The organism is Desulfobacterales bacterium, from assembly GCA_034003325.1.
Lineage (GTDB): Bacteria > Desulfobacterota > Desulfobacteria > Desulfobacterales > JAFDDL01 > JAVEYW01.
The window spans coordinates 1-57,671 of sequence record JAVEYW010000006.1 but is presented as its reverse complement, the minus strand read 5'-3'; the positions used below and the strand labels follow the sequence as shown (position 1 = coordinate 57,671).

Sequence of the window (57,671 nt, the reverse complement as noted above, 5' to 3'; positions counted from 1 at the left end):
CTTGACAGCCCAAAAAATCAATTTAAATTTTTGCCAAAAGAAATAAACCGCCTAATCTGGCAAAGCCGGAAGCTGGGCGGCTGGGATGCTGGGATGCTTGGCAGCTAACAACCTTCTCCAATGATACACGCTTTTTCGTGCATGTTTATGATAAAGGGCCTAATTCAAAAGGAGGAACTTATGGATATCAAGAAACTGGCTCCCTGGAATTGGTTCAAACAAGAAGAAGATGCCGGAAAAAAAATGCAAGTACAGCATACCGGACCTCAGGGGCAACACCATCCTTTGTATCATCAGATTCATCAGGAATTTGACCGGTTATTTGACAATATGGTCAGAGGGTTCTGGATGCCTCAAACGAGCCTTTTGGAATCGGATTTCTCACAATTGGGCCACGGCATTCTCAAACCCACTTTAGACATCGGGTCCACGGAAAAGGAGTACGCCGTCACCGTTGAAGTCCCCGGTGTGGACGAAAAGGATATCAAGCTCGAACTTTCCGATAACACACTGACCATTCGAGGAGAAAAGAAGCGAGAGCAAGAGGAAAAGGAAAAAGATTATTACCGCCTTGAACGCTCTTACGGGTCTTTCCAACGAATTCTTTCGTTGCCGGATGACGCAGATCAGGACAACATACAGGCGGGGTTTAAAAAAGGCGTTCTGACCATTACGATACCGCGCAAAGCGTTGCCCAAACCGGATGTGAAGCGGATTGAGGTTAAAAAAGCGACCTAACAAAACCATCTTGATGCAGCGGTGAACCGCCGGCTGCACGCGAATAACCTGAATGAAATGGGAGGGTCACTCTATTGACTGTATGGTTTCGCGTAAGCGACGCATATTAGAAGTTCTTTTCAATCGCATGACTACCTCATAAGCCAGCGGCCGCCATGATGTCCGGGACGGTTTCCTCCTTGCCGATGGCCATGATATGCACCCCGTCGCACAGGTTTTCTTCCTTGATTCGTTTGATCATTCGGCCGGCGATCTCTATTCCCCGGGTCAGGGCTTTTCCTTTGGGGGCTGCGGTCATCTCATCGATCAGGGCCTGGGGAACACTGACGCCCGCGATGTTTTTATTCATAAAACGGGCCATGGGCGCGGAGGTCAATAAAATAATCCCAGCCAGGATTTTCACGTCAAACTGGCGGGCATAGGTCATGAAGGTTTTAAAGTGTTCCAGGTCGTAGACGGCCTGAGTTTGAATGAACTCGGCGCCGGCATCGATTTTTTTCTCGAATTTGATAAGCTGGGGCTCCAGGGGGTCTGCTTCCGGTGTTACGATCGCGCCGGCGCAAAAGGACACCTCGCCGTCCAGATCGTTGCCGCCAAGATCTCTCCCCTTCTCCAGGGTTCGAATCGCTTCCAGCAACTGGCTTGAATCGAGATCAAAGACGCTTTTGGCCTCTTTGTGATCGCCCAGAATAATGGAATCCCCCGTGAGGCACAGCACGTTTTGGACCCCCCGCGTGTGCGCAAAGAGCAAATCCGCTTGCAGGGCCAGCCGGTTTCGGTCCCGGCAGGTCATCTGCAAAATGACCTCTCCGCCCATTTCTTTTGCCAGAATCGCGCCGCCCAGGGACGGATACCGCATGACCGAACTTTGATGATCGGTCACGTTCATGGCATCCACCTTGTCTTTCAGCAACTCGATATGATGCTTGAATTTTTCAAGATTCGTCCCCTTGGGAGGCGCGACCTCGCTGGTCACCACGAATTTTCCCGAACTCAGTGCCGTTTTAAATGATGACACCATGAGACTTGATCCTTTCGTTAAAAGTCACGGGGGAGAGCAGCCAAATGAAAAACCGCGCTGCTATCCTGCCGGCAGTTTCAACTTTCCGGGTTTGGGCTCGCCCTGATGGTTTCTGGGCGGCTGATACTTTTTCATGGCATCGAGCCGGCCAAGTTCCTTTAAGCGGTTGTATATCAAAGTCCACGCGCAGTCCTTGTTGACATCGATCTCGCACATGCCGTGATTGGTGCCGCCGCAGGGGCCGTTGACCAAGCCCTTGTGGCAATTGGTGACCGGGCAAATGCCGCCGGTTTCGCCGATGACGCAGGTACCGCATTGTGTGCAGATTTCATCGTACAGCCCGACGCCGGTCTCCTTGCCGATAAAGAGCGTATCCAGGGCCGGCACCACGAACACCTTCAACTGCCTGGCAATGGTCTGCACCCCAAAGGCGCAGGTCATCACCAGCAGCACGTCCGCCTGATCAATCCGGGCGCCGAATTCGGATAGAACCTCCCGGGTCAGGTTATCACAGGCCACGGGCACCACCGTGAGTCCGGTGACGAGTTTTCCCTTTCCGGAAAGTTTTGCTTTCATGGCGGCGACTTCAGGCTCCCCACCGGTGCGGGTAAGCGTCACACAGGTGCCGCAGCCGATGATAAACACTCTGCCGAGTCCGGTTAAAAGCCGGTCAATTTCTTCTTCCGATTTGGGTTGGGTGATGGATCTGATCATTCGTTTACGATCTCCTTTTCCAGATCACACCGCAGACAACGCCTAGCCTCCCGGTGCGCCTGGTCCTGAGTAAATCCTTTTTCAACCTCTCGAAAATCCGCGACTCTTTCCGCGACCGCTTCATGATCGGCCAAAATCCGGGGTTGATCCTCCGTGAGGGGCTGCTCCAGGGCCAGTCTGGCGCTCGAAGCCCTGGCGGTTTTCTCATCCGAAATTTCAACCCGGCCCTTATCACCGAGCAGATATTTGTCAATGGCAATGGCCGCTCTTCTGCCGGAAGCGATGGCCTGTATGACCGTGCTGGGACCGATGATAAAATCCCCGCCTGAAAAAATCCCGGGAATATTGGTGGCCAACCGGTTGGCGTCTACTTCGAGACCGCCCCACAGGGACCGCTCTATCAGATGGTCCCTGGAGAGAAAAGAGACATCCGGCGCCTGACCGATGGCGATGATCACGGTGTCGGCATCCACCGCCTGTACCGTGTCCTCATCAATACTGAGGCGCGCCTGGCCGTTTTTATCCCAGATGGTGCAACTTCGCGCAAACGCCATGCCGGTGACCCGGCCCGCTTTTGAAAGAATTTCCTTGGGCGCCCACAGGGGATGAATGACCACGCCTTCCTCGACAGCCTCCTTGATATCCTGCTCCCAGGCCGGCATTTCCTGAAGGGTTCTGCGGTAGTAAATCATGACCCCGTCCGCACCCATTCGCAACGCGGTTCTGGCGGCATCAAAAGCCACATTCCCGCCGCCGATCACAATGACCTTTCCGCGCAACCGAATGCCTTTGCCGGTTCGCGCATCCGTCAAAAACTGCAAGCCGTTATACACCCCGTCAAGCTTCTCTTCTTCCCCTGGAATTCTTAAGCGCAAACTGGACTGGGCACCGGCGGCGATAAACACTGCGCTGAAGCCCTCGGCCATCAGATCGTTGACGGTATGCCGGGCATCGATGGGCGTGTCGTAGTGAATGGTGACCCCGCAGCTTTGAATATAGCGCACCTCTTCTTCGATCACCCGTCGCGGCAGACGGAACTCCGGCACCGCAATGCCGAGCATGCCGCCGGCCACGGGCTGGGATTCAAACACCTCTACCCGGTATCCCCGCTTTGCCAGAAAATACCCGCAGGTTAATCCGGCAGGACCCGCCCCCACCACCGCCACCTTGCCGGGTTGCGTGACGGCAAACGGCGTTGCCGCCGTGCCGATGTGCTGAAAATACCAATCTGCGGCATAGCGTTTCAACAGCCGAACGGCCACCGGCGCATCCAGCTCGCCCCGGCGGCATTTGACCTCGCAAGGATGAATACAGATTCGGCCGCACACGGCCGGAAAGGGGTTTCGCTCTCGAATGATCTCCACGGCCGCTTCATAATTTCCTTCGGCAACGGCTGCCACATAATTGGGAACATCAATGCCGGCGGGGCAGGCATGCTGACAGGCCGAAATCACCATGGCATCACAGGCGGCGCCTGCGCAGCGATGTTCCCGAATATGATCCTCATATTCCTTCGTGAAGTATTTAAGGGTGGACAATGCAGGCTTGGGGCAAGTCTGGCCCAGGCCGCACAGGGAGGATTCCATGATGGTTTCACCCAGGGCCTTGATCGTCTCCAAATCCTCGAGTTTGCCCTCTCCGCGGGTAATCCGGGTTAAAATCTCCAGCAACTGGGTCGTTCCGATACGGCACGGCGTGCATTTACCGCAGGATTCGGACTGAGTGAAGTTGAGAAAGAACCGGGCGATCTCCACCATGCAATTATTCTCGTCCATAACCACCATGCCGCCCGAACCCATGATGGCGCCGATGCGCTGAAGGGTATCGTAATCGATGGGCAGGTTGATGAACTGGGCCGGCACACAGCCGCCTGAAGGGCCGCCCATCTGCACCGCCTTAAATTGTCTGCCCTTGGGAATGCCGCCGCCGATATCGTAGACAACCTCCTTGATGGTGACCCCGATGGGAACCTCGACAAGTCCCGTGTTGTTGACCTTGCCGGTCAGGGAGAAGATCTTGGTGCCCTTGCTGTTTTCGGTACCCAGTTCGGCATACCATGCGGCCCCATGGTTGACGATGAGCGGAATATTGGCCCAGGTCTCCACGTTATTGATATTGGTGGGGTTGCCGTCCAACCCCGCCTGCGCGGGGAAAGGGGGCCTGGCCCGGGGCATGCCACGTTTTCCCTCCACGGAGGCCATGAGTGCGGTTTCCTCGCCGCAGACAAAAGCGCCGGATCCCTTGTTGATCGTCATCTCAAAGTGAAAATCCGTGCCCAGAATACTTTTTCCAAGCATGCCGAGCGATGTCATCTGATCAATGGCCAACTGCAGGTGTTCAACGGCCAGGGGATATTCCTCGCGCACATAGATCACCCCGTATTCGGCACCAATCGCATAGGCGCCGATGAGCATGCCTTCCAGCACGGCGTGCGGATCTCCTTCCAAAACCGCACGATCCATAAACGCGCCGGGATCCCCCTCATCCGCGTTACAGACAATGTATTTGGGCCGGCCGGCCGCCTGACGGGTAAACTTCCATTTCAGACCCGTGGAAAACCCGGCGCCGCCCCTGCCCCTGAGTTTGGCGGCCGTGACCTCCTCGATCACCTCATCGGGCGTCATGCGGGTCAGCGCCTTGCTTAAACCCCGGTATCCGCCCGCCGCGATATAATCCTCGATGCGCGTGGGATCGATGCGGCCGCAATTGGCCAGCACCCGGCGAACCTGTTTTCCGAAAAAGGGAATATCCTTTTCATACCGGATCGGCTTTTTGGTTTCCGGATCCATGTAAAGCAGCCGTGACACCGGATCACCGGAAAGAAGGGTTTGCGTCACAATATCAGGGACATCCTCGGGGGTTACCTGGTTATAAAAAATATTTTCCGGCTCGATGGCCATGACCGGGCCCTTTTCGCAAAAGCCGCGACACCCGGTTTTCTTCACCTCAATCGTATCGGCCAGCCCCCGGTCCGAGAGCTCTCGATGCAGCGCATCCATGATTTTCAAGGATCCGCCCGCCCGGCACCCGGTCGTGCAGCAGACCTTGACCGCGGGCTTGGCGTCATCACGGGCACGCAAAATATCTTGCCGAAATGCTTCCAGATGCGAAGGGGTTTCAAGATGTTTTAGGGTCGCCATATACTTGCATCCTCATCCGGCATCGCCGGAAGTCTTCAGTCGACAGTCACCAGTCGACAAATATAAAGGGAAATCCGTCATTGCGTGTCTTCTTCGTGGTCGGGTTTTCCGTATTCGCCCAGCGTGGAGCTGACCTTGGCAGGAGAAACCTTGCCGAAATAATTCTTGTTCACCATCATCGTCGGCGCCAGCGCGCAGGCGCCGAGACAAGCCGCGGTTTCCAGGGTAAACCGGTAATCCGGCGTGGTCTCGCCCTCTCCGACATTCAGCTCCCTTTTCATGAGCCGTAAAAGGCTTTCGCTGCCCTTGACATGGCAGGCCGTTCCCCGGCAGACCTTGATCACGTATTTGCCCTTGGGTTCCAATGAAAACCCGGCGTAAAAATTGATCACTCCCTGAACCTGCGCGGGAAAGAGATTCATCGCCTCGGCAATGGGGTCGATGGTATCGGGCGGAATATAGCCGAAATGCGCCTGAATCTCCTGCAGCAGGGGAATCAGCCCCCATTTTTGGTCTTTAAACTTTTCAATCGTTGCTGCCAGCTTATCCCAATCAATCGGCGGAGGAGTCATTTCATTTCCCTCGATGCTTTTCCCGCTTCGCGGGCATGTTCTTTTCAATCGACCTTTTCCAGCCTGACCGGGCAGGTTTTCCACCCGGCGGGACGAGCCCCTGAAAGCGCGTCCAACCCGATCAGGGCCAGAGCGGAATTATTCTCCACACCCGTCGGCACAAACACCTGCCCCGGCGACAAGTCGCCGTTCACCCGGACATCGCGCGTCAATTCCCCGCAGTGGGAGACAATGCGCACTCGCCCTGCGTCGCTTACATTCAGCGCTTCAGCGTCCTGCGGCGATATCTCCGCGCGCGCTTGAACATCGACCGCCCGAATGCGCGGAGAAAGGCCGGTTCTCGTGCCGCTGCCCAGATGATACCGCTGTGAGCCGATAATCGCCGTCACCGGGAAGTCTTCGGCAACGGGCGCCTCTTCAGTGGACACCACCGCCGAAAAGGATATCGGATGCGCCCCGTTTGGTTGCTCCGCCCCGATCCAGCCCTGTGCCCGACCATCCAGTTGGGCATACATGGGCACCAGCCGCCGAATTTCTTCGTCTATTTTATCCACACTGCCATAAGGCGCCGCGTTCCCCATTTTCCCGCCCAGTGAATCGAGAATCCACCAGTCCGCCCGGGCAAGGCCCGGCGGCGAGACCACCGGCGAGAACGACTGAATGCGGCCTTCCAGATTCGTGAAAGCGCCGCCCTTTTCGCTGAATGCGGCACCGGAAAGCACGACATCGGCGATCGCCGTGGTCTCGTTCTGCACGATGTCCTGAACCACCAGAAATTCCAGTTTTTGAAGCGCTTTTTTCACGCGATCGGACTCGGGCAGGGATCGAACCGGGTTTTCCCCCATGATATAAAGCGCCTTCAAAAACCCTTTTTCCGCCGCCTCAATCATTCGCACCATATCCAGGCCCGGATCCGGCGACAAGGTGGTTTTCCATGCCTTTTCCCAGGATTTGCGAACCGCTTCATGAGTGAGCGACCGGCGACCGGGCAGCAGATTCGGCACCGCCCCCATATCCATGGCACCCATCGCATTGTTTTCCCTTATAAGGACGTAAAACCCCGCGGGACGCACACCGAACCCGCCGGACAAAAGACTTAAGTTGATCAGGGCTCCCAGCGAATGAGCGCCGTATTGCTGCTGCAAAATCCCATGCCCCACCACCACCGATATCTTCTTGCCGTGCAGAAGATCCGCTGCGCGCTCAATTCGGCTTTTTTCTAGCCCGGTCATTCGGCAGACCCGGTCCCTGTTCAGGGAGGAAAGCCCATAGCGATACAGACCGAAGCCTTCCGTATGCTTATCAATAAACGCAGCGTCATACCCGTTTCGCTCCAGCAGGCAAGCCGCCAGCCCGTTCAGCAGTTCCAGATCCGACCGCGGGTTGATCCGCAGCCATGCGGTGGCCCATTTAACCAACTCCGTTCGCCTGGGGTCCACCACGATCAGAGGGACCCCTCTTTGCGCCGCCCGCTTCAGGTAATAGCTGACCACGGGCACCGAGTGGTTGGGATCCGCGCCGATCACCAGGATGCTCTCGGCGCTGTCAAGCCATGACAGCGGGTTGCGCCGCCATCTGCCGCCGGTCTTTTCATCCAAATGCATCACCAGGCGTTGGCCGGAAACGAACCCGCCGTTATCGATGTGGTTCGTTTGGACGGTAACGCGAGCAAGCTTTTGAAACAGGTAATTTTCCTCAAGGGTGCATTTGGATGAACCCAGAAATCCGATGCTCTGCGGACCGCTTTGCGCAATAATCCGCCTGAAGCGATCCGACACCCGGCAGAGTGCCGCCTCCCAGGATGCCGGCGCGAGGTCGGATTCTCCGGTGTCCGGATGAGGGGTTCGAATCAAAGGCCCGTGAAGCCGTTTCGGGGTATTCAGAAAATCATGGGCAAAGTGGCCGCGAACACAGAGCGTGGCACCATTGACCGAATCGGGCCCGCCTGCGGGATTGACTTCAGTGATTTTTTCATAGGCTGCGCCCATCGCAAGCCGGCATCCCACCCCGCAAAAGCCGCAAACGGAATCGGATTCAACGACCGGCGTGCCCACATAGGCGCCGCCTTTGAGTGCCAAGGCGCCCGTGGGACAGATTGAAACGCAGGTGCCGCAAAACGTGCATTCCGAAGCGCCCAGATCCGCTTCATGGACGGTTGCCGGCCTGGAGCGAAACCCACGATGATTATAGTCGATCGCTCCCACCGCCACCAGTTCATGGTCCGCCCGAATGCATTTTCCGCAGAGAATGCACTTGCTCAAATCCCGGGTTATAAAAGGGTTTGCCTGCTCCAGCGGCCTTGCGTTGGCCATGGGATAAAGATGCGTCTCTCCCACGCCGTATTGGGCCGCGACCTGACGCAGCCCGCAGCGGTTTCCCTTGCTGCACACGATGCAGGATTCCGGGTGCTCGGCGATCATGAGGCGAATAATGTTCCGCCGGTGATTCACGACTCTGGGCGAGTGGGTCTGCACCGCCAGGTGCGGGGCCACCGGCGTGACGCAGGCCGCCATCAGGCGACCCGTTTTTTCATCTTCCACCAGACAAAGCCGGCACGCGCCGAAGGGTTTTAAATCCGGGTGATGGCATAATCTCGGAATCCGAATGCCGAGCTGGTCGGCGGCTTCGAGAATACTGGTGCCGGCCCGGCAACTGACGGTTTTCCCGTCAATGGAAATGACCATGTTTTCCACAAAAAGCACTCCTTTTGCGAAGTTGATAGTGGTCTAGGAACGAATCGGCGCTTCGCCCGCTTTTTTCGAAAGCATCCCGCTTAGAGGCTATTTCAGCCGGGCGGCATCCAGATAGAGCCGAAGTTTGTCTTCTCCGCCGATGGTAATGATATGAACCCCCTGGCAAAGATGTTTCAACCCGTTGACGGTATCAGAAAAAATTTCAATGCTCGCCTTCTGTCGGTCCGGCTCCCGGGTCATCTTTTGTATCATCCACTCCGGCACCATACCGGACTTCAGATGCCGGTTAAGAAACCGGGCCATGCCGGCCGTTCGCAAGATCATGACTTCCGCGATGACGGGAACCCCGAACGTATCGATTCGTTTTAGAAATTTGGCAAACTGATCCAGGTCGAACACCGGCGTAGTCAAAAAATACCCCGCGCCGACTTTGGTCATCTCTTCCATTTCCCTTAATTCCAGATCCGGCACCTGTTTGCCCCAGCAGGACTCCACACCGGAACCGATCAGAAAATCGGGTGCCGAGGGCAATGCTTCCCCGTCAACGGTATGGCCTTGCCGGATATGCGCCAATACGGATTGCAGTTTTCCCGCATCCACATGAAAAAACATCATTTCCTGCAAACTATCACCCGTAATGCGATAATCTTCGGTAAATACCAGAAGGTTTTCGATGCCGCTCTGGTGCGCGTCGATCAAATCCTTTTGCAGTTGAAGGCGATTTTTATCCCGGGTCGTGGTTTGATAGATCGGCTCGATCTGGCTTTGCTGAAGAAGCTGACAGGTCTTAATGGTGTCGCCGACCACGCCCTCCAACTCCACCTTGGTCAGCGATACGCCGTCCACACGACCGCGAATCGGGGCAAGGCTGCGCACCAGATCTTCCGGCGTGTCATCGATCGGGGTCTGGATTTCCGATGTGACGACAAACTGCTTTTTTTCAATCGCTTCCTTGAGCTTCATGGGGCCTCCTCTTAACGTTGAGAACCGGCGACCAGAGCCAATGAGCATTCAAGCAGATTGATTTCAGCGCAACTGGAGCTGTCGGGCGACTTCTTCTTTCAGTTGAGGCAGCGGGAAAGGCTTGGAGAAACAGGCGTCTGCGCCATACTCCGTCATCTTTTTAAATTTTTCTTCGTCCAGATAAGCGGACAACACGATGATCTTCATGTGTCGGGTATCCGGGTGGTCCTTGATCCTTTTGCAGACCTCATAGCCCTTGATATCCGGCATCATGATATCGAGAATCATCAGATGCGGCGCAAAATGGTTCACCTGAAGCCCGGCTTCAAATCCATCTGAGGCTGAGATCACCTCATAGTCGAATTCATCTTCTTCCAGGGCCTGCACAATGGTTTCCACGATAATCGGGTCATCATCCACCACCAGGATTCTGATTCTCTCATCGGCCACACCGGTTTCGGGAATCGGTATGCCCTGCTTTCTCATAAACGCTTCAAGATCGCTGCGGTTGATGCGGCGATGGCCGCCGACGGTTTTATAGGCTTTGATGTGTCCGGCTTCGATCCAGTTAATGATGGTTTTGCTGGACACGCTACAGTACTGACTGGCTTTGAATACGGTGAGGATATCTTCCATGGGAGCGGGCTCCTTTGCTCTATATTTTGAAATATAGTTATTTCATCTATTACAGTTAAAAACCGCCATGTCAACACAAATTCGCAATAATAGTTAAATTAACTATTATAACAGTTAGTTAAAATTTATTTATTACATATATAGTCATTGATAAACATATTTTTTTTATAGTTATTTCAGCTTTTATAGCTTGATACCGGCGGGAACATTCCGCATCTTCCCGCGTTGACAGCCGCGTCCGCAGCCGGACCGGCGAAAAGCGGAAGCATGATGAATCAATCGTCGTGGCAAGGCAGGGTGATTATAAACGTGGTGCCGGCGCCGGGCTTGCTCTCCACCCGAATATCACCGCCGTGGTCCTTGATAAACCCGTAACAGACGGACAAGCCGAGGCCAACGCCTTTGACGCTGTCCTTGGTGGTAAAAAAACTGTCAAATATTTTTCCCAAATGCGCTTTCTGAATGCCGATCCCGTTATCGGACACATCGACACGAACCCGACCGGCGTCGCTGCCGGTACGCACGCGCAGCTCCCCTCCCTCCGGCATGGCGTCCATTGCATTTTTGATCAGGTTGATAAATACTTGGCGCAATTGATTTCTGGAAGCGAAAATATTCGGCAGATCCTCTGAAAGGGCCGCGGAAATTCGTATGTTGTTTTCAAGCAATTGTTTTCCATGCAGCGACAGGATTTCATCCAACAGCATGTTGATATTCACGACCGCCTTTTCTTCCTGGTCCGGCTTGGAAAAGGAGAGCATTTTTTTGAGCAGGTCACTTAAGCGCATGGTTTCCGAAAGAGCCATTTCCAAAATTTTGCGACGCCTGTTTTCCGGTGGAATCTCTGTTTTCATCAGTTCCAGCGTGTTCATGATTCCGTAAAGCGGGTTGTTGAGTTCATGGGCGATCTGAGAGGTCAGTCTTCCCATGGCGGCCAGTTTTTCAGCCTGCAGCAACTGCGCCTGGGTTCGCTGCAACGCCCTCTCCATTTCGAGCCGCTCTTCGAGATCCACAAAGGAGCCGACGGAGGCGACCTCCTTTCCGCCGGCATCATATAAAATCGCCGCGGACAGGTTACCTTCCACCCCGGTGCCGTCCTTTTTTAAAAATATCATGGGATAGGCGCGCAGCTTGCCCACGCCCCCATAGTCCGGGCCACGCATCATCTTCATGACCTTAAAGGCCATGTCGTCCGGATAAATATCTTGAATATTGATTTTCCCGATAACTTCTTCTGCCCGATACCCCAGTGTTTCTTCCGCGGCAGGATTCCAGATCATGATGCTGCCCTTCATGTCGGCCGCAATGATGGGGTTGGGGGAACTTTTTATAATTTTATTTATGAAATCATAGGCTTCTTTTAACTCTTTCTCCATCAGCTTTCGCTGGGTAATATCCACATTCAGCCCTTCATAACCAATGATGATTCCCTTTTGGTCGTATCGCGCATGGCCTGTCAGCAGGACAGACACCGTGCCGCCGTCTTTTTTCCTGAATTCAACCTCCTGGCTCACCACCCGGCCGTCACGCGCGATCGCCTCCTGGAATCGTTTCCGATCCTCCGGCCGCACGTAAAGATCCCGTGCGATATCCAGCGTCAAAAACTCCGCCTCACTGCTGTATCCCAGCATATCCAGAAGCGCTTTGTTGACTTTGATGAACCTGCCGTCCTTGCTGCTGATAAAAACGCCGCATTCAACCAACTCAAAAAGCCTTTTAAAGTCTTCTTCCGAGGCCCTGAGTTTTTCTTCCATCAATTTTCTCTGGGACTGGTCAACGATGATCCCTTCATAGCCTACGATCTCGCCCTGTGAATTTAATCGGACATGACTGGTAAGAAGAACGGTTAACGGGCGTTTATCCTTGCGCTTGAACTCGGCTTCATAATCGATCACCCGGCCGTCGCGTTCGACCATTTCCTGGAATTTCACCCGATCCGCCGGCCGCAGATATAAATCCGTTGCAATATCGATTTTCGAAAATTCTTCCTTGCTTTCATACCCCAGCATTTCGATCAAGGCCCGATTTGCATTCAAGACCTTGCCCTCCTTGTTGCTGATATACACGCCGCATCCCACATTCTCGAAAAGGTATTCGTAATCCTTTTCAGATGCCCGCAACCGCGCCTGGCTTTGCTTTCTCAGCGTGATATCCCGACAAATACTCAGCATGGAGACGCTGCCGCCATCCGGGCTTTTGAGGGGCACATCAATGATGTCGTAATACTTATTGGTCGCCGGAAACCGCACTTCCCGCCGCTGCGTTTTGCCGTCAAAAACCTCCTGGGCCAAACACCACGGGCACTTCTCCCTCAGTCGGTGAATGACTTCGAAACAATTTTTCCCGACACCGTTCCCCAACTCTCTGATCATGGCCGAATTCATGTATTCCAGCTTAAATTCCCGGCCGACGACGTAAATGCCGTCTTCGATCGCTTCAAGAATGGCGGATGCAATTTGAATTTTTTTATCCATGGCGGTTATCCTTATCAAACATGATCATTGCGCGGCTGCAAGCCGGCCAGCCCGGCCATCGTTGCCAATATATATTAATCAGACGTTACGTGCTATAGACGAATAGACAAAAGCATGCGGACAAGGCTGTTGGTCCGCCGGTTGAGGAGAAACGTGTGGCCCCCTGGAAAAACATAGAAAGTGCCGGTGGTTGAACGGTTTTTCTTGCACAAGGAATAGCAAATATAATATTTTGCCGAATAAATTGAATCACTAATAACACGTATGGTGGCCTTTCGCTCGCCACCAAATAGAGGCAATTCGATGCGAACATACGGACGGCCTTCAAAAAAATAGCAGGGCGTGGTGAACATGGATAAAAAAAAGCTCAGCGAACGAGACATCTGCACAAAGTTCATCACACCAGCCATCGAACAGGCAGGTTGGCAGCAACTAAAAACCAAAATGGCCAAGGGCTGGATTGCCGAGCTGGAAAAGACGCAGGCCATTGAGAGGACCTCCTTGCCGGATATCGCGGAGGTGGCCTGATGCCCACCTGCTGGATGATCGCCGGTCCCAACGGTGCGGGGAAAACCACCTTTGCGCTGGATTATCTCCCCGAGGTGACGGGCTGCTCGAACTTTATTAACGCGGATCTGATCGCGGCCGGTTTATCCCCGCTGGCGCCGAACCGGGAACTCGTTGCGGCAAGCCGACTTTTTCTACAAGAAATAGAGGCACGTATTGGCCGAGGAGAGGATTTCGCTTTTGAAACCACACTTTCGGGACGGGGTCACTTAAAACTGATCAACCGCTTGAGAAAGGACGGCTGGCAGGTGGAGTTGATATACCTTGCGCTCCCCAATGTCGAAACGTCCAAATTCAGGGTGGCCGAGCGCGTTTCACACGGCGGCCACAGCATTCCGGAGCGGGACATTGTACGGCGGTTTCCGCGCAGTCTTATCAACCTGTTCACCTTATTCAGCTCTGCGGTGAATCGTTGCGTATGCTTGATGAATGACACCAAAGACCCTGTTTTGACTTTCGAGCAACAGGGAAAAAACCGTGATATTCATCAAGAGGCTTATTTTAAACTGTTATCTAAGGAGGCCGGATTATGACGACCACTTATAAAAAGACACCCTCGGAACATAGCATTAAGATATTGAAATCTCTTAAAAGAACGGTTGAAAAAACTCTGGAGAAAAAACGCAGACTCGGCCACTATTTCGTGATCTGGGACGGCAAAAAACCGGTGATGCAGGGTGATGATGCCCCTACCCCCAAGGACTGAACATGCACATTGAACAGCCGAAGATAAGCGACTTTCGAAATCAAAAGGATGTTGAAGTTCGTTTCACACAGGCAGTGCCTGCATCGCTCGTTGACAAGGTATATTAATTGAATACAGCATGCTATAAACGGATCAACAGAAAAACGAGAACGAGGCTGTTCATCCGCCGGTTAAGGAAAACCATTTGATTCCATGGGAAAAGCTCGACGAAGCGCAAGTCCCTGAATATGAGGGAAAAGTCACGCTACTGAAGCGAGGTGCGGAATTTTCGCTTCGGACTGCGGGAACCGAGCTGATGAACAGCCGCCGCCACGGCTCCGAAGATGCCTTGGCTGAGATCACTTGCCGCCGTTTGAAACGAAAACCCGGCGCGCGGATTCTCATCGGCGGCCTCGGAATGGGCTACACGCTTGCGACGGCACTTAAACACTCGGCGCCGGATGCGCGCATCACCGTATCGGAGCTGATTCCGGCAGTCGTCAAATGGAACCGGGAATACCTGGGGCACCTTGCCGGCATGCCGCTGAATGATTCACGGGTATCCCTTCGAGAAGAAGATGTGTCGGAAACCATCGGGAAACAAGAATCCGCCTGGGATGCCATTCTTCTTGACGTGGACAACGGCCCCGGCGGGCTTACCCGCAAAGCCAATGACCGCCTCTACGGAAGATCCGGCCTAAAAAAGGCCTTTTCCGCGCTCGCGCCCGAAGGGATTCTGGCTGTCTGGTCTTGCGGGGTAGACGAGCCCTTTGGCCACCGCCTGAAACAGTGCGGCTTTGGAATGGAAACCCTAACCGTGAGCGCCAGAAAGCCGGGAAAAGGCGGCAAGCACATTCTCTGGATCGCCCGAAAACCGGGCGGCACCACAGGAAACAGCTCATCGAAAAAATAAGGAAATTTCCAAATGACCAACGGAACCCAAAGAGCCGATATTCTATCCGGCCAAAAAGTTTCCATTGTTTTGAAGCAGGACCAGAGAAGCGGAAAACTGACCGAAGGCATCGTGCGGGATATTCTGACAAAATCCCCCACGCATCCTCACGGAATAAAGGTCCGTCTGGAAAACGGCCTGGTTGGAAGGGTTAAAGCCATTCAAGACTGACCCTCCGAATTCGAGGTCGGTATTGCACCCGACAGCCTATTCCTTGACTGGTTAACCTAACCCGGCAAGGCCGGGAGCTGGGATGCTGGGATGCTGGAATGCTGGGATGCATAAAAGCCATCTTTCACCTTCGGCGAATATACACGCTAAAGCGTGCATGTTTCTGATAAAGGGCCTTACGTTTTATCGAAGCAGATGAAGGGGATTTCTCGATGAATGACAACTCGCGCCTGGTCTATTCCACCCAAACCGGCAGGATATGCCCGACATGCGGACTACCGGCCGCCGCATGCAGCTGCAAGAAAAGAAAAAAACAAAACCAGCCGGCACCGTACCCCGTCCAGAGTAAACACGACGGAATCGTTCGCATTCAAAAAGAGGTGAAAGGCCGCGGCGGCAAATGCGTCAGCGTCATTTATGGATTGGAGATGGATGACACCCGGCTTAAGCAGATAGCCAAACAGTTGAAATCTATTTGCGGGACCGGTGGCGCCGTCAAAGACGGCACCATTATCATTCAGGGAGATCATCGCCAAAAATTGCAGGCCGAGCTTCAACAGCAAGGGATAGTAGCCAAGTTGGCCGGAGGATGACAACGCGATCACACAAAAAAAACCGGGCACAATCAATGGCCCGGTTTTTCTGATTCTATTGGCTTTAATACCGGTTATTCCGCCATAACGAACCGGCCGTCCTTTACCTGCACGATCACCATGGAATCCACGTCCAGGCCGTTGTGATCCTCGGGTGTCAGATTATAAACGCCGGAAACCCCCACATAGCCCTTTGTCTGTTCGATGGCCGTGCGCAGGGCATCGGCTTGCGTGCCCGCTTTTTTCATGGCATCGGCCACGATCATGATGGCGTCCCACGCATACCCGGAATGCGTGTTGATGGGAAATTGCTTGTCAAAGCCGTATTGATCCTTGTAGAGCCGAATAAACTCCTTGATGACCGGTTTCTGGGGATCTGAATCCGGCAGGGCGTCGCCCACCATCAGTTTGGTGGCCGGCATGCGATCGCCTTCAGCAGCCTTTCCGGCCAGTTCGATATACTTGGGGTCCGGCAGCCCATGGCATTGAAACAGCGGCAAGTCGATGCCCAATTGGGCTTTATTCTTGGAAACAATGGCGCCGGCAGGTCCAATGGTCCAGACAATCAGGGCCTGGGGCTTGGCATTTTTGACGTTGGTCAACTGGGCCGTCATGTCGGTATCCCTGGGGCCAAAGGATTCTTTGGCCACGATCTCAAGACCGAATTCGGAAGCCATGCTGTTCAGCCACCTTTCCCCGTCCTTGCCGAAACTATCGGATGCGGTAAGCAGGGCTATTTTGGTAAGCCCTTTGTCTTTTAAGTACATATAGAGACGTTTGACCGCTACCGAAGAGCGTTGGGGCGACTTGAACACCCACTCAAACGGTCCCAGTTTGGGGCCGCCCATGATGACCGGATCCCCGCCGACGGTCATGAAGGCGGGCAGCTTTCCCTCGTGAATGATCTTCTTGACCGCCATTCCGGTATCGGTACGGGTGGGACCGATGATGGCGACCACCTTGTCCTTGTAAATGAATTTTTTTGCAATGTTGGCCGCCTTGGCCGGGTCTCCCTCGGTGTCGCCAATGATCAACTCAAGCTTTTGGCCGTTGACACCCCCTTCGTGGTTGATTTTGTCCACAACCATCTCGGCCACCAGCTTGGTCGGCGTGCCGATAAACGCGGCCGGACCGGACAGGTCAAAAAAAGCGCCTAGTTTAATGGTCTCCCCGGCGGTTGCGATTCCCGCGAACATCCCCATTGCCAGTGCGGCGACCACAGCCGCCAATCGATGTGCTGGTCTCATCATTTTTCCCCTCCTTTTGAAATTTTTCGACGATGATGTTAAAATTTCTGTGATAGCAACGGCCTTAAACGATTTCATCCGTAATTCGGGTATCAAACACCCGCTGACTCTTGCGTTCGGAACGCGGCAGATGGCCGTAATCCACCAATTCGACATCCACGGACACCAGCATCTGCCTTTTGACTTGATAGGTTATTTCATGTATCAGCTCGTGCGAGCGCTGCCGGTCCACGCCCTCGCCGCGCTCAATGAACACCTTCATGGTATCGCGGCCCGAGCTTTCGTCCCGGGTCAGATGAATCTGGTATTCCGAGCCCAGTCCGGGAATGGCGGACAGAATGGTGTCGATCGTGGAGGGGTAGATATTGACCCCCCGGAATTTGATGGTATCGTCACTGCGCCCCTTGATTCGGGAATGGCGCGGCATGATCGACCCGCAAGTGCAGCGCCCGGGGATAATGCGGGTGATGTCCCGGGTACGGTAACGAATCAGCGGAGCCGCCTCCTTGGCCAGAGTGGTGACCACCATTTCCCCCCACTCGCCGGGAGGAAGCGGTTGCAAGGTCTCCGGGTCAACGATTTCCAGAATATAATAATCCCCCCAATAGTGAATGCAGTCGTGATTCGGGCACTCGATGCCGGTGCCGGGGCCGTACAATTCGGTAAGACCCGTAATGTCGAACAATTCGGCGCCGCCGAAGAGCTCGGAGATCTTCCGGCGCATGGACCGGGAGGTGCGTTCGGACCCGTAGATGATCTTTCGAATGTGAATCTTGTCGGCAATCGCCCGGCGGTGAATCTCTTCAGCCATAAGGAGCGCCATCGAAGCGGTGCTGCAAAACACGGTGGAACGAAGATCCTGCATAAACTGAAGGTGCATATCAATATTGCCCGGTCCCACCGGAACCGCCATGGCGCCGATTTTTTCGCATCCCAGTTGAAATCCCATCCCGGCTGTCCAGATGCCGTAGCCCACGGCGATCTGAACCCGATCCAGAGGCGTCACACCGGCCATGGCATAACAGCGGGCGAAAAAATGAACCCAGTCATCAATGTCCTTCTGCGTGTACCCCAATATTTTGCGTTTGCCCGTGGTGCCGGAGCTGGCATGAACCCGGACGATCTGTTCAAAGGGAACCGAGCGAAGCGGAAAAGGATAAAATTCCCGCAGGTTATCGGTGGTGGTAAAGGGCAGCCGGGTCAAATCCGCGAGACTGCAAACGGCATCCGGCGTTATACCGGCCTGCTCCAGGCGCTGACGGTAAAAGGAAGAGCCTTCAAAGGCGTGCCGAACGGTCCATTGCAGCCCCTTCAACTGATGAGCGGCCAAGGCCTCTTCATCCTGAAAATCGGGCATTAAGCTGAGCTGATTCATGAGAGGTTTCTCCAAACGAATATTGGTCAGACCGGCCGCACCCAGCCGGCTGGCTTCGGGTTTCTCATCACTGGCAGCGCCCAGAAAGGCGATGCGCAATTTTGAATCGTTGAGCAGATCGCTGCTGCGCCCCTGCTCGACAATCCGTCCACCGGCCATCAAAAACGCCTTGTCCGAGGCGGACAGCGCGCGGGCGGCGTTTTGTTCCACCAGCAGGATGGTCACCCCGGATCGGGCCAGTGAATGGATAATGGCAAAAATTTCATCCGTGATCAGGGGCGCCAGCCCCAGGCTCGGTTCATCGAGCAGCAGCAATCTGGGGTGCGCCATCAGGGCGCGTCCCATGGCCAGCATCTGCTGCTCTCCGCCGGAAAGCGTTCCCGCCGCCTGAGTCTGCCGTTCCCTCAGGCGCTCAAACCGGCCGTACACCGCTTGCATTCGGGTGAAGACTTCCTTGCGGCCGATCTTCAGCGCTACGGCCCCCAATTCAAGGTTCTCCCGAACCGTCAGATGGGGAAATACTTCCCGGCCCTCTGGCGTCAACGCCAACCCCTTTCGCACCATTCGCGCAGGGGATGCGCCCGTGACCGCAACGCCGTCCAGCAACACCTCGCCGGCCGACGGCGTGAGCAGTCCCATGAGGCACTTTAAAAGGGTCGTTTTCCCGGCGCCGTTGGCACCCACCAAGGCCACGGTTTCCCCTTCGTTTACAGACAGATTGATGCCGAAAAGGGCCTGGGCTGCCCCGTAATGGGCCGTTAACCCGTTGATGACCAGCAAGGGAGAACTCATTGAGCTTGCTTTCTCATCAGGCAACCGCCTCCATGCGCCCCAGGTAGGCTTCCAATACCAGGGGATTACTTCGCACCTGCGCCGGGGTTCCCCGGGCGATGCAGCGTCCGCTGTCCAGAACCACCACCTTGTCGGCTACCTCCATTACCAGTTCCATGTCGTGTTCCACCAGCAGCATGGTATGGCCGGCCGCTCTCTGTTGCCGAATGTGGCGCGCGATCTGAGCCGTTTCCTCCGTGTTCAGCCCGGCCACGGGTTCATCCAGAAGAACTATCCTGGGATCACCCGCAAAGGCCCGGGCCAACTCAACCCGTTTTTTTTCGCCGTAGGATAGGGCTGCTGCCGGCCAGTCGGCTTTTGTCCCCAACCCGAAGGTGTCCAGCACTTCAAATGCAGCCAGCCGCAAGGATCGCTCCTGGTGGCGCAATGAAGGCAACCGCAGCATGGATCGAATAAATGACTTTTCCGCCGCCACGGTCAACCCGGTCAGCACATTGTCCAGCACGGACAAGCGTGAAAACAGTTTCAGGTTCTGAAAGGTGCGCGCGACTCCGAAGGCTGCGATTTGGTGCGCCGGCAATTTTTCAATGGAATGATGCTCCAACAAAATGGTGCCCGTCTGACAGTTATCCACCCCGCTGATACAGTTGATCAGGGTCGATTTACCGGCGCCGTTGGGACCGATCAGGGCCGTGACGCGTCCGGGTTCCACTCGAAAGCTCACATCCTGCAAGGCGGGCAGCCCACCGAACCATCTTGTGACGTTTTTGAGGTCAAGCATCTTATTTTATCCCCGGTTTTCTCCCCAGCGCCAGGCGCGTGCGCACCGCATCGGTAATGCCGGTAACCAGCCCCTGAGGGAGAAACATCAGGATCAGTACCACAATCAGGCCATGAAGAATATCCTTATAAGCGTCCAACGCTTCGATCCATTCGGGCAGCAAGGTGATCAAGGCCGTGCCGAACAAAGATCCCCAAATGGACCCCATGCCGCCCACAATCACCATGATCACAAACTCCAGCGACACAAAAATACTAAAGGACTCGGGGCTGACAAAGGCGTAGCAATGGGCAAAAAGACTTCCGGCCAGGGACGCAAAAACAGCCGACAGAATAAAGACTTTGACTTTGGCCCGTTTGGTATCCACACCCAGGGCGGAAGCGGCGGTCTCATCTTCAGCCAGGGCGGCAAGTCCCCTTCCCGCGCCGCTGCGTACGAGGTTAAGGCTCAGCAACAGGCAACCCATCGCAAAGGTCCACAACAAATAATGAAGGCGAATTTCACTGTCAAATACCAGTGGTCCCATGGACAGGTGGGGAATTTCCGCCAGTCCGCCGGGGCCGCCGGTAACCGCATCCCATTGGACCAGCAGCAGGTAAACCACGATATTAAACCCAAGCGTGGCCATGGCCAGGTAGTGCCCGCTGAGTTTCAGCGCCGGCAAGCCGACGGCCAGCGCAATGAAGGCCACCGCTATTGCCACCAGAACCATCACCGGCCAGGCCGGCCACCCTAACGAGATCGTGCCCAGCGCCGACCCGTAGGCGCCGAGCGCAAAAAAGCCGGCATGCCCGAGACTGATCTGGCCGGCATACCCGATAAATAAGTTTAATCCCAGAACAACGAGCAGATGAATGGCAATCAGGTTGGAAAGTCCCAGGTTGTAAGGATTGGACTCATATAAAGGCCATACCACGAGCGCCAGGGATAACGCCAGCACCCACAGGCCCGTTCGGTGAAGATATATAAAATAGACCAGTTTGTCTTTTGACGTCATCATAGGGTATAAACCCCTTAATCAGAAACATGCACGCTTTTAAGTGTATATGCGCTGAAGGCAAAAGATGGCTTTCATGCATCCCAGCCTCCCGGCATCCCAGCATCCGGCTTTGCCGGATTAGAAGGTACTTCGCACTTTAATTGCCCAATAATCCTTTGGGTCGAATAAAAAGAACCAGCAACAGAATCACAAAGGCAACCACATCCTTGTAGGCGCTGCTCCAATAGCCGGCGGAAAGGGATTCTATCAATCCCAGCCCCAGGCCGCCCAGCACGGCGCCGGGAAAAGACCCGAAACCGCCTAAGATGGCGGCGGCAAACCCTTTAAGCCCCAGCAACACCCCCACATCGTAACTCAAGGTCGTAATGGGCGTAACCAACACGCCCGCAAGCCCACCCAGGCCGCCGGCCAGCGCAAAACTGGCTGCCTTGACCCGGCCCACGGGAATTCCCACGACGCAGGCCGCTATCTGGTTGGATGCAACAGCACGCATGGCCAGTCCCAGCCGGGTGCCGCGGAAAAAAAATACCAGAAGTCCGATGGCCAGCGCCGTGGCCGCCAATATCACCACCGCCTGCGGCAGGATGGCTGCGCCCAGGAATCGCAACGGGATATCTTCAAACAACGGGGGAATCGCCATGCGGTTTTTGCCCCAAATCAGCTTCATCACGCCGCGGCATATAATGGAAAGACCGATGGTGAGAAAAATCAATACCAGATGATTTTGTGAGCGCGAAGGGCGAATACCGATGCGTTCCACCCCAATTCCCACCACCGCAACAGCGGCTACGGCGGCCGGCAAGGCAATCAGCAGAGGCAAGCCGCTCCAGAAAAGTCCGGTGAAGAGAAACATTCCCCCCAGAGAGACAAAGTCCACCTGAATGAAATTGACGATGCCGATGGTATTGTGCACCACGCAAAACCCCAGGGCAATCAAGGCATAGATGGCGCCACTGGTGACCCCTCCAAATAGAAACTGCAGCAAATCCTGCAAATCGGCCCCGCTCCTTTTCTTGCAAATTGTCTCTGATATACCACGGACGAATCAGACTATGCCAGGAGCGCTCAGAGGTCAAGTACCGAAGCGCCCCATGGGGTACACCGGCCATGATCATGGTTTCGGCCGCGATAATCACTTGAACCCAAGAGAACAATCATGGTAACCATTCACGAAGGTTGGCTGAACCGGATAAAATCTGACATTGGCAGCGGAAAAAGAGAATGAAGCATTCTGCGAAAAAAGAACTTTTGATGGGCAACGAAGCCATCGCGCTGGGCCTGGTTGAAAACGGGTGCGCCATGGCAACTTCCTATCCCGGCACGCCGGCCTCGGAGATCCTCTCTTCCGTGGTCGGGTATCAACGCCGGCATAAGATAGGCATGCATACCCAGTGGGCCATCAATGAAAAAGTGGCTTTCGAGATCGCCTACGCCGGTAGCATGACCGGACTGCGAACTGCCGTAAGCATGAAACAGGTGGGCCTCAATGTGGCCGCAGATTCATTAATGAGTGCCGCCTACTTGGGCACGGTCGGCGGTTTCGTGGTGATCAGCGCCGATGACCCCGGCCCGCACTCCTCTCAGACCGAACAGGATAGCCGCATGATGGCCATGATGGCCAAAATACCCGTGCTGGACCCCGGTTCTCCGGCCGAGGCCAAAGAGATGGTTTCCTTGGCCTATGCCCTTTCGGAAGCGTTTCGAACCCCGGTCATGCTGCGGCCCACCACCCGGGTTTGCCATTCACGCCAGGATGTGCTGACGGGGAAACTGCTCGTTTCGAATGCGCTGAATAGAAAAGCCGCTTTTAAAAAAGATTCGACCCGTTGGGCGGCAACGCCTAAATTTCGTTATCAGCTTCACCTGGAACTGGAGGAGAAACTATCGCAGATTGCGGCCCATAAAGAGACAGAACCCATTTTTCACAATCCCGGCACCCATTCAAAACAGGCCGTGGTATCCTCCGGAGTGGCTTCCGCCTACACCATCGACATTCTCAAACGCCTGAACCTGTGGGAATCCGTTGCCTTTTTCCAGGTACGCCAACCCTTTCCGCTGCACACCCGGTTTATGAAATCTCTGTTATCTACCTATGATCGGATACTGGTCATCGAAGAAACCACCGGCGTTATTGAAATGCAGTTGGCGGATCGCAACCGTATTCAGGGGAAGCTAAACGGCGCCGTGACCCGCGTGGGGGAGCTGCTTCCGGAAATCATCGAAAAACAGGTAGCAAAATTTGCCGGTGTCACTGCTATAAGCCCCACGCTGACACCGGCACCCGGACGGCCCCCAACCCTGTGCGCGGGATGTCCCCATAGGGCCAGTTTCTTTGCCATTAAAAAGGCCGCGCCCCGGGGCATATACACCAGCGACATCGGTTGCTATACGTTGGGGCTCAATCTTAAGGCGGTGGACACGGTCCTGTGCATGGGAGCCGCCATCAGCCAGGCGGCCGGTTTTTATCATGCCTATCAAAACCAGGAGAAGCGGCCCGATATCATCGCCACCATCGGTGACTCCACCTTTTTTCATGCCGGGGTACCGGCTCTTATCGACGCAGTTAACCAGAACGTCCGTTTTGTGCTGGTCATTCTGGATAACCGCACCACCGCCATGACCGGCAGCCAACCCACACCGGCCACCGGAAAAAGCGCCACCGGGGAAAATCTGGTGCCGGTGGACATGGAAACGCTGGTCAAAGGCTGCGGCATTCGGTCCTGTGAAGTGGGCGAACCCTATGACACCAAAGCGTTTGTCAAATTGCTCAAAAAAGCGGTGGACTTCAGCCGAAAACAGGGGCCGGCCGTTGTGATCGCAAGGCATCCCTGTATTCTCGATGCGGCGCGCACCGGGCACTCCGTTGAGCGGATTGCCGTTGAAATCACCGATGATTGCGACGGCTGCGGGTTTTGCCGTCAGCATTTTGAGTGTCCGGCCCTCATTCATAACGCGCACACCGGCCGGACCTTCATCGATCCGCTGGTGTGTAACGAATGCGGCGTATGCCTGAATGTCTGCCCCAAGGGGGCTATTCAAAAGAAGAAAACGGAACAGGGGTAACCATCACTACCGATGAAAGATAGGGTACCGTATCAGATTGTTATCAGCGGCGTGGGGGGGCAGGGAGTGCTTTTCATTACCCAATTGATGGCCGAAGCGGCTATCCGCAAAGGGTTTCCGGTATTTACCGCTGAAACCCACGGAATGGCCCAACGGGGAGGAACAGTAATCTCGCACCTTAAGGTGGGGCCATTCGCCAGCCCCCTTATCCGGCCCGGAGAAGCGGATGGCCTTATCGCCCTTAAAGCGGAGAGCCTTGATCAGCACAGCGGCTATCTTAAGCCCGGCGCATGGGCTGCGGTCAACAGCAGCGCTTCAACAAAGAAGACTTCCGGTCTATGCGCCCATCATCTGAATGCGGATTTACTGGCTCAAAATATAGACAATCCCCGGGCCATCAATCTGATCATGCTCGGGTTTACCTTATCTCTTTTCTTGAAAGCCGATTTTAACACTGCACCGCTTTATTGCACGATGGACGATATTACCCATGTGCTGACTGACCGTCTCAAAGGCAAGGACATGCTGTTACAAGCTTCTATTGACGCGCTGAAAGCCGGTGCTTCAGCGCACTAATGCCCCCATTCTCTTTTTCTAAGTCCGTTCACGGAAAGCCACCGTGTTTGGAGGATACGATAATGACCAAAGCCACTTACTGGGCAGATGAGTATGTCATCAAACAAAAAACAGGGCCGGCCGCCATCGCCCTGATAAAACCGGGTCAACGGGTCTTTATCGGCTCCACCTGCGGCGAGCCGCAATATCTGGTCAAGTGCCTGGCCGAAAAAGCAAATCATTTCACAGACCTTGAAATTGTCCGGATGATGAGCCAGGAGAGCACCTCGTTGTCCATGATCGCTCATGCCAGCGGAGACCAGGCGTTGAATATTCGCTGCCTATACCTGGGGTCTGCGGCACCGCAATCCTTTGCCGCCAACCGGCGGTTTTTTACCCCCATTAACCTCAGCGCGGTGCCGCGCTTGTTTAAAAGCCGCCGAATGCCCATTCACGTGGCATTGATACAAGTCAGCCCGCCCGACGATTTCGGCTGGATGAGCCTGGGAATATCCGTGGATATCACGCTGGCGGCAGCCCAATCCGCGGACATTGTCATCGCACAGGTCAACTCACTCATGCCACGGATTATTGGTCGAAGCTTTATTCATGTAAACGATGTCAACAGCATTGTGGAATATGACGAACCGTTGCTCACGCCGGCGCCCGCGCCGGATATGGCGACAGCGGAAGCCATCTCCCTTGAAACGGCAAGGCTCATCGAAGACGGCTCGACCCTGCACATCGATCCCGGCGCCGCTCCTCAAAAAACCCTGCTGGGGCTTCGCAACAAAAATGATTTGGGGATTCACACCGAATGCATTACGGACGCCATCATGCGGCTGGTGGCCGAAGGCGTGATCACCAACCGGAAAAAAGGATACAACGAGGGCCGTATCGTCGCCTCCAGCGCCATGGGAAGCCCGGATCTATATGAATTTTTAAACAGCAATCTGTCCATCGATTTTCAGCCCTCCGATTATGTGAACGACCCGGATATCATCGCCCGTCACCACAAGATGGTATCGGTTTGCGTCGCGGAAGCCATTGATTTGACAGGACAAGTTGCGGCCGACGCCTTTCGGCACAATAATTACATCGGCGTGACCGGCATGCTCGACTTTGTGCGCGGCGCGGTCCGCTCCGAGGGCGGTAAATCGATTTTAATTCTCCCCGCCACGGCCAAGCAGGGCAAGGAAAGCCGGATCGTCCCCCAACTTAAGGATTTAGCGGTAGTGGTTCCCAGAGGCGATGTGGACTATGTGGTGAGTGAATTCGGCATGGTGCGGCTGTTTGGAAAAAGCCTTCAAGAGCGCGCCCTGGCGATGATTTCACTGGCGCACCCCGATTTCAGAGACGAGTTGTTTGCAAAAGCCAAAGAAATGGAACTGCTGAGCCCCACCATCAGTCTTTCCGAATCCCTTCAAGGCGTCTATCCGAGTCACTTGGTTGAAGCACTGGAAATCAAGGGCCAACGTGTCAATTTCCGCGCCGCCAAACCCGTGGATGTCAGGCGAATTCAGGAGCATTTCTATGAACTGGACCGAGAGGATGTGGTGTCCCGCTTTTTTCATGAAAGAACCCGTTTTCTCAGAAATGACCTGGAAGGCGTATATCGCATAGATTATGTGAAGGATTTGACCATTGTGGGATTGGTGGGTGAAATCGGGTTTCAACGCGCCGTGGCCGTCGGAACCTATCTGTTTGAGGAATCCAACAACATGGCGGAAATAGCGTTTTCCGTTAGCAAGGACTGGCAAGGGTGTGGTCTGGGGAAAATTCTGATCGCCAAGCTGGCAAAAGCGGCCAGGGAAAACGGCATTGCCGGACTGATAGCGTACACATCCCCCACGAACACCGGCATGCTCCGGTTATTTAACACGCTGCCATATAAAATCCGCAGCACGCATGATGCAAACGTGGTAACGCTGAAATGTCAATTCAATGAACCCATCTGAATATCGGCAATAGACCGTATTCAGCACGGCACGGCGGTGGCACCCTCATTTTCACCGCTGCGCGGCGCCCCATGTTGCGGGGAATGCAGTACAAAATCGTCCTACTTTTTTATTCCAAAAAATCGTGGGGTGTGCTTATAATTCCAAAAATATATTTTTTCGGAATACAGCCGCACTGACATAATCCGGCTGATGCGCCATCAAAGCACAACGGGACCCTTTGAATCGAGGTAAGTTATGGAACATGATATCAAAAAAATACTTTTTGCAACGGATCTGTCAAAAGAGTGCCGGAATTCTTATGGTTATGCGATCAATCTTGCCGTAGCATGCCAAGGGAACATCACGTTGCTTCATATCATTGAAACACCCCCCATCAGCACGGAAATGCAGGTCAAAAACATGCTGGGGGAAGAGCGCTATGAACAGATTCTACGGGAGCATGAAAAAGATACCCGATCAATCCTGATCGGCAAACGCAAAGAAAGCGAAATTATCCATTCCACGCTGTCCGGATATTGGCAGGACTCGATGAGCAGCCGCCCCGGCTGTTTTTTGCGGCCCGATGAAATTATCGTCAAAAAAGGCGACGTGGTAAACGGAATTCTTTCGACCGCACAAGAACTGGAAAGCGATTTGATCATTCTCAGCGCCCATAAAAACAGGCGTTCGGACAAGTCCGTCTCCAAGGTTATCCTGGAAGTATTAAGACTCTCCCCGGTACCGGTTATTATCGTCCCGCCGACGAAGGGGTAACGATGTCCAGCGAGACGACTCGTGACCTGAACTGCGACACCCTCTGTGCGCAAATACGAAAATTAGGCGCCACACTCTGCCAATTCATTCCAAGCGCACGCCTCCTTGTGCCGGAAGAAAAAATAAGGCGATTTTGCACCGAAAATAAATGCGGGTGCTACGGCAACCACCTGATGTGTCCCCCATTCGTCGGGACAATCCCTGAGGCTGCGGAAAAAATAAGCACATTTACCGACGCAATTCTCATTCAATATTCAAAGGGCCTGAATGTCGAAACGGATACCGTCGGACTGAACGCAACAAAGCGAACGCTGCACGACATCATACTAGAAACAGAACGATATCTTCAAAAAGAGATGGGGATTTCCACCCTTATGGGTCTGATCGGTGGCAGCTGTGAACGATGCAATCCCTGCGCGGGCTTTATGGGAAAACCTTGCCCATATCCGTCCCGAGCAAGGACCTCAATGGAAGCATTGGGGATAGACGTGATCGCGTTGCTTGAGCGCCTTGATTTGGACGGAAAATTTCATGCCGACAAGATCACCTGGACCGGCATGATTTTGATAGCCTAATCCGGCAAAGCCGGATGCTGGGATGCTGGGATGCATACAAGCCATCTTTCACCTTCGGCAAATATACACGCAAAAGCGTGCCTGTTTCTGGTAAAGGGCCTAACCCGGCAAGGCCTTAAGCTGGGCGGCTGGACTGCTTGGCAGCCACCGACCTTCTCCAGTGATATACGCTCTTTCGTGCCAAAGGCTACCACCAAAAGTCCGGAAAATGAATTCGCTCACCGCGCCCTTAGGGCCTCGTCCAGCACATTCCGGCTACCCGCATCAAAGCAAAAATCGCTTATTCTCAATGCTCCGCATGGTGATGGGGACAACATCCCATTGGAAATGCTATCAAAAAAACAATTGTGCGTTGATATTCTTCCGCCGCACCGATACCGATTAAAAAAGATATGACAGTTCCGTTTTATCCGCAAACCAGCCATAAGCGGAACTCTATGTTCTGTAACAAACAATATCATTTAATTTAAATGGGTTGACTCTTAAAAAGCCCCCAATATTCCGATTTTCCAAAGACCCAATTCGGCCGGTGAGCACGAAATGGCCCTGATGGGATGTCCCCAGGAATTTCGTTTGGGCTTATCAGCCCCTCAACTATCAATAAACAAACGCATTCATTGGCCTTATGGAGACAGGTTCGATCCAACAAGCCGTTTTATATCATCTTCTTGCGTTAACGCCCTATTGAATAGGCGCTTTCGACCCTCTGACCGGACCGATCAGCATATCGCCCTCGCGCATGCCTCATAAACAGGCAAATGAAGAAACCGGAACCCGGAGTTCGTAAATAAGGGGCTTTTACATTAATTACAATATAATACAATTAGTTGCAAAATTGGCATGTGTCTTGCTTTGCGGGTGAGGTAGAAACCAAAAAAGGCCTTAAAAACCAGGCCGCGACCATAACCGTTACAATTGCTCAGTCAAAGGGAAAAATCATGCAAACGCTCATGCAAATTGAACCCAGCGTGGAAGATCAGTCCGACGAGAAAGTTGAGGAACCTCCGAGTTCAGCGCTCTATTCCGTGCCGGCACCGGCCATTGTATCCATTATCAACCTGGATACAGCCCCCACGGCCAGGGCGCCCCGACAAACCCGTTCAACCGCCAAGACCCGCGATTTCCGAAAACGCTTTTACCCCGACATTTCAGACAAACAATGGAACGATTGGCAATGGCAGATCGGCAACCGGATTAATAAACTGCCGCATCTGGAAACCCTGATCACCTTGTCCGAGGACGAAAGAATCGCATTGTCCCAACCCGAAAACAAGCTGCCGCTGGGGATCACCCCCTATTACGCCAGCTTGATTTCCCGGCAGGATGCGTTGCAACCGCTACGACGGACCGTGATTCCGACGACCGGCGAGTTTTTGCGAATGCCTTGCGAGGCCGATGATCCGCTTCACGAAGAAGCTCAGAGCCCGGTTCCGGGACTGGTGCACCGGTATCCGGACCGCGCCCTGCTGCTCGTGCTCGACTTTTGCTCCACCTATTGCCGGTACTGCACCCGCAGCCGGGTCGTGGGCAAACGAAGCATTTTCCCGAGCAAAAAGCGCCTGGAGCGCGCCATCGACTATATTGCCGCCACCCCGGCCATTCACGATGTTATTTTGTCGGGCGGAGACCCGCTGACCCTGAATGACGACCGGCTCGACTGGCTGCTGACCCGGTTGCGGCGCATTCCGCACCTGGACATCATTCGCATCGGGACCAAGGTGCCGGCGGTGCTGCCCCAGCGGATTACGCCCAAACTGACACGCATGCTCAAAAAACATCATCCCCTCTGGATGAGCCTTCATTTCACGCATCCGGACGAGGGCACGCCCGAAACATACCGGGCCTGCGGCATGCTGGCGGATGCCGGTATTCCCTTAGGCTCGCAGACCGTGCTTTTAAAAGGCATCAATGATCAGGTTGACACCATGCGGGAGCTGGTCTACCATCTGCTGAAAATGCGGGTTCGGCCTTATTACCTGTACCAGTGCGATCCCATCACCGGGTCGGGCCATTTCCGCACCCCCATTCAAAAGGGACTCGATATCATTCGAGGCTTAAGAGGCTTTATCAGCGGATACGCCGTGCCCACCTATGTGGTGGATGCACCGGGGGGCGGCGGGAAGATTCCGTTATTGCCCGAATACCGGGTCGGCCGGGCTGAGGGGAATCTGCTGCTGAGCAATTATGAAAACCGGGTGTTTCGATACCCCGACACCGCAACTGAAGACGGATTGGGAGAACACGTTCATTGATCATCGGATTAACGTATGACCTTCGTTCCGAATACCTCGCCATGGGCTATAGCGAAGACGAAACGGCCGAGTTCGACCGGGACGATACCATCACGGCCCTCGAAGACACGCTTCGTTCCCTGGGTCATCGAACCGATCGAATCGGAACCGGCCGCAAGCTCACCGAACGGCTCGCGGCCGGCGACCGATGGGATATGGTGTTTAACATTGCCGAAGGGCTTTCCGGCAGCGGCCGGGAAGCCCAGGTGCCCGCCATTTTGGATCTTTATGGAATCCCCTATACCTTCTCCGATCCGCTGGTCATGAGCCTTACCTTACATAAGGGCATGACCAAACGAATTCTGCGGGATAACGGTATCCCCACATCGGATTTTGTGGTGGTGGAATACGCCGCGGATGATATTCACATTCCCTTTTCACCGCCCTATTTTATCAAGCCCGTCGCCGAGGGAACCGGCAAAGGCGTTAGCCCCGCTTCCATTATCCGGCAAGCAGAACGGGTAAAGCCGGCGTGCGCCCAAATGATAGATGTCTTCCGCCAGCCCGTGCTGCTTGAGCCGTATCTGCCGGGGCGGGAATTCACGGTGGGCATCATCGGCACCGGAAAAGACGCCGTAACGCTCGGCACCATGGAAGTGCTCCTCGGTGAAAAAGCGGAGGCCGGCGTTTACTCTTATGTCAATAAGGAGCAAAGCGAGGAACGGGTCACCTATCGACTGGTTCCTGCCGATGCGGATATCACCGTCAAGACGGCCGAAGAAGTCTCCCTTGAAGCTTGGCGCGCCCTGGGATGTCGGGACGGCGGTCGCATCGATCTTCGGTGCGATGAAAAGGGGAACCCCCTTTTCATGGAAGTAAACCCCCTGGCCGGACTGCATCCCGAGCACTCGGATCTGCCCATCCTTTGCGGTCTGATCGGAATTTCCTATCGAACCCTGATCGAGCGAATTCTATCTTCGGCCATGAGCCGCATTCCGGCGAGCAAAATGAGATAATCATCATGCGCGTAACCATCCTTCACAACGCGATTCTTGATGAAAGCGCACCGGATGAGAAAGACGTGCTGGCCCAGGTTGCGGCCATCAGCGACGCGTTAGAGCACCTGGGCCACGATGCGGTGGTGCTTCCCTGTGATCTTAATTTGTCCGCACTCAAGCAGCGGCTTTCCCACGCAGCGCCGAACATGGTCTTTAACCTGGTAGAATCCCTTGGGCAAAGCGGTGCGCTGATTCACCTGGTGCCCTTTTTCCTGGCAGCGAACCATTTCCCCTTCACCGGCGCTCAAGCCGACGCCATGATGCTTTCTTCAAACAAAATCATGGCGAAAACCGTTATGCGCGCCAGCGGGTTGCCGACCCCGGACTGGCTCGGCCCCTATCCGGCAACGGAAAGTCCCATTCAAAAACCCGGCATAGCGCAAGAAATTGAGGCCAAGACCTGGATCATCAAATCCGTCTGGGAGCACGCCTCCATCGGTCTGGATGAAGACGGACTTCTAAGCGGAGTTTCAGCCGATGCGGTGGTGGCTGAAATGGCCACCCGGGCAACGGATCTTGGCGGCGCGTGCTTTGCCGAAACCTTTATCGAGGGACGCGAGTTCAACCTCTCGGTGCTGGACGGACCGGATGGACCGGTGGTGCTACCGCCCGCGGAAATTCAATTTATGGGGTACGGGCCGGAGAAACCCCGCATCGTCGGGTATCGGGCCAAATGGGATTCAACTGCTTATGAATACTCGCACACGCCTCGGCGCTTCACCTTTGCGCCCGAGGACCGGCCGCTTCTAAAAACGCTGGCAGAAAAGGCCTTGTCCGCCTGGCACTGCTTCGGGTTGAAAGGATATGCCCGGGTGGACTTTCGTGTCGATTCAAACCGTGCGCCATGGATTCTTGAAGTCAACGCCAACCCGTGCCTTTCGCCGGACGCCGGCTTTGCCGCGGCCCTGGCGCAGGCGGGAATTCCGTTTTGGGCGGCCGTCGAACGCATCCTCATGGTTGCGGATCGAGAAAATGGGGGTCCCAAATGATCCGCATACGACGCATTTATGATGATGTCCTTCCCGGCAATGTGGATACGCTTCGCCAGGTAAAGGACATTCTTCGGTTCAGGTTCAGCTCAGTGCCAGAGGAAGAAATTGAAAGCATCGGCGAAAAACTGCGCAATCCCTTTAAGCAGCGCTTTCGAAGCGTTCTGTTCGTCGCCGAAAATCTTCGAAACCGGGTGTTGGGATTTGCGCTTGTCCTCTATGAGCCGGACATCGGGTTTTGCTATCTCGACTGGATCGCCACCGCGGACATTCGCAGCGGCGTCGGGGGCGCCCTGTATGAGCGCGTCCGGCAGGAAGCCGATGCACTGGGAACAGCCGGGCTTTTTTTCGAATGCCTGCCCGACGAAGCAAGCCTTTGCCCGGATACGGCCCTATTGAAAGAGAACCAAAAGCGTCTTCGCTTCTACGAACAATACGGCGCCCGCCCCATCATCCACACCGGCTATGAAAGCCCGGTGAAGCCGGAAGATGTCTGTATGCCGCATTTGGTTTATGACGGCTTAAGCAAGCAGCGCGAGCTCAAACCCGGCTTTATGAAAAAAGTGGTTCAAGCGATTTTGGAACGAAAATACGCAGAATACTGCCCGCCGGAATATGTCAAAAAAGTTGTGGATTCCATAAAGGACAACCCGGTTCGGTTGCGACCCTTTCAATATGTAAAGCCCGAAGCGGTCCGTTCGAAAGTCGAGGGACGCTCGTTGGAACGCATGGCCATCGTCGTCACCACACACCACACCATTCACCACATTCATGAGCGGGGATATGTTGAAGCCCCGGTTCGGGTCGAAAGCATTATGGCCGAACTGGATAAAAGCGGTCTTTTTGACACGATCAAACCGCGAAGCTTTCCGGACAAGCACATTTCAGCGGTTCACGACAATGGGTTCATAACCTATTTGCGCCGAACCTGCCTGGAGGTGCCCGATGGCAAATCCCTTTATCCGTATGTGTTTCCCATTCGGAATCAGACCCGGCCGCCCAAGGATCGCTCTGTGCTGGCCGGCTATTATTGTATCGACACCTTTACCCCCTTAAACCGAAACGCGTATAAAGCGGCACGCCACGGAGTGGATTGTGCGCTCACGGCGGCAAAGGAAATTTTAGACGGTCGACGCATTGCCTATGCCCTGGTCCGCCCACCCGGTCACCACGCCGAACGCAAAACCTTTGGCGGGTTCTGCTATTTCAACAATGTCGCTATTGCGGCCCAGTTTCTCAGGGCCTATGGCCGGGTCGCCATTCTGGATATCGATTACCACCACGGAAACGGCCAAGAGAATATTTTCTACGAGCGATCCGATGTCTTTACGGTATCCATTCACGGTCATCCGAAGTTCGCATATCCCTATTTTTCCGGATTTGAAGATGACATCGGTGCGGCGGACGGTGAAGGCTTCAACCTGAACCTGCCGCTACCTGAATCGGTCACCGGCGAAAAATACCACAAAGCCCTCGCCTTGGCCTTGGAACGAATAAAAGACTTCCGTCCCACCTTTCTCGTCGTGGCGTTGGGACTCGATCCGGCCAAGGGTGATCCCACCGGCACCTGGTCGCTCACGGGAAAAGACTTCGAGATCAACGGGAAAATGATCGGCGCGGCCGGTCTTCCCACGCTCGTTGTTCAGGAAGGCGGTTATCGGACCCGCACCCTGGGCACCAACGCCTTGCGGTTCTTTACCGGAATTTCGGCGGCCGGCGTTCAACACAGCATGAAAAAAGACGTGCATTTTCCTTATCTCAACAACGTAACCTATAGAACCAATCTCCTTCCCAGAGACAAAGAGCGCATCGGGCGCTTGGTGGAAATCACCGGATTTTTCAATGATGCGGAAATCGGTGTGGCCATGGAACTGGTGCAGACCTATCTGGACACGGGTGAAGCCAGCGGATACAGATTCATTTTGGCCGAGCAGTACAGCCGCTTGGTCGGCTATGCCTGTTACGGCCCGATCGCGTGCACGGCTTCCGCCTACGACCTCTATTGGATTGCGGTGCATCCGGATTTCCAGAGCCGGGGCCTGGGAAGCAAATTATTGGCTGAGAGCGAAAAAATGACCCGGGAGGCCGGCGGAACCCGCATGTATGTGGAAACATCTCAGCGCGTTCAGTACGCCAGCACCCGTGCCTTTTACGAGCAGCACGGCTACCGGGTGGCCTCGGTAATGGAAGACTTTTACGCGCCGGGTGATGGAAAGTCCACCTACTGCAAGGTGCTATAGGGAAAAGGGTGCGGGGTTGGTCCATTTTGTCGATATCACAGTAGCTCCAAAGTTTATTTACGATAAGGCTTATCTTTCTCGCCGAATTCTTGAAAAACACCCCCATGTTGGTGAGCACTATCGCATTATCAAGCGCTCGGTCGATGCACGCCGGAACCCCCCCCATTTCGTCCTTCGAATCGAGATCAACCCAAAAAGACAAAACGCCGCTGATAAACCGATGTTCCGGTTTGAACCCGTGGCGCCAACGCCCCGCGTTATCATTGTGGGCGCCGGTCCGGCAGGTTATTTTGCGGCTTTGGCGCTGATTGAAAACGGGATCAAGCCGATTGTCCTGGAGCAAGGGGAGAATGTTCGCGCACGGCGCAAACGCATCGCCGGAATTTTACGGGACGGAACCATTGACCCCAACTCCAATTACTGCTTCGGCGAAGGGGGCGCGGGTACTTTTTCAGACGGCAAGCTCTACACCCGTGCCACCAAACGAGGCGATGCGGGAAAGATTCTGCAACTGCTCGTTTACCATGGCGCATCCGAGGATATTCTAATAGACGCCCATCCCCATATCGGTTCCAATAAATTGCCCGCCGTGGTTCAACGGATTCGCGAAACCATCACAACCTGCGGCGGGGAAGTTCATTTTAACGCCAGGGTCACGGACTTTATATTGAATGAAGGCGCCGTCACCGGCGTTCGCCTGTCGGACGGCAATCAGGTAACGGCGGATGCCGTCATACTGGCCGCCGGCCATTCGGCTCGCGACCTCTATCAGTGGTTTCATGACAGGGGCTTTCTCATCGAGGCAAAACCCCTGGCAATCGGCGTGCGAGTGGAGCATCCCCAGGCCTTGATTGATGCCGCGCAATACCATCACCACCCGCGGCATTCAAACCTTCCGGCGGCCACCTACCGGCTGGCCTGCCAATACGAGGATAGAGGCATCTATTCCTTTTGCATGTGCCCGGGCGGATATATCGTACCCACGGCAACGGGCCCCTGTGAGCTGGCTGTCAACGGCATGAGTTTTTCCGGGCGAAAGGGACCCTTTGCCAATGCCGGAATGGTCGTGGAAGTTCTCCCCGAAGACATTCAAGCTGATCACGCCAAGGGGCCTTTAAGCGTTTTGGCGTTTCAGCGGGCGCTTGAGGCCAAGGCGTTCCGAATGGGCGGCGGCAACGGGCAACGTGCACCAGCCCAACGAATGACGGATTTTATCAAAAGTAAACTTTCCGACAGGTTACCAACATCATCGTATCTGCCGGGGATAGCCTCAGCACCACTCCATGAACTGCTGCCGCCCTTTGTCACCCGCCGTCTGGCGGCTGCCTTTGACATTTTTAATCGAAAACTGAAAGGGTTTCTGACTGAAGAGGCCCTGCTGATCGCGGTGGAGTCCCGAACCAGTTCACCCGTGCGTATTCCGCGAAACGCCGGAAACCTTATGCATTCCCAATTATTTCGCCTTTTCCCCTGCGGTGAGGGGGCCGGTTATGCCGGAGGCATCGTTTCATCGGCCATGGATGGGCAGCGTGTTGCAAAACAAGTTGCTGATTTCATAAATAATATAAATTAATCCGGGGAAGACCGATAGCGCCCTTCACCCAAACGTGAACTTAAGGCGCGGCGTTTATCACCGACCCCTACTTTATGACACGGTTCTTTTCCCACTATTTTTTGTTGATTTATCACTAAATCCACCTTATTTACCAACGACCGTTTACTTTTTAAAACCACACTTTTCAGGGGGGACCATCTCATGACAAAAGCAGAACTGCTTGAACAAATGGCAATTGACGCCGGTATTTCAAAAGCTGCAGCAACCGCCGCGTTGAACTCCTTTCTCGACGGCATCAAAATGGCGCTCAAGAAAAAAGACGGCAAAGTAACGCTGACAGGCTTCGGCACGTTCGCAACCAGCCACCGCAAAGCGCGCCAAGGGCGAAACCCCCAGACCGGGGCAACCATCAAAATCAAGGCGGCTAATGTTGTAAAGTTCAAACCCGGCAAAAAGCTGAAGGAAGCGGTCTAAAGAAGCCATTTCAAGCCATCGGATTGAATGCCGAGACGAAATGCATTGGGGCGGTTTTTCATGTGGTGAGAATATACCGCCCTTTTTTATTTTTATACGGATCAAAAAGCATCACCGCTGATGCCCATAACGCTCCCAACTAACCTTCTCGTGAGGAAGGCCGGATTTTGAATGGGGCGTTTTTTTCTCTGCGGAATAGCCGATAGCGATGATCGCCTCCACGGCCATTCCTTCGGGCAGTCCCAGCACTCCGGACACATAATCGCCTGCGCTTTGGTGCGCATCGTGCATCCGCTCCCGCAATTGAATCCAGCAACTGCCAAGCGCGAGGTCCGTTGCCGCCAGGTGCAGATAAATAGCAGCAATGGATGCATCCTCCACCCACACATCCGATTTGGCTGGATCCGCGCAAACGACGATCGCCAACGGTGCGCCGGACAGAAAAGAAGCGCCATGCGGCTTGGCCTTGGACAAGGCCGAAATCATATCCGGGTCGGTAACCACGACAAAGGACCAGGGATTCAAGTCTCTTGAGGACGGAGCACGCAGCACGGTTTCCACCAGAGAATCAATTTTCTCCGGCTCGACCGGCCGGTCCTGAAACTTTCGAATACTTCTTCGCGATCTGATCAAGTCGATAAACATAAGCGTTCCTTTCTTCCTCGACGCATTTAATATCCTCGCATGATCGCCTTAATAAAGCATTCCATTCACACAATTGTCAAGGTTGCGCCGCCTGAAACACGCGCCAATCGAGCCCAGCGCGACATTGATCGGGAAACAGCCGCAAAAAAAGCGCTCATGCCACACGCAAAAAGGCAGTGTCTCGATAGAGGCGCTGCCTTTTGCTGCAGTTGAAATAAACTTTCTATATTGATCAGGGTCAACGTATTGCGAAGATTACCCCTGAACATCGATTCCCAGATCACATCCGAGATTTTCGTCTGGGTTTGCACACTCAAAATTCTCATGTCGGGTGTCCACATGCCCTTTATCGCTTTCATAAAAATAATCTTCAATTCTCATATCGGCCATAATGTCACCTCCGTCTTACTGCGTCGGTTCTTTTTTATTCTATGAAAAAACCGCTAACTATTGGAATGTTCTGGAATATCAACCTGCCAAGCCCCATTACAGCATCATCCAAGATTTCCCATCTCATGTGCCCCATTGACAAGCATCCGCATTCATACCGGTTTTCCAAAAAAGAGACCGGTTATCAGTATGAGGGGATTATTCATGACCGCCCGCGATCCACCGGCAGTGACGTGGATGTCTGTTTCAGCGGCCACATTTCCGTAACCCGCATGGAAATATAACCAAGGGATGACCCGCTCACACAGTCCCCTATTCAGGCGGTTCGGATATATAAACGACGGATACGTGTTCGTGAAGCTGCGTTGAAGCGTCCCCATCTTCCCTTATTTTTTCCCGTCCAAATATTCCAGAAGCCGGGTCATGGCGGTAAGCTCATCGAGTTGCGCCAACGCACGCCGGATTTCGATTGCCTGGTGAAGCTCGTCTTTCGTCATCACCAGATCTTCCTTGCGGGTGCCGGATTGATTGATGTTGACCGCTGGATACACCCTTTGCTCGGCACAAGCCCGACTCAATACCAGGTCCATGTTGCCAGTGCCCTTGAACTCCTGAAAGATGATATCATCCATGCGGCTGCCGGTGTCCACCAGAATCGTAGCGATAGTGGTCAATGATCCGCCGTCCTCGACCTTTCGCGCCGCGCCGAATATTTTTCTCGGCACCTCCAGCGCGTTGGCACCCAGCCCGCCGGTCATGGTCCGGCCGAAACTATCGGTTTCCGCGTTAAAAGCACGCGACATTCGGGTCAAAGAATCGATAAAAACCACCGCATCCCGGCCCACTTCGGCGCAACGAATAGCCGTATGCATAGCCAGCCTCGTCATACGCATATGCTGGTAAATTTTCTGATCCGCGGAAGAGTACAGCACATGGGCGCTTTTAAGCCCCCTTTTAAAATCCGTCACTTCTTCGGGACGCTCATCCACCAGCAGCACGAAAACCGTCACTTCGGGGTGGTTGGTCACAATGGCGTTGGCCATATGACGCATAATGGTTGTCTTACCGGTTTTGGGCGGAGAGACAATCAGCCCCCGCTGCCCCTTTCCGATCGGCACGATCATGTCCAGCACTTTGCCCATCAAGTCATTCGAGCCCTGGGTCATAATCAATCTCTCCGTCGGACTGATGCTGGTCCGATTCCAGAGTTGCTCGATTTTCAAACTGTCTTCAAATGCAACGCCGTTGATCGTTTCTATTCGATTGAGTTTTAGACTGCCGCTCTTAGATGCGCCGGGAACCGCGGTCCCCACGATGAAGCTTCCCTCACGCAGTCGATGCGCCTCAATGAAGTGCGCCGGGATAAAAACGTCTGCCGGCCCCGGCTCGAAATTTTTGTCGATATCACGCAAAAATCCAAACCCCCTGTCCAATATTTCCAAATGTCCTTTTACAGTTTCCAATCAATTGCTCCTTAGCTGAAAAATCTGGCACTGCCGTGTAAGTGAAGGCACACAGCCGACACCGTGTGTTGCCCCGCGTTCGGTCATACCCATTGCGGAATGTTGGTTAAGCACAAGGATCGCCGGGTCCGGCAGCGGATCTATGGATTCCGGATTCGGATAGCATTTTTGTCCAAGTATCTTATCGTATTTCGGATTGACCGGAAGGACCTCACCTTTGAACCCACAGGTGAGTAAATTATATACGGGGCACTCCTATAAAAAAGCTGCTCCTCATAAAACCCAAGCCTCTGAAATCGCCCTCATCGTATATACTTTCCCGGATAATTACAAGCCACTTCGTTACTGTCTATTTGATCGGGACCGTCTATTCCATATCGAATAACCAGAAGAAAACCGGTGGGTGATTGGCAGTCACCGGCTTAATGGGTGCTTTGCGGTATGTCGGCAAGTTGTGTTTGGCGTAACATTTACAGCTTTATTTTACATACATCCTATTATAGAAATAAGCATCAATGACAATTTCAAATCGTCTCATTTTAGCCAAGAGTTGATGCGGCCCCGAGAGGAAAGGACTTGAATGACTTTTTTGAAAACGACAAGGCGCTGGGGACTTACACTGGTAGCAGCAATAGGCGCGGCTTTGTTGCTCGCACCTTGGCAGAAGGGTAACGCACAGGCCCAGGAAGAAACCGGCAAGGCTGGGGCGCATGAGGCGCTTTCCGAACAGGCTTTCGAAGACTGGCTGGAGGTGCTACGCAACGAGGCGCGCGAGAAAGGTATCTCCGAGGCGACATTGGACGCGGCGCTGCGCCATATCGCGCCGGTGATGCGCGTGCTCGAACTCGACCGTCGCCAACCGGAGTTCACTCAGACCTTCTGGACATACCTTCGCCGAAGCGTCAACGACGAGCGAATAAACCGCGGTCGGGCACTGCTGAAAACGCATCGCGACCTGCTGGATAAAATTCATTCCGAATACGGCGTGCCACCACGCTATCTCATCGCATTCTGGGGGCTGGAGACAAACTTTGGCAACAATCTTGGCGGGTTCCGTGTAATCGATACACTGGCAACGCTTGCCTTCGACCAGCGACGCGCTTATTTCTTCCGAACGGAGCTTCTGTCCGCACTGCAAATTATCGAGGCGGGCCACATCTCGCCGAATGCGATGACAGGCTCCTGGGCTGGTGCAATGGGGCACTTTCAGTTCATGCCCTCAACTTTCGTCGGACATGCCGTGGATTATACCGGCAACGGCCGCAAGGATATCTGGGGCAGCCTGCCGGACGCCTTCTCTTCGGCGGCCAACTACCTCGCCAACATGGGCTGGCGGCCGGGTGAAACCTGGGGTCGCGAGGTGCGCCTTCCGAAGGACTTCGACCTGATGCTTGCCACGTTGAATATAAAAAAGCCGCCGGCCGAGTGGTCATCGCTTGGGGTACGGCAAACCGACGGCACGGCCTTGCAGGAGACGAATATGGAAGGCGCCATCGTGCTGCCGCAGGGCCATAACGGCCCGGCATTCCTGGTTTACGACAATTTCCGGGTCATCATGCGCTGGAACCGTTCCATCAACTACGCCATCTCCGTCGGTCATCTGGCAGACCGAATTATCGGGTTTCCACAGCTCGCGACCGGCCGGGATGCAGAGCATAAACCGCTCTCACGCACCGAGGCAGAGGAAATACAGCAGCTTCTCAACCGCCTCGGTTTCGATGCCGGATTGGAGGACGGCCTGCTGGGTCCGCGCACACGCGCCGCGATCCGCGAATTCCAGAAGAAGCTTTCACTGCCGCCGGACGGCTATCCCGCGCCCGGCTTGCTGCAACGCCTGCGGGCGCTCGCAGCAGCACTATCGCAAGACAATTCGATTGCCAACAATAATCTGCCGGTATAATTTCAAGAATCTCCGGAGGAAATCGTTCATGGAAGGTGACTGTTAAATACCTTACTCCTTTCGACGAAGGATGGGTAAAAACAAGGAACCTTTCGAAATGGAAGGGACATTTGTCCAACCGTATTTCAAATTAACATCATTCGATAGGTATTACAGGAGAGAGAATTTTGCTAAAAGCCGGAAATCTTAAAAAAGGACATATCATCAACATTGACGAGCAGCCCTATCAGGTCAAACAAATCGATATTCACACCCCTACGGCAAGGGGGGGCAACACCTTGTGCAAGGTACGGTTCGCGTCGCTGATCACCGGCCAGAAACTAGACCAAACCTTCAAGAGTGGCGATTCGCTAGAAGAGATGACGGTGGACAGGCGGAAGGTAAGTTATCTCTACCGTGATCAGAATATGCATACGTTCATGGATAGCGAGAATTATGAACAATACACCCTGTCGGCGGATAACCTCGAAGGGCAGCGTCAGTGGCTGGTGGAGGGGTTGGAAGGGATTACGGTGCTGCTGCGCGAAGGCCACCCCCTGTGTATTGAACTGCCTCAAGCCATCGACCTTGAAATTGTGAACACGGCGCCGACCATCAAAGGCGCCTCCGCCACGAACCGCAATAAACCTGCGGAACTTTCCAATGGGGTTACCGTGCTGGTGCCCGATTATATGGCAGTCGGCGAGGTGATTCGGGTGAACACGGAAACAGGCCAGTTCATGTCTCGGGCCAAAAGCTGAAAAATAAATTTAAAGAGCTCCAAATGATAACATGACATGCGATTGCCCTGGCGGGTCTACCAGTCGATGGGAAAGTAATCTTTCAAAAATTTACCCTGCCAGTGTTTTCCCGTCAGAATGCCATGGAAGAAAGGATCACAGACTCTTGCAGCGCCGTCCACAATATCCAGGGGAGGCTGAAAATCATGGCAATCCTGCTTGTGCTTGGCCAGAATGGCTGGATCTTCATCCGTGACCCAGCCGGTGTCAACGGCATTCATGAAAATCCCGTATTTGGCCAAATCCTCGGCCGCGGTATGGGTCAGCATGTTCAGAGCCGCCTTAGCCATATTGGTATGAGGGTGGCGGCTGCCCTTTTTAAACCGCAGAAATTTGCCCTCCATGGCTGAAACATTTACAATATGTTTTTCCCCGGTGTAATCCCGCTTCATCAGATCGGCCAGCCGGTTGCACAAAACAAAGGGCGCCACGGAGTTGACCAGTTGAATTTCCAGCATTTCCGCGGTCGGTATCTCCCCCAGCCGCAGCCGCCAGGAATTGGTCTTTCGAAGATCCACTTGCTGAAGATCGGCATCGAGTTTTTCCGCCGGAAAAACCTCCGGCACATTCAGGGAATGGTCATAAGAATAGGGAATCTGAGAGAGTCGCGCGGACATGCGCAACCCCACGCCCGGGGCGGTTCCGTTCCAGGTAACAGGCAGCGCCTTTTCCCGGCCCACATGCTCCGTTTGCCCGAATTCAAGCTGAGAAATGCAAGACTGGTAATGACGCAAAAGGGCTTGGGCATTCATTGGCAATTCGGCCAGCCCCCTATTTTCATTTTCCATCAGATGGGCATAGAATCCCGGCGGCCTGCGAACCGTCTGCGCGGCGTTGTTGATGAGTATATCCAGGCGCTGGTAGGTTTCTCTGAAGTAATCCGTAAAAAGTTCCACACTGGGCGTGTGGCGAAGATCCAGCCCGTAAATATGAAGCCGGTTGCCCCAGTCGGAAAAATCCGCTTCTCCGGAAAATCGCAACGCCGAATCCTTTGGAAAGCGGGTGGTGGCAATCACGGTTGCCCCGGCCCGAAGCATCATCAACGTGGCCTGGTAGCCGATCTTGAGCCGGGAGCCCGTGATCAGGGCCACCCGCCCCTTCAGGGAAGCGGTCTGAAAACGCTTCCGATAATTGAATTGGGCGCATTCCGGACACATGGCATCATAAAAATGATGAAGCCTCGTAAACTCGGCCTTGCACACATAACAGTTTCGCGGCGTTTCCAGCGTTCGTGCGGCACCTTCCTTTTCAGCTTCCCTATCGGACACCGAAATTCGCAGGGGGGCGGTAAAGACCGCGGCTTCCCTGGCCTTTCGAATCCCGGTGGCCGCCCTTAGCCCGCGTTCTTTTTCCACAACCACCAGACGCTGCTGATGTTTTCTGTCTTTATTCCGCTTTTTGATCTCCTTGCGGTCGGGCCGGGATATTTTCCCGGCCGCGGTGATCAGCGCAATCCGCTCGGATTCCGGCAAGAGCGCTAACAGTTCGGATTGTTCCGCAATTTTTTCTAAAATAGGAATGCACTCAAGCATGGCTGCCAGGGCGTCTTGATTGTCGTCAATTTTTGAATTCGTGTTGATGCCGTACACCGCTTTCATCTGAATACCTGACCTCACGGCGCCGGCGCGCTTATCAGCCGCTGCCGGCACCGGGTTTATGGCACGATGATACTTTCGTACTTGCTACTTCATTTTCGCGATCTCTTCTTCTACTTCTTTTTCCCCCTCCGCATAGAACTTTTCTTCATCGGGGGATAGTTCACGGAGCAATCGCAAAAACTCCCCCGCGTGAACGCGTTCTTCATCGGCAATATCCTTAAGCACTTCGATGGCCAGCTTGTTGTCTGTAGACTCCGCAAGTTGCATGTACAATTGAATTGCTTCATACTCTGCCGCCACCATGAATCGAATAGCTCTGATAAGCTCTTCATTCGTCAGCTTCCTGTCCTTTGCCAATCCTGAAAAAGGTGTTCCAAACTCCGGCATGTCTATTCTCCTCACTCCGAATCAAAAGGTGATGATTTCGTATCCGTTATCCCGATAAGCGGCCATGCCGGGATGACCGGACATGTCATCCAGAAGGGGCAGTCCCTGCGCTTTGGCAGCCTCAAGGGTTCCCAGTTTATTTGAGCAGGCTTTACAAACGCCTTCAACAAGCCCCGCCTCCAAATTTTTTTTCCACAATCCAGTTAAGGGGTTTCCGGGTTTCACCAGTTCAGGAATCAGTTTGACCGAAGCCCCTTCCATGATGAGTTTCGTTTCATGTCCTTTGGCTTTCATGTCCAATGCGTTCAACAGCACATGGATAAAGCACATGGGATCTCCATTGAAGACAAACAGGACGAATTTTTTCATGAGTTAACCCCGTCATTTTTTGAACGATTGCCTGTCATTCCGGTTCAGCGGCAATCCGCTGCACCGTCCGCTGAACCGGTTGTTGGCTGACCGTTATTTATTTCGGCACGTTGCTCAGCGAAATACCCAAGGCCTTCGCCACGCCTTCACCGTAGGCCGGGTCTGCCTTCAGGCAGTTCCCGATGTGGCGAATCTTGATCATTTCCGGCGCATCCCCCATCGCGCGGGCGGTGTTGCCGAACAGGGCCTCCTGTTGCTCCTTGCTCATCTGGCGAAAGAGCTTGCCCGGCTGGGTATAGTAATCGCTGTCATCTTCGCGGGCATTCCAGCGAGCCGCAGCTCCGCTCAGTGCCAGAGGCGGCTCGGAGAAATCGGGCTGTTCCTGCCACTCACCATAACTGTTGGGTTCATAGGCGAGAGTCGAGCCGTAGTTGCCGTCCACCCGCATCTGGCCGTCGCGGTGAAAACTGTGAAAGGGGCAGCGGGCCTTATTCACCGGGATGAGGTGATGGTTGACCCCTAACCGGTAACGCTGAGCATCACCATAGGAGAAGAGTCTGCCCTGGAGCATCTTGTCGGGTGAAAAGCTAATGCCCGGCACCACATTGGCCGGATTGAAGGCCGCCTGCTCCACCTCGGCAAAGTAATTTTCCGGATTTTTGTTGAGTTCCATGACCCCCACCTCGATAAGGGGATAATCCTTTTTGTACCAAACTTTGGTCAAATCAAACGGATTGTAGGGAAGTTTAACAGCCTGCTCCTCTGTCATGATCTGGACGAACAGGGTCCAGCGCGGAAAATCGCCCTTCTCTATGGTATTATAAAGGTCGCGTTGATGGCTTTCACGGCATTTGCCGACTACAGCCTCAGCCTCAGCATCGGTGAGATTTTTGATGCCCTGTTGGGTGCGAAAGTGGAACTTGCACCAGTATCGCTCATTTTTGGCGTTGATGAAGCTGAAGGTGTGGCTACCGAAACCGTGCATGTTGCGGTAGCTTGCCGGAATGCCACGGTCGCTCATGACCACGGTCACCTGATGCAGGGCCTCGGGCAGGGAGGTCCAGAAGTCCCAGTTGTTTTTAGCGCTGCGCAGGTTGGTGCGCGGATCACGCTTAACGGCATGGTTCAGATCCGGAAACTTCAAGGGGTCACGCAAAAAGAAAACGGGCGTGTTGTTGCCCACCAGATCCCAGTTGCCCTCCTCGGTGTAAAACTTGATGGCAAAGCCCCGAATATCGCGCTCGGCGTCCGCGGCACCCCGCTCACCAGCCACAGTGGAAAACCGAGCGAAAAGGTCGGTCTTTTTCCCCACCGCGGAAAATATTTTCGCACGGGTATAGCGAGTGATATCATGCGTGACCGTAAAGGTACCGTAGGCGCCAGAGCCTTTGGCGTGCATCCGGCGCTCAGGGATCACCTCACGATCAAAGTGAGCGAGTTTTTCCAGGAACCAAACGTCCTGTAGAAGCTGGGGACCGCGCGGACCGGCGGTCATGACATTCTGGTTGTCCATGACCGGCGCGCCGGCGTTGTTTGTCAACTTTTTCTTATCACTCATGGTGCCCTCCTTTTAGGTTTAAGGTTCATTTAGGGTTTGGCCTTATGCCGGCATTCCGGACAAATGCCAAAAAAATCAAGTCGATGGGTCAAAATTTGAAAACCGGTTTCCCGGGCGACTTCCCGGGCCATATCGTTAAGGCTGTCCAGATCCGGATCAATAATCTTTTTGCATTGAACACAAATCACATGAGGGTGGGGATAGGGCTTGTTGCCGTCGTAGCGATTGCTTCCATCCGGAAAGCCCAACTCTAGCACCTCCTCAAGAGACTTTACCAGCATGACATTGCGATAAACCGTGGCCAGGCTCATGGTCGGAAAATCGACTTTCAGTTGCTCATAAATCTGCTCGACACTCGGATGGCCTTTGCTGCCGGCCAGAATTTTGACAACCGCCAGCCGTTGGGGTGTGCGCTTGTGATCGGTTTTTTTTAGCTTTTCGAGAATCGAAGCCATTCTGTCCTTCGGGTCTGCCATTCGGAGACTCCATTCTAATCCGGCAAAGCCGGATGCTGGAATGCTGGGATGCATAAAAGCCATCTTTCAGGTTCGGCGAATATACACGCAAATGCGTGCATGTTTCTGGTAAAGGGCCAAATCCGGCTTCGCCGGAAATTGAAAGATAGAAGGCGATAAGGCTTAAAGCAAAAAAAAACTTTACCGTTCAAATATGAACATTCGGGTTTTGGCATGTATCTTTTCAGCAATGAACCTAAACGATAGTTTAAATCAATTGATATCGTTTATCGTTTAGCAACCCGATCAACCGATGTCAAGCGACAATTTGGCTCATAACGAAAAAAGGTTATCATTTCAAGCTGCTGCACCATCAGCGAAAGTTGTTTTTATCATTTTGAATATAATGGCCGGGCGCGAGGAGAAACTTTTAACAGATCAGCATTAGAATTTCCGCAAGAGAACGAATTTTCCCGGCAGCAAGAGATTGCTGCCGGAAGATAATGATGGAATTCGCCGGGAATTAAAATCACTGAAATGATATTCGGTCTAAAAAAACGCGTTGAACGGAAAAAATATCATTCGCCCAAAACCGCCGACTTAAAGGCGTCAAATCCTACCCGGTCAATCATTTTTCCAATCCGCTCGAGCTTCTTGCCGTTTTCTCGATAATAGGCCACGACCTTATCAATCAGCAAAAGGGCCGCCTCATCGCTGAGGCTTTCGGTCAGGGTATCCGCCAATCTGGGCGTGGAAGCTCCACAACCGCCCACCAATACCTTCCATCCGTTTTTCGAACCCACCAAGCCGATGTCCTTGATACAGGTTTCCGCACATTGATTGGCGCAACCACTGACGCCTATTTTGGTTTTGCTGGGCAATTCCACCCCGTGATATTTTGCGTCCAGTTTCATACCCATGCCCAAGCTGTCCTGCTTGGCCAAACGGCAAAACGCGGTGCCGGGACAAGCCTTGATGCTGCGAACGCACAGACCGACCGCGTGTCCCGGAGTAATGCCGAGATCTTTCCACACCGCATCAATATCCGCTCCTTTGATGCCCACCATGGCGATCCGCGCAGCGCTGGTGATTTTCAAGGCCGCAGCGCCGTATTTCTCCGCCACATCCGCAATGTTGCGCATCTGTGCCGGCATCAACACACCACAGGGAATATGAGGGGCAACGGCAAAGGTCTCCTTGTCCCGTTGTAAAATCGCTCCTTTTTCTCCATCTTTCATAATTCGCTCCTTTTTCTTTCCGGGGAAATGGTTTTTTTCGTCATTTCGCTTCACCGCTCGGTAAGTTCGGGCCGTTATCAGCGGGCTGTTAGCAACCGAGACTATGCTTATAAATCGGAGTTTATACAAGGAAAGAAACTTGTTGGCAAGGCTTCCTGTATAATCTTCCTGTATAATCAGGCATGCTTTTTCGGTTATGTTTCTGATAAAAGATCTTTTTACTTGACGGCTTTTCTTTCAGGTAAAACGACCTTATATTGAACATAAACCTATAAAAAAGGCGGCATTGCTTTTAACAACTCGTTGTTATTAAAAAACTGACCCGCAGATTGGTTGGCTTACCGGCGTTATCGGGTTAGGAAACAAGCGTTATGAACAAAACGGCTAGTTTTGCATACCAGTTTTATAAATGGCTCATCTTCATTCCATTTCTTGGCCTGACGACGCTGATTTTCGGTGCTGCGGCAATCGCGCTCAGCTTTTTCTCGAAACGCTTTGCCGGTAAATGGTGTGGCATGCTTTGGGCCAGATCTAATATATATGCGACTCCGGCGCAGATAACGGTGCGGGGTCGCGGCCATCTTGACGCACTGCGCGCTTATGTCATTGTGGCCAATCACCAAAGCCTGTTTGATATATTCGTTGTATACGGTTGGCTTGGAATGGATTTACGATGGATCATGAAAAAGGAATTAAGAAAAGTTCCCGTTTTGGGGCTTGCCTGTGAAAAAGTCGGCCATATTATCGTGGACCGATCCAATACCGAGGCGGCACTCGCATCCATTAATGCCGCCAAGGAAAACATCACAGGCGGCACCTCCATCGTTTTTTTCCCGGAAGGCACCCGCAGCCGAAATGGTCGATTGGGGGCCTTTAAAAAAGGGGCTTTTCGGCTCGCACTCGATCTGGGCTTGCCGATTTTACCGATTTCCATCAGCGGCACGAAAAACATTCTGCCCCCGGATGGGTTGAATCTAATGCCGGGGCGAGTCACCTTGACCATACATCCGCCCATCGACCTATCGGAATATTCAATCGAGAATCTTCCGGAACTAATGGAACGGACAAGAAACGCAATTGAATCGGCATTATAAGAAAAAACGAAAGCCCGTCGCCGCCGATTCAATTTGCAAGGAGTGTATGCCATGACTACCTATCAAAATCGTTTGATTCACGCGACCAGCCCTTACCTGCTGCAGCATGCCGAAAACCCGGTGGACTGGTACCCCTGGGGCAACGAGGCCCTCGCGAAAGCAAAGTCGGAAAATAAGCCGATTTTCCTTTCCATCGGCTACTCCACCTGCCACTGGTGCCATGTGATGGCCCATGAATCGTTTGAGGATGAGGCGGTCGCCGAACTTCTCAACCGGCACTTCGTGAGTATCAAAGTCGACCGGGAAGAGCGTCCGGACTTGGATGCCGTCTATATGGCCGTCACGCAACAAATGACCGGCAGCGGCGGATGGCCCATGACGGTCGTGCTGACACCCGACAAAAAGCCTTTTTTTGCTGGCACCTATTTTCCGAAGTCCACCCGCTGGGGAAAACCCGGCATGATGGAACTGTTGCCCGCAATTCACGAGGCATGGATGAACCGTCAGGAAGATGTTCTGAAAACCGCGAATAAAATCACCGACCTGATGGCCGAAACCAGCACCCTGCCGCCCGGGTACCGCCTGACTGAGGACACCCTCACCCGGGCTGAAAACGAGCTCTCGTCCCGCTTTGATGCAGCTCATGGCGGATTTGGCACTGCGCCCAAATTCCCCACGCCGCATCAGCTCACCTTTCTGTTAAGACAATACCGTCACAGCGGCGTCACCGGCCTGTTAAAAATGGTGGAAACCACGTTGCAGCAAATGCGCAACGGCGGCATCTTCGATCACATCGGGTTCGGTTTTCACCGCTATGCGACAGATGCGAACTGGCTGGTGCCGCATTTTGAAAAAATGCTTTACGATCAAGCGCTGATCACCATGGCATACCTGGAAGCGTGGCAAGTGACCGGTAATGCGCTCTACCGGGAAACGGTCCAACATATCGCCATGTATGTCATGGACAACTTATGCGCGCCGGAAGGCGGCTTTTTCACGGCCGAGGATGCGGACAGTGAAGGGGTTGAAGGCAAATTTTATGTCTGGCGCCTCGCGGAAGTCCAACAGGTGCTCGGCGAGGAAGCGGCAGCCCTTTTTGCCAAGGTCTATGGCCTGACCGAAGAGGGAAATTTCCACAATGAGGCCAGCGGGGAAAAGGAGGGCGTCAACATACCGCACCTGAAGCACTCGCCAACAGCGTTCGCGCAGGAGATGAACTTGTCCGAATCGGTCCTGTTAGCGCAAATCGAAGAAAGCCGACAAAAGCTGCTCGCAGTGCGAAGCCGTCGCGTTCATCCGTTTAAGGATGATAAAATTCTGACCGACTGGAACGGGCTGATGATTGCCGCACTGGCAAAAGCGGGCAGCGTCTTAAATGAGCCCATCTACACCCGGACCGCAAAACGAGCAGCAGATTTCATATTAAAAACCCTTCGCGATTCAAATGGCCGCCTGCTCAAGTCTTTTCGTCATGGCAAGGCGCAAGGGGAAGGCCTTCTGGATGACTATGCCTATTTCATCTGGGGGCTTATCGCGCTTTACGAATCCCTGTTTGACGCGAACTACCTGGAAGCCGCCATGGCGCTGAGCGACCAAATGCTGAGCCGGTTTCAGGATTCGAAAAAGGGGGGCCTTTTTATCTCCGCCATAGACGGCGAGGAACCCTTGTTCAAGTACCGGGAAATTCATGACGGCGCCCTGCCCTCCGGAAATTCAGTTGCCATTTCGAACCTGCTGCGCCTAAACGGACTGACCGGCTCGACCCGCTATGGCGAAGCCGCCGAGCGCATCATGATCGCCTTTTCGACCCTGGTTTCCCGCAATCCTTCGGCAAACACCCATTTTCTGACGGCGCTCAGCTTTGCGTTGCACCCGCACTATGAGGTCGTTGTCGTTGGAAACCCGAATGCGCCAGATACAAAACGCATGTTGGGCACGCTTCAAAAACAATTTTTGCCCGAAACCACCCTTATCTTTAAACCGGATGGGCCGAATGAAGGCATTGGCCGGTTGACCCCTTTCACAACGGCCATGACCCCCATAAACCGGCAGGCCACCGCGTATGTATGCAGAAATTTCGCCTGCAACCTGCCGACCACGGATATTGATGAGATGATGAACAACTTGAATGCGAAGCGCTGAAAGCCGATATCGGGAGATGGCCGAAAAATATTTTTCGCCACGCGCCATCCTCCCCGCGCGAAGCGCTATGCTCCACGCTCTATGCTCTATGTTCTATGCTCTACGCTCCACGCCCGATTCATCCCCCCTCGCACGTACCCTTCAAGATCCAGCGCCACATGAAGATAACCGATACCAATAAGGCGTGAAACAACCCGGTTGCGAATCGGCACCTCAAGGATATGTTGAAGGTCATCCTCAGGAATCTCAATTCTGGCCACCCGGCCGTGGTGGCGAACCCGGCAGGCGGCAAAGCCCAGATCCTGAAGCACCGCTTCCGCTTTTTCCACCATATCAAGTGCGTTCGGGTCAATCCGCGTGCCATAGGGAATGCGCGAGGCCAGGCACGCCATGGCCGGTTTATTCCAGGTTTCAAGGCCCATATGCTCTGAAAGAATTCGAATATCCGATTTATTCAACCCCGCCAGGGTGAGCGGTGCCACCACCCCCAGTTCAAACGCGGCCCGCGCGCCGGGTCGGTAATCCGATTGATCATCCAGATTAGCGCCGTGGGCCAGCACCTCGATGCGGCGTTTTGCCATCTCCGTTGCAAGCGCCGTAAAAATCAATCGCTTGCAAAAATAGCATCGTTCCGGCGGGTTATCGGTTATTTCCCTGTCATCGAGTACAGCTATCGGCAAGACAAGATGGTCCACACCTATCTTATCCGCCATGCGTTTAGCAAACACCAGTTCACGCCGCGGAAAAAACGGAGAGTCTGCCGTGACGGCAAGCGCCTTTTTTCCCAAGCACCTTTTCGCCATCGCCAGTAAAAAAGTGCTGTCCACCCCACCGGAAAAAGCCACGGCCATAGCGTCGTAACGCGATAAAATCGCCGCTAATTGTTTTTTCTTGTACTCAGGCTCATTTCTCATTTCAACTCCGGTAATCCGGGATCATTCAGTCCAATTCAAAGTGGAAAAATAAGTTTACAAAAAACCTCAATTTGGATACGGTTGCCGGATAGATGCCGTACGGGAGTTTTTTTTCAGTCGGTAACGCTTTTTTCATCATCCTTGAAAGCAGCCATATTCTGTGAACAGATGTATCAATTATAGACCATGGTCTATAACGAACGCAAAGAGGTTTTTATGGGAAAAAAAAGTCTATTAAAATCGACTTCAAAAAAGAAAAATGCAAAAGCTAAATCGGATTCCGGCCAGGAAGCAGCTACCAAACCGGTGACAGCGGCTTCAAAAAAACCAAAGGCAAAGGCCACACCCAAAAAGGCGACACCGGAAACATCAAAGGCATCCTCAACCAAAGCCAAAGAATCGGCTCCGAAACCAGCCAAAGCCTTATCCGTAAAAGAACTGCTCCTGTTAAAATTCGATACGGTCAAACCCGATAACCTATTCAGCGTGCCATCGGACGAAACGGCCCGGCAACACATTTCCTCTCCGCCGTTTATATCGGGGCTTGATTCAGCGGAAACCGAACGGATCCGAAAGCTGCTCTTTAAAACCTTTGATCTGAGCGTACCCGATTCAGAACCAGCCCAAGAAGCACCCCCTGAACCAAAAGCACCGGTCGCAGAAGCAGTTGCACCCGCGCCGGAACCCGAGGCGCCGCCGGTTCCCATCTCAGAGCTGTTAAAGTTAAAGTTCGATACGCAACCACCGGCAACTCTCTATGTGCCTCCGGCTGCACCGAAAGCTGCTGTTGAATCACCACCCTTCGTATCGGGCCTTGATTCAGCGGAAACCGAACGGATCCGAAAGCTGCTCTTTAAAACCTTTGATCTGAGCGTACCCGATTCAGAACCAGCCATAATAGAAACGCAAGCCTCCGCTGCCGAAGAGACCGCACCCCAGTCCGAAACGGTGGCACCGGTTTCCGAACCGGAAGCGGCCGAACCCGTGATCGAAGCAATCCCAATCGAAGCCGAAACTGCCCCCGAGCCGGCGCCCGAAGCAATTTCACCTGAACCAGAGGCGACACTGGCGGCAAGCGCACCCGCACCTCCTGAAACACCCCATGCGGAAGCATCCGCTCCGCCGCCCGAGCCGGAAATTTATCGGCCGGAACCTATCGCCAGCGTCTCTCAGAATATGGCTGAAACAGAGAAACCCTTGTTCAATGCATGGAAAGGATTAAATCCCATGATTAAAAAAGCGATCTTCGCGGGCATGGCTCTGGCCGCCGTCTTTATATTGCTTATTCTTGCCAGTTATCAAAACACGACGGAATATTATCTTATTGCCAAGGACGGGGCACTGGAGGTGTGGCAAGGCAAATGGGCGCCCATGGGGAAGGATCGAATCGCGATTTTGCCAGGAATGGAAATTCCGGAACACGCCAAATCCGTTTATTCAAGGGCTGAAGTGGGGCCTCTTATCGTTGAAAATCACCTTAACCGGGCAAACAGGCTTATGACCGCACCGGGCACACCGGATATTGAACAAATCCGAAATCTTCTGGCGCAGGCGCTTCCGTTTGCCGCCACGGATGAAACACGCCAAAACATTACACTTCATTTGAACCGGATCGACCTCACCGCCCTGCTGTTTAAAGCGGACATCGCCGCAGGGGATGGCACACCGGAAGGCTTGGAGACCGCTGCCGGCTATCTAAAAGAAGCTGCGGACCTTGCGACAGCGGATGCTGAAAAACAGCTTATTCAACTGAAATTAGAAGATATCGATGCGAAACTCAAGCCGGCGCAAACCGTAGCGAAAGAGCCGGTTCGGACCCCGCCAACTGAAGAAAGCGCCGTACAAGCACCGGCAGAAGAAAATCCGGCGCAAACTCCGCCCGTGGCGGGAAAATCGGAATAAAGAACAGCTGGCAAAAGCGCTTCAGCCGGAAAGCTCGACTGAAGCGCTTTTTGTTCTGATGCTTAATAAAAATCGATTCGCGAATCCCCTCCCCCGAAATCGCCCATATAATCGATTGGCTTTATATCGGCTTCCACCAATAGCGTCAGCGTCTCAAGAGAAAACCCGTCTTCCCTGAAGAGCGCCAGGCAGGCATCCACCACCCTTTCATCGTAAAGGATACCACGGTTTTTCTCGATTTCAGCCAAGGCGAATTCGATACCCATGGTGGGCCGATATGGCCGGTGGGAACTTTCCGCCTCCACCAAGTCCGCCACCCCCAACACCCGTGCTTCCAGAAGAATCTCATCCCCGGCAAGGCCGCGTGGGTAACCGGACCCATCGAGTTTTTCATGATGTTGATAGACAATCTCGGCGATCGGCCATGGAAAGGGAATATTTTTCAGCAGATCGTAACCGACCTGCGGATGAATGTGAATAATTTCCCGCTCCACCGGCAACAATTTTCCCGGCCGGTTCATAATGGCCGCGGGAATTCGAATTTTACCGATATCGTGAAGCAGTCCGGCATATCGGATGGTCTCGATCTGACGATCGGGCAACCCCATTTTTTGGGCAATGGTGCAGGCCAGCGCCGCCACCCGCGTCTGGTGACCGGCCGTATAAGGGTCACGAATCTCGACGGCCAGGGCCATGGTTTGAATCGTGGCATTAAACATCTCTTCGAGGGCCGCTGTTTTCTCTTTGACCTTCTGCTCTAAAATCGTGTTTTGCGCGTTCAGGGCTTCCCGCATTTCTCGAATGGTCAAATGATTTTGAACCCTGGCCAACACTTCCAACCCATAAAAAGGTTTGGTGACATAGTCCACTGCACCGACCTCAAATCCGCGCGCAATATGCATGGGATCATTTACCGCCGTGATGAATATGACGGGAATGTCGGCAGTCTTGGGATTTTCCTTGAGTTGGACGCAGACATCAAACCCATTCATTCCGGGCATCATGACATCAAGCAGGATTAAATCGGGATGCTGGGTCTCGGCACAGGCAATGGCTTTGGCGCCGGTTTTCGCGACTCTCAACCGGTAATCCCGCTTCAGGGTATCCACCAGCACATCGATATTGGTCGGGTTATCATCCACTATCATCACCAGCGGTTTCGTTTTTTTCACGGTAAATACCTTTGATTGCTATTTTATGGGGTCGTCTGTTTTACGATTCCAAGATTCGGCGCCCGACCCACAATAAAGCCTATTCCTTATTATCCCGAACGGATAAAAAGCGGCTTGGCACCAGCGTGATGCGGGGCAACCCATCCAAGGGACTTTCATCCACCAGCAAGGGACATCCGTAAACCGATTCCAGGGTTTCAAAGGTCATCACTTGCCTCGGCGCGCCCAAGGCGGCGATTTGACCTGATTTGAGAAGCAACAGCCGATCCGCATACATGGCGGCCAGATTCACATCATGAGACACCATCACGACCGTCATGCCGGTTTCCCGCTTTAGCCGTGCCATCAAATCCATCACTCGAACCTGATGGGCCAGGTCCAACGAGGCGGTTGGCTCATCCAGAAGCAGCAGCCGGGGCTCCTGGCAAAGCGCTCGGGCGATAAAAACGCACTGGCGTTCGCCTCCGCTGAGCTGATCCACCTTGCGGCCGGACAAGTGCGTTACACCCGTAAATTCAATTGCCCGTTGAGCGATTTGAATATCCGCTTCCCCTTCAAACCCCAATACGCCCAGGTGCGGGTATCGGCCCATCAAAACCGTCTGCGCCACCGTAAAGGGAAAATCAAGGGGCATGTTTTGGGGAACAAAGGAGAGGGTTTTGGCCAGATCTTTCCGGGAATACCGCTCAAGCGCCCGGTCAAACACATTCACCCGTCCGCCTTGGGGTAAATCAATTCCGGCAAGCGTTTTAAGCAACGTGGTCTTTCCGGATCCATTGGGTCCGATAATAATGAAAAATTCCCCCGGCAGCACCTGAAAGGAGATATCCTTCAATATCGACGTGCCGTTGTAGGTGCGGAACAGGTGCTCAATATGAATCGCCTTTTTCATCAGGTGGACCGTTTCAGCAGAATAATGAATATCGGCGCACCGATCATGGCCGTAATGACGCCGACCGGCATTTCTCCCTGAGCCGGCAGGGTGCGGGCCAGAATATCACAGGCAACCATAAAGCAAGCCCCGCCGATCACGCACGCGGGGGCCAGCACCCGATGATCGGCGCCCAGAACCAATCGCAACAGGTGGGGAATAACCAACCCCACAAATCCGATCAGGCCGCAATAGCTGACCGTGGCGCTGACCATCAAAGAGGTTACCAGCAACAGCGTCAGCGTGGCAACCCGAATATTGACCCCCATGGTTTTGGCGATATCCCGTCCCATGAGAAAAAGATTCATGGCATTGGCATACCGAAACACAAGCAGAATACAGGGGACCAGCATCGCCATCATTAAAACCACTTCCACCAGCTCGCCCTGGGATAAATCCCCCATAAGCCAGAAGATGATATTATGCAGTCTGGTATCCTGCGTCAGGGACACCAGAAACATGATCACCGCGGAGCAAAACGCATTGACCATTACCCCCGAGAGCAGCAGGGAAGATTCTTTCAATACGGATCGCCCGGACGTCATCATCAGCAACAACACCAGTGTCATGCTGCTGCCGGCAAACGCCGTCAGGGTTACGCCCGGGAATCTGGGCAATCCCAGCAAAATGCCTACAATAGCGCCAATCGCCGCTCCGCCGGAAATTCCCAGAATATAAGGCTCTGCCAACGAATTACGCAATATCGCCTGAAAAACGAGTCCGCCGAGAGACAACGTGGCACCCACCAAACCGGCCAGCAAAACTCTAGGCACCCGCAATTGCCAGATAATCGTATGAAGCATCGGGTCGCTTTGCGGCGCATTCACCAAGGCCCGCAACGCATCCATGAAGCTGCTTTCCGAAGAGCCCAGACATATTCCGGCCAGCGAAAGCAATACCAGCGTCAGGGCCAACAAGCTCGAAGAAAACAGGATTTGCTTTAACACCCCGGACCCGCCCGCGCTCATGGAACCTCCTTAAAAAGCGCCGGGTGAATCAGCCGTATCAACCGTTCCAAAGCATCCACCAACCTCGGCGTCGGCCGATCGAACAGATCCGAATCCTCAACGTAAATTCGCTGATTTTTCGCTGCCTGTATCGTCGGCCACCTGGACCACTGCGCCTTAATCTGTTCGAAAACAGCCGCCCGATCCATGGAAGTAATGATGATCACTTCGGGCGCAAGGGCCAGGACCTGCTCCCGGCTGAACCGGGGATAAGGTGTATCTCCCCGGGCAAGGTTAACACCGCCCGCCCGCTCGATAAGCTCGTGAATAAAGGTTTGCGTGCCCACGGAAACAATGGGCGTCACACCGATCTGAATGAAGACTTTGGGGCGGTGCTCGACGTTGGCAACCAAACGCGCCACCTCGTCTATTCGATTCTGAAGAGAACGCACCAAAGCGCAGGCCGCATCCGTCGCATTCAACAGCACGCCGATTTGCGTGATCGAGTCCAGCATGGTATCCAATGACCGTGGATCAATCACATAAACGCAGATCCCCAGCGACATCAACCGTTCCACGATCTCCTTTGGGTTTCCGTCCTTGGTGGCGATGCAAAGATCCGGTTTCAAGGCCACAATTCTTTCCAAGTCCAGCTTTACATAGGAGCCAACCTTGTAGATCGCCCCGGCCTCAGGCGGATAATTGCTGTATTGCGTCACCCCTTTAAGCAGATCTTGCCGGCCTATCGCAAACACGATTTCAGTGACGCTCGGCGCCAACGCCACCACGCGTTTCGGCAAATCCGGCACCGTAACCCGTCGGTTCACCGCATCCGACACCTCGCGCGCCTCGGTGTCGAAAGAAAACCCGCTGATGCTCAAAACGATCAATATCGCGATCAACCTATATTGTTTCATTCCACCAACCAGCGCTTGCAGTCCCAGTTTCGCATAAAATACTAACCTTAAATCAGCCGCATAAGCATTATGCGCACGCGCTCATGCCCAATGTGATACTTGATGACGGCCTCAATATTTTTTTTGAGTTGAAATTTAGAACATTCCTATTGAATAGACAATTAATTTTTCCACACCTGTTACGAACAAATGAATTGTCCGGACTTGTAGCACATGATTTGTCCGGTTTTATATGTACCTATGGAGGTGCATATGAAGCCGACAGAATTGCGACAGGAGATTCGGAAGATGAGATTTGAAGA

Annotated in this window: 51 protein-coding genes; 24 read left to right on the top strand and 27 right to left on the bottom strand. The window is 53.7% G+C overall.

Annotated elements, in window-relative coordinates; all coding sequences use genetic code 11:
- Window positions 1–180: 180 nt before the first annotated feature.
- Window positions 181–738: an Hsp20/alpha crystallin family protein gene (locus tag RBT11_07900; protein ID MDX9786683.1), complete on the top strand. Its 558-nt coding sequence runs from the start codon at window positions 181–183 to the stop codon at window positions 736–738.
- Window positions 739–874: 136 nt separating this feature from the next.
- On the opposite strand, the gene RBT11_07895 is transcribed toward RBT11_07900, so the two are convergent.
- From RBT11_07895 to RBT11_07860, 8 genes are all read right to left on the bottom strand, one after another.
- A complete protein-coding gene (locus RBT11_07895; protein ID MDX9786682.1) occupies window positions 875–1,759 on the bottom strand; it encodes a methylenetetrahydrofolate reductase in 885 nt (294 codons plus the stop codon).
- A gap of 60 nt (window positions 1,760–1,819) precedes the next feature.
- Window positions 1,820–2,473 (bottom strand): methylenetetrahydrofolate reductase C-terminal domain-containing protein, encoded by a 654-nt coding sequence (locus tag RBT11_07890; GenBank protein ID MDX9786681.1) that lies wholly within the window; start codon window positions 2,471–2,473, stop codon window positions 1,820–1,822.
- Window positions 2,470–5,613, bottom strand: a complete 3,144-nt coding sequence (locus tag RBT11_07885) for an NADH-ubiquinone oxidoreductase-F iron-sulfur binding region domain-containing protein (GenBank protein MDX9786680.1) — start codon at window positions 5,611–5,613, stop codon at window positions 2,470–2,472. Before RBT11_07885 ends, RBT11_07890 begins: the two co-directional genes overlap by 4 nt.
- A gap of 77 nt (window positions 5,614–5,690) precedes the next feature.
- Window positions 5,691–6,185: an NADH-quinone oxidoreductase subunit NuoE gene (gene nuoE, locus RBT11_07880; GenBank protein ID MDX9786679.1), complete on the bottom strand. Its 495-nt coding sequence runs from the start codon at window positions 6,183–6,185 to the stop codon at window positions 5,691–5,693.
- Window positions 6,186–6,229: 44 nt separating this feature from the next.
- Window positions 6,230–8,869, bottom strand: a complete 2,640-nt coding sequence (locus RBT11_07875) for a molybdopterin-dependent oxidoreductase (protein ID MDX9786678.1) — start codon at window positions 8,867–8,869, stop codon at window positions 6,230–6,232.
- 96 nt (window positions 8,870–8,965) lie between these two features.
- Window positions 8,966–9,841: a methylenetetrahydrofolate reductase gene (locus tag RBT11_07870; GenBank protein MDX9786677.1), complete on the bottom strand. Its 876-nt coding sequence runs from the start codon at window positions 9,839–9,841 to the stop codon at window positions 8,966–8,968.
- A gap of 63 nt (window positions 9,842–9,904) precedes the next feature.
- On the bottom strand, window positions 9,905–10,477 hold the full coding sequence (locus tag RBT11_07865; protein MDX9786676.1) for a response regulator: 573 nt from the start codon (window positions 10,475–10,477) through the stop codon (window positions 9,905–9,907).
- Window positions 10,478–10,752: 275 nt separating this feature from the next.
- Complete coding sequence (locus RBT11_07860) at window positions 10,753–12,951, bottom strand: PAS domain S-box protein (GenBank protein MDX9786675.1); 2,199 nt, start codon at window positions 12,949–12,951, stop codon at window positions 10,753–10,755.
- A 351-nt stretch (window positions 12,952–13,302) separates the two neighbouring features.
- On the opposite strand from RBT11_07860, the gene RBT11_07855 reads away from it, so the two are divergent.
- The 6 genes from RBT11_07855 (at window position 13,303) to RBT11_07830 (ending at window position 15,919) form a co-directional block, all read left to right on the top strand.
- The gene (locus RBT11_07855; GenBank protein MDX9786674.1) at window positions 13,303–13,479 is read left to right on the top strand and encodes a hypothetical protein; all 177 of its coding nucleotides are present in this window, start codon (window positions 13,303–13,305) and stop codon (window positions 13,477–13,479) included.
- Window positions 13,479–14,051 (top strand): Zeta toxin family protein, encoded by a 573-nt coding sequence (locus RBT11_07850; protein MDX9786673.1) that lies wholly within the window; start codon window positions 13,479–13,481, stop codon window positions 14,049–14,051. Before RBT11_07855 ends, RBT11_07850 begins: the two co-directional genes overlap by 1 nt.
- The gene (locus RBT11_07845) at window positions 14,048–14,224 is read left to right on the top strand and encodes a hypothetical protein (protein MDX9786672.1); all 177 of its coding nucleotides are present in this window, start codon (window positions 14,048–14,050) and stop codon (window positions 14,222–14,224) included. Before RBT11_07850 ends, RBT11_07845 begins: the two co-directional genes overlap by 4 nt.
- Before the next feature lie 184 nt (window positions 14,225–14,408).
- On the top strand, window positions 14,409–15,116 hold the full coding sequence (locus RBT11_07840) for a hypothetical protein (protein MDX9786671.1): 708 nt from the start codon (window positions 14,409–14,411) through the stop codon (window positions 15,114–15,116).
- 12 nt (window positions 15,117–15,128) lie between these two features.
- On the top strand, window positions 15,129–15,326 hold the full coding sequence (locus RBT11_07835; protein MDX9786670.1) for a YwbE family protein: 198 nt from the start codon (window positions 15,129–15,131) through the stop codon (window positions 15,324–15,326).
- 212 nt (window positions 15,327–15,538) lie between these two features.
- Window positions 15,539–15,919, top strand: a complete 381-nt coding sequence (locus RBT11_07830) for a stress response translation initiation inhibitor YciH (GenBank protein MDX9786669.1) — start codon at window positions 15,539–15,541, stop codon at window positions 15,917–15,919.
- A gap of 74 nt (window positions 15,920–15,993) precedes the next feature.
- Here the strand turns inward: RBT11_07830 and RBT11_07825 are convergent, their stop codons facing one another.
- The 5 genes from RBT11_07825 to RBT11_07805 all read right to left on the bottom strand — a co-directional run bounded on the left by RBT11_07825 (window position 15,994) and on the right by RBT11_07805 (window position 22,108).
- On the bottom strand, window positions 15,994–17,169 hold the full coding sequence (locus RBT11_07825) for an ABC transporter substrate-binding protein (GenBank protein ID MDX9786668.1): 1,176 nt from the start codon (window positions 17,167–17,169) through the stop codon (window positions 15,994–15,996).
- 61 nt (window positions 17,170–17,230) lie between these two features.
- Window positions 17,231–19,333: an ATP-binding cassette domain-containing protein gene (locus tag RBT11_07820; GenBank protein ID MDX9786667.1), complete on the bottom strand. Its 2,103-nt coding sequence runs from the start codon at window positions 19,331–19,333 to the stop codon at window positions 17,231–17,233.
- A 16-nt stretch (window positions 19,334–19,349) separates the two neighbouring features.
- Entirely contained in the window at window positions 19,350–20,114 is a 765-nt protein-coding gene (locus RBT11_07815; GenBank protein MDX9786666.1) for an ABC transporter ATP-binding protein, read from the bottom strand.
- A 1-nt stretch (window position 20,115) separates the two neighbouring features.
- Window positions 20,116–21,114 (bottom strand): branched-chain amino acid ABC transporter permease, encoded by a 999-nt coding sequence (locus RBT11_07810; GenBank protein ID MDX9786665.1) that lies wholly within the window; start codon window positions 21,112–21,114, stop codon window positions 20,116–20,118.
- Between the two features lie 136 nt (window positions 21,115–21,250).
- A complete protein-coding gene (locus RBT11_07805) occupies window positions 21,251–22,108 on the bottom strand; it encodes a branched-chain amino acid ABC transporter permease (GenBank protein ID MDX9786664.1) in 858 nt (285 codons plus the stop codon).
- 227 nt (window positions 22,109–22,335) lie between these two features.
- Between RBT11_07805 and RBT11_07800 the strand changes: the two genes are divergently transcribed.
- The 11 genes from RBT11_07800 to RBT11_07750 all read left to right on the top strand — a co-directional run bounded on the left by RBT11_07800 (window position 22,336) and on the right by RBT11_07750 (window position 36,568).
- The gene (locus RBT11_07800; protein MDX9786663.1) at window positions 22,336–24,177 is read left to right on the top strand and encodes a thiamine pyrophosphate-dependent enzyme; all 1,842 of its coding nucleotides are present in this window, start codon (window positions 22,336–22,338) and stop codon (window positions 24,175–24,177) included.
- 12 nt (window positions 24,178–24,189) lie between these two features.
- Window positions 24,190–24,753, top strand: a complete 564-nt coding sequence (locus tag RBT11_07795; protein ID MDX9786662.1) for a 2-oxoacid:acceptor oxidoreductase family protein — start codon at window positions 24,190–24,192, stop codon at window positions 24,751–24,753.
- Window positions 24,754–24,815: 62 nt separating this feature from the next.
- On the top strand, window positions 24,816–26,690 hold the full coding sequence (locus RBT11_07790) for a GNAT family N-acetyltransferase (protein MDX9786661.1): 1,875 nt from the start codon (window positions 24,816–24,818) through the stop codon (window positions 26,688–26,690).
- A gap of 237 nt (window positions 26,691–26,927) precedes the next feature.
- Window positions 26,928–27,446: a universal stress protein gene (locus RBT11_07785; GenBank protein ID MDX9786660.1), complete on the top strand. Its 519-nt coding sequence runs from the start codon at window positions 26,928–26,930 to the stop codon at window positions 27,444–27,446.
- 2 nt (window positions 27,447–27,448) lie between these two features.
- Window positions 27,449–28,021 (top strand): DUF2284 domain-containing protein, encoded by a 573-nt coding sequence (locus RBT11_07780; protein MDX9786659.1) that lies wholly within the window; start codon window positions 27,449–27,451, stop codon window positions 28,019–28,021.
- Window positions 28,022–28,959: 938 nt separating this feature from the next.
- Complete coding sequence (locus RBT11_07775; GenBank protein MDX9786658.1) at window positions 28,960–30,273, top strand: KamA family radical SAM protein; 1,314 nt, start codon at window positions 28,960–28,962, stop codon at window positions 30,271–30,273.
- On the top strand, window positions 30,270–31,268 hold the full coding sequence (locus tag RBT11_07770) for a D-alanine--D-alanine ligase (protein ID MDX9786657.1): 999 nt from the start codon (window positions 30,270–30,272) through the stop codon (window positions 31,266–31,268). The genes RBT11_07775 and RBT11_07770 overlap by 4 nt, the downstream gene beginning before the upstream one ends.
- Before the next feature lie 5 nt (window positions 31,269–31,273).
- The gene (locus tag RBT11_07765; protein MDX9786656.1) at window positions 31,274–32,299 is read left to right on the top strand and encodes a D-alanine--D-alanine ligase; all 1,026 of its coding nucleotides are present in this window, start codon (window positions 31,274–31,276) and stop codon (window positions 32,297–32,299) included.
- Entirely contained in the window at window positions 32,296–34,539 is a 2,244-nt protein-coding gene (locus RBT11_07760) for a GNAT family N-acetyltransferase (GenBank protein ID MDX9786655.1), read from the top strand. The genes RBT11_07765 and RBT11_07760 overlap by 4 nt, the downstream gene beginning before the upstream one ends.
- 16 nt (window positions 34,540–34,555) lie before the next feature.
- Window positions 34,556–36,112, top strand: coding sequence for an FAD-binding protein (locus RBT11_07755; protein ID MDX9786654.1), 1,557 nt, complete (start codon window positions 34,556–34,558; stop codon window positions 36,110–36,112).
- 183 nt (window positions 36,113–36,295) lie between these two features.
- Entirely contained in the window at window positions 36,296–36,568 is a 273-nt protein-coding gene (locus RBT11_07750) for an HU family DNA-binding protein (GenBank protein ID MDX9786653.1), read from the top strand.
- A gap of 111 nt (window positions 36,569–36,679) precedes the next feature.
- On the opposite strand, the gene RBT11_07745 is transcribed toward RBT11_07750, so the two are convergent.
- Both RBT11_07745 and RBT11_07740 read right to left on the bottom strand, forming a co-directional pair.
- Window positions 36,680–37,213 carry a nitroreductase family protein gene (locus tag RBT11_07745; GenBank protein MDX9786652.1) on the bottom strand — a complete coding sequence of 178 codons (534 nt, stop codon included), beginning with the start codon at window positions 37,211–37,213 and terminating at the stop codon, window positions 36,680–36,682.
- A gap of 255 nt (window positions 37,214–37,468) precedes the next feature.
- Complete coding sequence (locus RBT11_07740; GenBank protein MDX9786651.1) at window positions 37,469–37,603, bottom strand: hypothetical protein; 135 nt, start codon at window positions 37,601–37,603, stop codon at window positions 37,469–37,471.
- Window positions 37,604–37,644: 41 nt separating this feature from the next.
- Between RBT11_07740 and RBT11_07735 the strand changes: the two genes are divergently transcribed.
- Window positions 37,645–37,887: a hypothetical protein gene (locus tag RBT11_07735; protein MDX9786650.1), complete on the top strand. Its 243-nt coding sequence runs from the start codon at window positions 37,645–37,647 to the stop codon at window positions 37,885–37,887.
- 102 nt (window positions 37,888–37,989) lie between these two features.
- On the opposite strand, the gene rho is transcribed toward RBT11_07735, so the two are convergent.
- Window positions 37,990–39,066 (bottom strand): transcription termination factor Rho, encoded by a 1,077-nt coding sequence (gene rho, locus RBT11_07730; protein MDX9786649.1) that lies wholly within the window; start codon window positions 39,064–39,066, stop codon window positions 37,990–37,992.
- Between the two features lie 580 nt (window positions 39,067–39,646).
- Between rho and RBT11_07725 the strand changes: the two genes are divergently transcribed.
- Entirely contained in the window at window positions 39,647–40,966 is a 1,320-nt protein-coding gene (locus tag RBT11_07725) for a lytic murein transglycosylase (protein ID MDX9786648.1), read from the top strand.
- A gap of 167 nt (window positions 40,967–41,133) precedes the next feature.
- Window positions 41,134–41,706 carry an elongation factor P-like protein YeiP gene (yeiP, locus tag RBT11_07720; protein ID MDX9786647.1) on the top strand — a complete coding sequence of 191 codons (573 nt, stop codon included), beginning with the start codon at window positions 41,134–41,136 and terminating at the stop codon, window positions 41,704–41,706.
- Window positions 41,707–41,762: 56 nt separating this feature from the next.
- On the opposite strand, the gene RBT11_07715 is transcribed toward yeiP, so the two are convergent.
- The 6 genes from RBT11_07715 to RBT11_07690 all read right to left on the bottom strand — a co-directional run bounded on the left by RBT11_07715 (window position 41,763) and on the right by RBT11_07690 (window position 47,350).
- Entirely contained in the window at window positions 41,763–43,343 is a 1,581-nt protein-coding gene (locus tag RBT11_07715) for an SDR family oxidoreductase (protein ID MDX9786646.1), read from the bottom strand.
- Window positions 43,344–43,427: 84 nt separating this feature from the next.
- Complete coding sequence (locus RBT11_07710; protein ID MDX9786645.1) at window positions 43,428–43,730, bottom strand: ferritin family protein; 303 nt, start codon at window positions 43,728–43,730, stop codon at window positions 43,428–43,430.
- A 21-nt stretch (window positions 43,731–43,751) separates the two neighbouring features.
- Window positions 43,752–44,099, bottom strand: coding sequence for a cytoplasmic protein (locus tag RBT11_07705; GenBank protein ID MDX9786644.1), 348 nt, complete (start codon window positions 44,097–44,099; stop codon window positions 43,752–43,754).
- 97 nt (window positions 44,100–44,196) lie between these two features.
- Window positions 44,197–45,657, bottom strand: coding sequence for a catalase (locus RBT11_07700; GenBank protein MDX9786643.1), 1,461 nt, complete (start codon window positions 45,655–45,657; stop codon window positions 44,197–44,199).
- A 29-nt stretch (window positions 45,658–45,686) separates the two neighbouring features.
- Window positions 45,687–46,133 carry a transcriptional repressor gene (locus tag RBT11_07695; GenBank protein MDX9786642.1) on the bottom strand — a complete coding sequence of 149 codons (447 nt, stop codon included), beginning with the start codon at window positions 46,131–46,133 and terminating at the stop codon, window positions 45,687–45,689.
- Window positions 46,134–46,690: 557 nt separating this feature from the next.
- Window positions 46,691–47,350 (bottom strand): NAD(P)/FAD-dependent oxidoreductase, encoded by a 660-nt coding sequence (locus tag RBT11_07690; protein ID MDX9786641.1) that lies wholly within the window; start codon window positions 47,348–47,350, stop codon window positions 46,691–46,693.
- 371 nt (window positions 47,351–47,721) lie between these two features.
- Between RBT11_07690 and RBT11_07685 the strand changes: the two genes are divergently transcribed.
- On the top strand, window positions 47,722–48,444 hold the full coding sequence (locus RBT11_07685; GenBank protein ID MDX9786640.1) for a lysophospholipid acyltransferase family protein: 723 nt from the start codon (window positions 47,722–47,724) through the stop codon (window positions 48,442–48,444).
- 51 nt (window positions 48,445–48,495) lie between these two features.
- Complete coding sequence (locus RBT11_07680; GenBank protein ID MDX9786639.1) at window positions 48,496–50,586, top strand: thioredoxin domain-containing protein; 2,091 nt, start codon at window positions 48,496–48,498, stop codon at window positions 50,584–50,586.
- An 86-nt stretch (window positions 50,587–50,672) separates the two neighbouring features.
- Here RBT11_07680 and larE read toward each other — a convergent pair whose 3' ends face one another.
- Complete coding sequence (larE, locus tag RBT11_07675; GenBank protein ID MDX9786638.1) at window positions 50,673–51,500, bottom strand: ATP-dependent sacrificial sulfur transferase LarE; 828 nt, start codon at window positions 51,498–51,500, stop codon at window positions 50,673–50,675.
- A gap of 216 nt (window positions 51,501–51,716) precedes the next feature.
- Between larE and RBT11_07670 the strand changes: the two genes are divergently transcribed.
- Window positions 51,717–53,402, top strand: coding sequence for a hypothetical protein (locus RBT11_07670; protein MDX9786637.1), 1,686 nt, complete (start codon window positions 51,717–51,719; stop codon window positions 53,400–53,402).
- Between the two features lie 62 nt (window positions 53,403–53,464).
- Here RBT11_07670 and RBT11_07665 read toward each other — a convergent pair whose 3' ends face one another.
- The 4 genes from RBT11_07665 to RBT11_07650 form a co-directional block, all read right to left on the bottom strand.
- The gene (locus RBT11_07665; GenBank protein MDX9786636.1) at window positions 53,465–54,574 is read right to left on the bottom strand and encodes a response regulator; all 1,110 of its coding nucleotides are present in this window, start codon (window positions 54,572–54,574) and stop codon (window positions 53,465–53,467) included.
- A 79-nt stretch (window positions 54,575–54,653) separates the two neighbouring features.
- Window positions 54,654–55,466, bottom strand: coding sequence for an ABC transporter ATP-binding protein (locus tag RBT11_07660; GenBank protein MDX9786635.1), 813 nt, complete (start codon window positions 55,464–55,466; stop codon window positions 54,654–54,656).
- On the bottom strand, window positions 55,466–56,473 hold the full coding sequence (locus tag RBT11_07655; GenBank protein MDX9786634.1) for an iron ABC transporter permease: 1,008 nt from the start codon (window positions 56,471–56,473) through the stop codon (window positions 55,466–55,468). Before RBT11_07655 ends, RBT11_07660 begins: the two co-directional genes overlap by 1 nt.
- Window positions 56,470–57,369 carry a cobalamin-binding protein gene (locus tag RBT11_07650; GenBank protein MDX9786633.1) on the bottom strand — a complete coding sequence of 300 codons (900 nt, stop codon included), beginning with the start codon at window positions 57,367–57,369 and terminating at the stop codon, window positions 56,470–56,472. Before RBT11_07650 ends, RBT11_07655 begins: the two co-directional genes overlap by 4 nt.
- Between the last annotated feature and the right edge of the window lie 302 nt (window positions 57,370–57,671).

What these genes read in the sequence shown, in the direction of transcription:
- RBT11_07790 (MDX9786661.1), top strand. Translation starts at nt 24,816, where the DNA reads ATGACCAAAGCCACTTACTGGGCAGATGAGTATGTCATCAAACAAAAA.
- RBT11_07860 (MDX9786675.1), bottom strand. Translation starts at nt 12,951, where the DNA reads ATGGATAAAAAAATTCAAATTGCATCCGCCATTCTTGAAGCGATCGAA.
- RBT11_07800 (MDX9786663.1), top strand. Translation starts at nt 22,336, where the DNA reads ATGAAGCATTCTGCGAAAAAAGAACTTTTGATGGGCAACGAAGCCATC.
- RBT11_07830 (MDX9786669.1), top strand. Translation starts at nt 15,539, where the DNA reads ATGAATGACAACTCGCGCCTGGTCTATTCCACCCAAACCGGCAGGATA.
- RBT11_07780 (MDX9786659.1), top strand. Translation starts at nt 27,449, where the DNA reads ATGTCCAGCGAGACGACTCGTGACCTGAACTGCGACACCCTCTGTGCG.
- RBT11_07775 (MDX9786658.1), top strand. Translation starts at nt 28,960, where the DNA reads ATGCAAACGCTCATGCAAATTGAACCCAGCGTGGAAGATCAGTCCGAC.
- RBT11_07810 (MDX9786665.1), bottom strand. Translation starts at nt 21,114, where the DNA reads ATGATGACGTCAAAAGACAAACTGGTCTATTTTATATATCTTCACCGA.
- RBT11_07650 (MDX9786633.1), bottom strand. Translation starts at nt 57,369, where the DNA reads ATGAAACAATATAGGTTGATCGCGATATTGATCGTTTTGAGCATCAGC.
- RBT11_07845 (MDX9786672.1), top strand. Translation starts at nt 14,048, where the DNA reads ATGACGACCACTTATAAAAAGACACCCTCGGAACATAGCATTAAGATA.
- RBT11_07835 (MDX9786670.1), top strand. Translation starts at nt 15,129, where the DNA reads ATGACCAACGGAACCCAAAGAGCCGATATTCTATCCGGCCAAAAAGTT.
- RBT11_07740 (MDX9786651.1), bottom strand. Translation starts at nt 37,603, where the DNA reads ATGGCCGATATGAGAATTGAAGATTATTTTTATGAAAGCGATAAAGGG.
- RBT11_07785 (MDX9786660.1), top strand. Translation starts at nt 26,928, where the DNA reads ATGGAACATGATATCAAAAAAATACTTTTTGCAACGGATCTGTCAAAA.
- RBT11_07900 (MDX9786683.1), top strand. Translation starts at nt 181, where the DNA reads ATGGATATCAAGAAACTGGCTCCCTGGAATTGGTTCAAACAAGAAGAA.
- RBT11_07745 (MDX9786652.1), bottom strand. Translation starts at nt 37,213, where the DNA reads ATGTTTATCGACTTGATCAGATCGCGAAGAAGTATTCGAAAGTTTCAG.
- RBT11_07660 (MDX9786635.1), bottom strand. Translation starts at nt 55,466, where the DNA reads ATGAAAAAGGCGATTCATATTGAGCACCTGTTCCGCACCTACAACGGC.
- RBT11_07690 (MDX9786641.1), bottom strand. Translation starts at nt 47,350, where the DNA reads ATGAAAGATGGAGAAAAAGGAGCGATTTTACAACGGGACAAGGAGACC.
- RBT11_07795 (MDX9786662.1), top strand. Translation starts at nt 24,190, where the DNA reads ATGAAAGATAGGGTACCGTATCAGATTGTTATCAGCGGCGTGGGGGGG.
- RBT11_07715 (MDX9786646.1), bottom strand. Translation starts at nt 43,343, where the DNA reads ATGAAAGCGGTGTACGGCATCAACACGAATTCAAAAATTGACGACAAT.
- RBT11_07695 (MDX9786642.1), bottom strand. Translation starts at nt 46,133, where the DNA reads ATGGCAGACCCGAAGGACAGAATGGCTTCGATTCTCGAAAAGCTAAAA.
- RBT11_07705 (MDX9786644.1), bottom strand. Translation starts at nt 44,099, where the DNA reads ATGAAAAAATTCGTCCTGTTTGTCTTCAATGGAGATCCCATGTGCTTT.
- RBT11_07820 (MDX9786667.1), bottom strand. Translation starts at nt 19,333, where the DNA reads ATGAGTTCTCCCTTGCTGGTCATCAACGGGTTAACGGCCCATTACGGG.
- RBT11_07725 (MDX9786648.1), top strand. Translation starts at nt 39,647, where the DNA reads ATGACTTTTTTGAAAACGACAAGGCGCTGGGGACTTACACTGGTAGCA.
- RBT11_07855 (MDX9786674.1), top strand. Translation starts at nt 13,303, where the DNA reads ATGGATAAAAAAAAGCTCAGCGAACGAGACATCTGCACAAAGTTCATC.
- RBT11_07685 (MDX9786640.1), top strand. Translation starts at nt 47,722, where the DNA reads ATGAACAAAACGGCTAGTTTTGCATACCAGTTTTATAAATGGCTCATC.
- larE (MDX9786638.1), bottom strand. Translation starts at nt 51,500, where the DNA reads ATGAGAAATGAGCCTGAGTACAAGAAAAAACAATTAGCGGCGATTTTA.
- RBT11_07865 (MDX9786676.1), bottom strand. Translation starts at nt 10,477, where the DNA reads ATGGAAGATATCCTCACCGTATTCAAAGCCAGTCAGTACTGTAGCGTG.
- RBT11_07870 (MDX9786677.1), bottom strand. Translation starts at nt 9,841, where the DNA reads ATGAAGCTCAAGGAAGCGATTGAAAAAAAGCAGTTTGTCGTCACATCG.
- RBT11_07815 (MDX9786666.1), bottom strand. Translation starts at nt 20,114, where the DNA reads ATGCTTGACCTCAAAAACGTCACAAGATGGTTCGGTGGGCTGCCCGCC.
- nuoE (MDX9786679.1), bottom strand. Translation starts at nt 6,185, where the DNA reads ATGACTCCTCCGCCGATTGATTGGGATAAGCTGGCAGCAACGATTGAA.
- RBT11_07825 (MDX9786668.1), bottom strand. Translation starts at nt 17,169, where the DNA reads ATGATGAGACCAGCACATCGATTGGCGGCTGTGGTCGCCGCACTGGCA.
- RBT11_07760 (MDX9786655.1), top strand. Translation starts at nt 32,296, where the DNA reads ATGATCCGCATACGACGCATTTATGATGATGTCCTTCCCGGCAATGTG.
- RBT11_07750 (MDX9786653.1), top strand. Translation starts at nt 36,296, where the DNA reads ATGACAAAAGCAGAACTGCTTGAACAAATGGCAATTGACGCCGGTATT.
- RBT11_07875 (MDX9786678.1), bottom strand. Translation starts at nt 8,869, where the DNA reads ATGGTCATTTCCATTGACGGGAAAACCGTCAGTTGCCGGGCCGGCACC.
- RBT11_07885 (MDX9786680.1), bottom strand. Translation starts at nt 5,613, where the DNA reads ATGGCGACCCTAAAACATCTTGAAACCCCTTCGCATCTGGAAGCATTT.
- RBT11_07890 (MDX9786681.1), bottom strand. Translation starts at nt 2,473, where the DNA reads ATGATCAGATCCATCACCCAACCCAAATCGGAAGAAGAAATTGACCGG.
- RBT11_07850 (MDX9786673.1), top strand. Translation starts at nt 13,479, where the DNA reads ATGCCCACCTGCTGGATGATCGCCGGTCCCAACGGTGCGGGGAAAACC.
- RBT11_07735 (MDX9786650.1), top strand. Translation starts at nt 37,645, where the DNA reads ATGAAAAAACCGCTAACTATTGGAATGTTCTGGAATATCAACCTGCCA.
- RBT11_07765 (MDX9786656.1), top strand. Translation starts at nt 31,274, where the DNA reads ATGCGCGTAACCATCCTTCACAACGCGATTCTTGATGAAAGCGCACCG.
- RBT11_07895 (MDX9786682.1), bottom strand. Translation starts at nt 1,759, where the DNA reads ATGGTGTCATCATTTAAAACGGCACTGAGTTCGGGAAAATTCGTGGTG.
- RBT11_07670 (MDX9786637.1), top strand. Translation starts at nt 51,717, where the DNA reads ATGGGAAAAAAAAGTCTATTAAAATCGACTTCAAAAAAGAAAAATGCA.
- RBT11_07700 (MDX9786643.1), bottom strand. Translation starts at nt 45,657, where the DNA reads ATGAGTGATAAGAAAAAGTTGACAAACAACGCCGGCGCGCCGGTCATG.
- RBT11_07710 (MDX9786645.1), bottom strand. Translation starts at nt 43,730, where the DNA reads ATGCCGGAGTTTGGAACACCTTTTTCAGGATTGGCAAAGGACAGGAAG.
- RBT11_07655 (MDX9786634.1), bottom strand. Translation starts at nt 56,473, where the DNA reads ATGAGCGCGGGCGGGTCCGGGGTGTTAAAGCAAATCCTGTTTTCTTCG.
- RBT11_07680 (MDX9786639.1), top strand. Translation starts at nt 48,496, where the DNA reads ATGACTACCTATCAAAATCGTTTGATTCACGCGACCAGCCCTTACCTG.